Source organism: Asanoa sp. NPDC049475 (genome assembly GCF_040676915.1).
In the GTDB taxonomy this organism is placed as follows: Bacteria; Actinomycetota; Actinomycetes; order Mycobacteriales; family Micromonosporaceae; genus Asanoa.
Window position 1 is genome coordinate 1 of record NZ_JBFAPY010000015.1, and the last position, 57,671, is coordinate 57,671.

The window sequence follows — 57,671 nt, forward strand, 5'->3', positions numbered from 1 at the left end:
CCATCGCCGGGACTAAGAACCAGCGCAGCCGCGACAGACATGCCCCATTGTCGCCCACCACAACCGTCAAATCACTTCAGACACGCGACACTAGGCAGGCATTCGTGGACCCAATGTGGCACAATCCGAACCGTATTCCAGCAGCTCAAGGGCCGTTTGTTGCGGTCACACTTGTGCGAGATCGGCGGTTGTAGCGCAATCCTGCCGCAGGTTCGAACCTTGGCGGGTCACGCCAACATGGGAACGGGATTCGATCAACGCTGACCTGCTGATCGTGTCTGCGTCGTGGCGCCTGCCCAGCTAGCTGTCGTCTCAGGCCTTGTCTCGACGGTGCGGTTCGAGCGGACGCATTGCGTCCCTGCGGGTCTTTTTGCGGGCTCGCCACCACCACAGTCGCTGGGTGAGCAACGTCAGGACGCCGGCGGCGACGATCGCGGCGAGGTTGATGGCGAGTTGGACGGTGGAACCGACGGCTTCCGCCTTCACGCCGTATGCCAGGGCCACGGCTGCGTTCGCCGCCGCGGGAACGGTCGTCACCGAGATCAGGACACCGACCAGGGTCGCGGACTTGGCGGAGGTGAGCGACAGCATGCCGGCGACACCGGCGAGGAAGCCGACCACCCAGGACAGCGCGTCGGGCCGCCAGATGAAGTCGGTCAACGGCCGTGGTGCGACGAGCATCTCGCGGCTGACGAGTCCGGCCGCGTCCAGCAGCAGCGTGGTGCCGACGGTCGCGACCATCGCGATCGGGAAGCCCACGGCCAGCGCCATCGCGGATCGACGGACAAGTTCCCAGCGGGCCTGGACGAACCCGACGCACAGTGCGGCAAGCGGGCCGAACTCCGGGCCGACGACCATCGCGCCCACGATCAGGATCGGTTGGTCGAGCAGGACGCCGATGCCGGCGATCGCTGTGGCCACGACGAGGAATGCCAGGTAGGCGGCCGACAGTTCGGTCTCCTCGCCGGTGCGGTGCTCGATCTCCTCCCATACGACGGCGTCGACGCCCAGGCCGGGAGTGCGCTTGGCCGCGCGGTCGGCGTAGCGGGACATCGACACGTCAACCGTCTCGAGCACGATCGCGCCGTCACGTTCCACGTCGAGGTCGCGCAGTCCGGACAGGACGTCGCTGGCGCCTTCCCGTACAACATCGGCGAGCACCAGGTCTCCGGCTGGCTGCTTCGCGGCGCCCGGCAGGACGACAATGTGTGTGACGGCGGAGGCGCCTTCCAGCAGACGCTCGACCTCGGGCCGGCGCTGCGACGGCACGATTATTCGCAGATGCAGCACGCGGCATCCTTCCGTCGACGGCGAACCCGGCACAGCAAACCAGACGCCCGTGATCCGGCGACCGACCGGGCCGCCCGTGGGCCCCAGCGCTACTGGCCGGAGCCGAACATCAGTCTTCATGCCGGGGTGACTCACGGCATGAGCGACCTTTCCGCGTTCCAAGGCGTGGTTGGGTGTGGTCGCGTAGACGTTTTACGCGTTATACGCTAGCCGGGTGACCGAGCGGGAGTACGGCTGGACAGAGGCCGGCAAAGCGAGCGCGGCACGGCACGGCACGGCGTTTCCGAGCGGGAGACGATCGAGGCGCTGTTCTCGACCCAACGGACCGAGAACCATCTCGGGACGCTTCTGCTCGCGGTGGCCGGCTTGACCGGATCCGCCCGGGTGATCGTGGTGTTGTGTGAGCGGATGGGCGGAGTCAACAGCTACGCGATCCTGGCTGCCCGACTAGCTACTCCTGAAGAGGTCAAGCAGTGGATGGAGGGAACGCGATGACGGCGCACCGGGATCCCCGGACCATGAGCCGGGAAGAGCTAGTGGCCTACTTCGACGCCGGCGGGGACATCTCGGAGTTGTTGCGGGACGCCGCGGTCGGTCCGGATCTCGGTCCTGTGCCGGACCCTGAGAGCGTGCCGATGATTGTGACCGGGGTGCGGCTCTCCGCAGCGGCCGTTCAGCGGCTGGACGAGCTGGCCGGCAATGACCGAGCCGGACGGTCAGGTCTGATCCGGCGGGCTATCGACGAGTTTCTGGCCAGGCACACACCCGAAACTGCGTGACAAGGTAAATCTCTACTGGTCACGTACAGGTCGATCGAACCAGGGTGGATCTCGATTCCACGATGCCGGCTTGCCAGCTAACCCAACGTGGACGTTGGGTTTAGCTCGCGCCCACGCGGACCGCGCCCACCAGACCGTGGGGTCTCCGGGGGTCGCCCCCGGAATAGGAATGACAAATGGCCACCTAGATCCTGACCGCGAAGCGGACAGGATCTAGGCAGCCATTTGTGGGGCCGGCGGGGCTCGAACCCGCGACCGAGGGATTATGAGTCCCCTGCTCTAACCGGCTGAGCTACGGCCCCGCGCCGGCGGGACCGGCGCCGGGATCGTATCCCGTGTGTGGTGTTCGCGACCACCTGAGGCTGGTGCGACCCGCCGACGGGTGGTGGTGCGCGGGAGGCCGCCGAAGCTCGTTGATCTAGGTCACGGGTTGGCTCCCCCAGTCTGCCTGGCGGGTTCGCCATGCCCCCTGACGAGGTGGGCGGCCCGCCGGCCGCCCACCTCGCTTCCACGTGGACGCCCTTGAAAGCGTTGATCGCCGCACGGCGGGCGGGACGGCCTGCGCGTGCACCGCACCGGTGCGCAGCCGATGGCCCCGTCAACGAGGAGGACCGCCAGGACGGCGGCGGCTTACCGCCGCGACGTCAGTGCGGCGGTCGCAACGTCTGCGGGCCGTCGGGCCAACCGGGACGCGTCGTTCGGACGTTGAAGAAGACCATTGTTGACGCCTCCCTTCCTTGAAAACTGAAAAATTGCATGCTGAATAGCGCCGTGCCGCCGGCACGTGCGAAAAGAGAATGGATACGGAAAAGCCGCCTGTCCCGGGTTGGGATAGGCGGCTTCAGCGCTGGCCAGAGCTAGCTGGTCCACCTATCCAGGGCGAGTCGGCACAGCCACGAGCCACTCGCGTCTGCGTCTTTGTAGACTGCGGGCCGCAACATGGTGTCGTCCTGTCCGTCGTTGTCTGGGGTCGCTCGTACACCAATAAATGTAGATCGAAATCGCTCTGCGGGAAAGCGAATTATTCGTCGTCGTCTTCTTCGTCCTGGGCGCGGGCGATGACCTCTTCGACGGTGAGCGGGCTGGCCGGGTGGTGGCTCAGGCACAGCGGCGCCCGTAGTTTGGCGAAGCCGGCCCCGTCGACCGCGGCGTAGAAGACGCCTGGGCGCAGTCGCGCCACGTCCGAGATGTCGCTGCCCTTGGCGCGCGCCATCTCCTTCGCCGCCTCGATCTGGGTCGGGCTGTTGAGCAGGCCGAACAGTTGCGTCGCCGCGTTGCCGGGTATCCGGTTGTGCAGCCCCTTCGGCGCCTGTGTCGCGAACACCAGCCCGAGCCCGTACTTGCGGGCCTGCGACGCCAGCGCCAGCGTGCTCTGGGTGCAGGCGGTCATGGCGCCCGACGGAGCCAGGGTCTGCGCCTCGTCCATCACGAACAGGCCGCCTAGCGGGCGGTCGCCGGCCGGGTTGCGCTTGATCCAGGCGAACAGCGCGAGCTGGAGCTGGTTGACGAAGCTCTGCCGTTGACCGTCGTCGGGCAGGCCGATGAAGCTGATCACCGAGATCCGGGCGCGGTAGCCCGGTGCCGGCCGCAACAGCTCACCCGGGTCGAGCGGGGCGCCGTCACCGCCGAACAGCGGGTCGCTGACCATCGTCGCGCGCAGCAGCTGGCCGATCTCGTTGGCGACTTTCGGCGCGTTGTCGAGCTGGCTCGCGCGCGCCGGCAACCGGGTCAGATACAGAACGAACTCGCGAAGATCACTGCCACCACCACGGGCGTACGCGGTCAGCGCCTCCCGCAACACCGCGTTCCCGATGCGGGCCTTCGTGGACGCGCCGTCGACGTTGGCCCGCGGCGCGAGCGACGCCACGGCGGCATCGACGCCGGCGGCGAACGCGTCCGGGTCGTCGAGGATGCCCGAGAAGTCGGGCAGTGGCCGGAAGCTCAAGGGCCGCCCCGCGGTCCGCCGCGGGGTCCAGACCACGACATCGGTGCTCCGGTGGTACGCCTCCGCCCGCGCGATCTCGAGCTCGTCCCAGGCGGCCGGCGGCTCTGGCCACGGGTCACCGAGCCGCGCGAGGTCGTTGTTGGGGTCGAGCACGATCGACGACACGCCACGCAGCGCGCACTCCTCGACCAGCCGCCGGATCAACACGGTCTTTCCCGACCCGGAGCCGGCGAAGATCGCCGCGTGCCGGCGCAACGCCGCCAGCTCGACCGACACCGACCGCCCGTCCTGGACCGACTGCCCCAGCATCACGGACCCAGGATCACGATCATCCCGCGGTACGCGCACCGGCAGCCGTCGAACATTCCCGAGCGACGGAGCGGGACTGACCGGCCCGACCGACGGAGTCACCACGAGGCCGCCCGGCGCACCCGCCCCGTCCAGCACGGCCCAGCCACCGGAGGCCGCCGTCACGGCCGAACCATCGGGCACCGCCGGACCATCCGTGGCCGCACCATCCCGCGCAGGCCAACCGCCGGGAGCCGCCGACGCGCCGGGCACGGCCGGACCAGCGGGCGCCGCAGCACCACCCGGAACCGCACCCCGGGCCGCCCAGCTACCCGGAGTCGGCGACCCGTCCGGGCCAGCCGAACCATCACCCACCACCGGACCACCCGAGGCCGCACCATCCCGCGCAGGCCAACCGCCCGGAACCACCGACGCGCCGGGCACGGCCGGACCACCCCGAACCGCACCCCGCACCGCCCAGCTACCCGGGGTCGGCGACCCGTCCGGGCCAGCCGAACCATCACCCACCGCGGGACCACCCGAGGCCGCACCGTCCCGAACAGGCCAAGCGCCCGGCGCCGGCGGACCACCCGCGTCGCCCCGCGCCGGAGGGCCGGCCGGTGACGTCGGGCTGTCCTTCGCTTCCGTGCCAGCCGGCACCGCTGTGCCGCCGACGATCGACAGCCCCGCCTGTCGTGCCCGGCTGGCCGCCGAAGGCGGAGCCGGCGGCCGCTCCGGGCCGACGAGACCGTCCGTAGCAGCCGGTGCCACCACGGCAGGCGCGGGCTCGTCCGCCCCCGACAGCGCCGAGCGCAGGAACGCGACCCGATCCGCCGGCCGGCGGCTGACGAACCACGGCCGCAACGTCTCGTAGCCGCGTTCGCGCAGCAGTTGCCGCAACGCCACCAGTACGACCACGTCGCTCTCCGGGAACGTCAGCGTGCGCCCGCCGGCCCGGGTGAACGTCTCGATGACCTCGGTCGTCCGGGCGCCGCCCGACCACGGCTCGTTGCGCAGGAAGAACAGCTTGCGCTTGGCCACTCCCTCGGTCAGGCCGGCGGCCGTGCTGGCGTTGCGGATCCGGTTGAGCGCCGCGATCGGGTGCCGGGCTCCGATCACCCGGAACGCCCAGTGCTCCTCGTCCTCCGTGCGTTCGTCCAGGCTGCGTCGCAGCCGGGCGTGCAGCGCCGGCTTGCTGCCCGGGTGCGGGTCGAGGCCGAACAGCTCCCCCGCACCACCGCGCGCGCCGATCCAGGCGGTCAGCCCCGCGTCGAGCAGCGAGGGCACGATCGCGTCCTCCGTGGCCGGGTCGAGCGCGGCCGAAGGGTCGGCGGTGCCGAGCAGCGCGGCGAAGCGGGCGTCGACCGCGGCGAGCTCGTTGTCCGTGGTCGGTTCCTCGGTGACCACCCCCGGGTCCGAGACGGAGTCGTGCACGAGGCGTGCCATCTCCCGGACGGTCTCGTCGCGCAGGCAGCCTCGTACGTGCGTGTCGATCGTGCGCAGCAGCTCGCGCGGCGTGAACTGGACCGCTTCGACGAAAGCGGAGGCCCGGACGGGCCAGGTCGGGTACGCCGGTACGAACCCCTGCGCCGCGAACGGCTCGGCGAACCGCCGGGCGATCAGCTCCCGGCCGAGCTCCGCGGTGCCGATCTGGCGGAGCTGCACCGCCTCCCGGAACCGGTCCTGGACGGTGTCGGTGGCCTGCGTCTTGACCAGCGACCACGACTCGTCGAGGCAGGCGACGACCGACAGCGTGCGGCGGGTGGTCTCGCGCAGCGCCATCAGCCCCCCGGCGATCTGCTCCAGCAGCAGCGCGGCCCGCCACTCCAGCCGGGTCTCGCCGTCGAGCGACTTCGCCGCCTGGTTGATCAGCAGGTCGATCTGGTCGACCGCGATGACGGTCGGACCGGTCAGGGCCAGCAGCCGCGAGATGTCGCGGACGATCTCCTGCGCGGACCGCCGCGCCCGGCGCATCCCCCAGGCGGCCCGCTGCCCGGGCTCGAGCTCGTCGTTGGAGCACAGGAACTCGTAGCCGACGTCCTGGTCACCCAGCTTCTCGGCCGCTTGGAGCACAAGAGCCCGCGCCGTGTCCTGGCAGTCGATGCCGACCTGCCGGTTGTGCTTGCGCAGCAGGTCGACGAACGCGTCCAGGATCGGCCGGGTCAGCTCGGCCTCACCGGTCACCGCCCGGCGCACCGCCCGGGGAGCGCCGACGAGGTCGGCCAGCCGGCGCAGGAAGACCCGGAGCTGACTTTCCCGGTCGGCCGTCTCGCGGTTGAGGCCGTCCAGGATGGACAGTGACGTGCTGCGCCAGAAGGCGCTGGCCTCCAACAGGCTGACCAGGAAGAAATAGCCACCCGCGGCCTGTACGTGCTGGCGCACCGACCCGAGCAGATGCGTCTTGCCGCTGCCGCGCTGGCCGAGCACCGCGACGCCGACAGGGCTCGAGTCGGTGCTGTGGTCGGCGTCCTCGACACCGTCGAGGATCACCTGGAGGGCGTCCCGGTGCAGCCCTTCGACGTGGAACGACGGCTGCCGCCACACGTCGTCGGGCGTCGGCGCCCAGTTGAACCGGAGCGCCTTGAGTGCCCGCCGCTCGACCTCGTTCATAGGTGTCACACACCAATTGCGATCAGATGCCTGTCCTGGTTGCCGATCCGCACGGCGGCGTCGCGCTGTGCCGCCGAGAGCGTCTTCTGGTTGGACTCCGGGATGATCCGCACGTCGGGGGCGCTGCTCAGCGCGACGAGCGCCGCGTCGACGCCGGACCGCTCCGTGCCGGTCAGTCGCGGGCGCAGGGCCGCGAGCGACACCAGCTCACCGGCGCTGACGGCGATCTCCGCGTACGCCTTGCGAATGCGCACGTCGACGTCGTCCTCGACGGGGGCGAAGAGCTCGGACGCGGCCAGGTCGGACCGGTCGAGAAAACCACGCAGCCGATTCAGCACGGTGTAAAGGGCCGCACCCCCGGCCCCGGCACCCGCCGGCGGGTCGGCGGACAGTTGCGCGATCGCCTCGGCCCACCCGGCCTCGGTGAGCTCGAGGCTGAACCCCCGGCCGACCTTGCGCACCGTGATCCACCCTCGGGAGGCGAGCCGGTCCCGGTATTCCTTCTTCAGGTCGAGACCCCGGTCGGCGATCCGCGCGTTGGGCAGCTCGCGGGCCTCGGCCATGAGGATGACCAGCATGCAGCGCATGGCGAAGGTGACCGGCTTCTCGTCGGGCATGCCGATGCTCCTCACGGGGTGGGCACAAACCGAGCCGATTCTCCCCAGCCGTCCGACGTGGGAGCAAGGTCCACCAGGGGTTTTCCGATATCCGACAGCACTGTCGGGTGTGGATCTCCATTAGCCCTGGCCAAATGTGACCTCACGGCAACCGTTCGGACGAGCCGGCGGGGGCCGATATTGCCTAGCGACCGCCGGGCCGGGCACGATAGCCATTCGGTCAGCCAGCGCCACGGGAGGAGCGATGAGGGCCGCACCGCCGGGTTTCCCTTGGGTCGTGGCGATCCACGGGTCGGCGGACAGCCCCACGCCGATCGGTGCCGGCATGGTCGTCGCCCCTGAGCGGGTGCTCACCTGCGCACAACTGGTGCGGTCACGCGACGAGCTCTGGGTCGGCTTTCCGCTGGTCGGGCCTGGTCGCATCCGCGTGCGCCAGGTGGTCCACAGCGGCGGCTCCGACCTCGCCCTGCTGGCGCTCGACGGCGCGGTGCCCGAGCCCGTGCGGCCCGCCCGGGTGCGGCTCGCACCGCTCGGCAAGCTCACCGGCCGCCCCTGGTGGTCGTTCGGCTTCCCGGACCACGATCCGGCCGGCCGCGCCGCTCAGGGCACGGTCGGCGACCCGTTGGACACCGGCCAGGTCCGGCTCGTCAGCACCGGGTTGGCGCCGGGGTTCGCGGGCGCGCCACTGTGGTCCCCGGGCTACCAGGCCGTGGTCGGGCTGGTCGTGCAGGCGGCCACCGCCGGCCCGGCCGGCGGTGACGGCCGCGCCGCGGGCCTCGCCGACGCCCTGCCGGACCTCAAGCTCGGCGCGCTGGCCCGCTGGCGGCTCGACGCGGCCGGCGAGCAGGCCGGCGCCGCCTGGGGTTGGACCCGAACCGACGAGTTCCGCGGTCGCGCCGCCGTGCTGCGGGTCATCGGCGACTGGCTCGACCGGCCCGGCACCGACGGCCACCTGCTGGTGGTCACCGGCGCACCGGGGGTCGGCAAGTCCGCCGTGCTCGGCCGGATCGTGACCGCCGCCGACGCCGCCGCGGCCCGGCTCGACCCCGGCGACACCGCCGCGCGGGGCAGCGTCGCCTGTGCCGTGCACGCCGCCGGCAAGGACGCCCTGGCGGTGGCGACCGAGATCGCCGTCGCGGCGTCGGCCGCACTGCCGGCCGTGCCCGGCGACCTGCTCCACCACCTGCGCGATCGGCTCGCCACCCGGCCGGACCGGTTCAACCTGGTGATCGACGGGCTCGACGAGGCGGCCTCGCCCACGCAGGCCCGCGATCTCGTTCGCACGGTGCTCGTGCCGCTCGCGGAGCAGGGCGACCTGCTCGGCGTGCGGGTCGTCGTCGGCACCCGGCCGGCCGACGAGCAGGGCGACCTGCTGGGCGCGTTCGGGGCGGCGGCGGACGTGGTCGACCTCGACTCCGCCGAGCATGTCAACGTCGCCGACCTCGCCGCCCACGCGATGGCCACCCTGCGGCTGGAGAGCAAGGGTCGGGCCGACAACCCGTACGCCGACGCCGAGCGCGCCGAGCCCGTCGCCCGCCGGATCGCCACCCTGGCCGGCGGCAACTTCCTGCTCGCCGGCCTGGTCGCCGGCGCGCACGGCCGCAACGACGCCGTGCCGGTCGACCCGCACCGCGTCGCGTCGCCCGCATCCGTCGCCGAGGCGCTCGACTCGTACCTGGGCGGCGTCTCCCCCGCCGGCGCCACCTCGGCCCGGCTGGCCCTGACCGCGCTCTCCTTCGCCGAGCCGCCCGGCCTCCCGCTTCCGCTCTGGCGGGTGGCGATCGAGGCCCTCGGCGGCCGCGTCACCGACGACGACCTGGCCGCCTTCGCCGAGGCCACGGGCTTCCTGGTCGAACACGGCCGCAGCGACCAGCGCGTGTACCGGCTGCGGCACCGGGCCCTCGACGACGCGCTCCTGGCCGCCCGCGCCACGGTGTCGGCCCGGCCCGACGACGAGCGCGACCTGCTCTACGCCTGGGTCCGGCACGGCCACGCGGCCGGCTGGGCCTCCGCACCCGACTACCTGCTCGGCATGCTGCCGCGCCACGCGGACCGGGCCGGCCTGGTCGACACGTTGCTCAACGACGACGCGTACGTGCTGCACGCCCATCTCGCGGGCCTGCTTTCCGCCGCCGAGGTGGCCGATACCCGGGAGGGCCAGGCCCGGGTCCAGCTGCTGCGCCGGACTCCGCTCGCCGCGCACGCGTCGCCGGCCGAGCGGGCCGCGCTGTTCTCGGTGGTCGACCGGATCGACCGGCTGGGCAGCGCGCCCGTCGCGGAGGAGGCCGCCTACCGCGCCCGCTGGGCGCACACCCCGCCCCGGCTCGAAAGCACCGTCCTAGAAGGACACTCCGACGCCGTGTACGACGTCTGCGCGGTGCCGATGGACGGGCGCGACTTCCTCGCCTCGGCCGGCGCGGACGGCACCGTCCGGATCTGGGACCCGTTGACCGGCCGGGTCGAGCGGGTGCTGGCCGGGCACGCCGACGGCGTACGCGGCGTCTGGGCGGTGCAGGCCGAGGAGGGCACGCTGCTGGCCACGGCCGGCCACGACGGCACCATCGGTGTCTGGCACGCGGGCACGGGCGCGCACCTGCGTACCCTGACCGGTCATTCCGACTGGGTCCGCAACCTCTGCGCGGTGCCCGTCCCTGGCGTGGCGACGCTGCTGGCGTCCGCGGGCGACGACCGGACCGTGCGCGTCTGGAACCCCGCTGACGGCACGCTCGTGCACACGCTGACCGGGTTCGGCGGCTGGGCCACGGCCGTCACCCACCTGCCGGTCGGGCCGCACGGCCTCGTCGCGGCGACGGGCTTCGACGGCGTGATCGCGCTCTGGGACCCGGTGACCGGCGCCTGCACCACGGCGGTGGTGGCGCACGACGGTTGGGCCACGACGCTGTGCGCGGTGCGGTCCGGGGGCGGCGTGGCTCTGGCGTCCGCCGGCTACGACGGTGTGGTGCGGCTGTGGAACCCGCTGACCGGCGACCTGCTCAGCTCGATCGACCCGCAGGCGGGGCCGCTGACCGACCTGTGCACCGTCGAGGTCGACGGCACGGTGCTGCTGACCGCCACCGACGAGAGCGGCGTGCTGCACCTCTGGGACGCCCGCAGCGGCGCGCCCCGGCCGAGTCTGCGCGGCGACGTGAGCTGGATCCGCGCGGTGTGCAAGCTGCGGGTCCGCGACCGCGACCTGCTCGCGACCGCGGGCGACGACGGCACGGTCCGGCTCTGGGACCCGGTGACCCGGCAGGCCGAGTCGGTGCTGGCCGGCGGCCGGCTGGGTCCGGTGGCCGGCGTACGCGCCGTGCCGTTCGGTGGCGGCACGGCGGTCGCGTCGACCGGCACCGACGGCACCGTGCGCATCTGGGACCCGGCCACCGGCGCCGCTCTGGCCCGCCTTCCCGCCCGGGAGGGTGCGGTCACCTCGGTCTGCGCGGTGCCCGACGCCGACGCGCCGCTGCTGGCCACCGGCGGCGACGACCACATCGTGCGGCTCTGGGACCTGCGCGACGGCAGCCCCGGCCCGGAGCTCGCCGACCACCACGAGCGGGTCAACGCCATCTGCGCGGTCAACGCCGGCGGGCTGGTGCTGGTCGCGACCGGGGCCGACGACGACACGGTGCGGCTGTGGAACCCGCGCGACGGGTCGCCCTACGGTGTGCTGCTCGGCCACCGCAGCTGGGTGACGGCGCTGACCACGGTGCGGCTCGGCGGCCGGGACCTGCTGGCCTCCGCCGACAAGGACGGCACGGTCCGGCTCTGGGACCTCGACGGCGGCACCCGCTGGCAGCAGCTCGCGCACACCGACGCGGTCGACGCGCTCGGCACCGTCACCGCCGACGACCGCGACCTGCTGGTCTCCGGTGGCGCGGACGGCACGGTCCGGCTCTGGCACCCGGCCGACGGGCGGCCGCACCACGTGCTGGCCGGGCACACGGCCGCGGTGACCGGGGTCTGCGCGCTGCCGGCGGGAGCCGGGCGGCAGCTGGTCGCCTCGACCAGCCTCGACCGGACGGTGCGGCTCTGGGATCCGGTGACCGGCCGCTGCGTACGCGCGATCCCGGTGCACCACCGCGCACTGTCGTGCGCGTACGCCGGCGGCACCCTGGTCCTGGGTCTCGACCGTGGCCTGCTCGGCCTGGCGATCTAGAAGCGCTCCGCCAGGAAGTCCTCGAAGGTGCGGCCCGCGTGCGCGTTGTCCGGAGTCAGGTGGGCACCCGAGTGGAACGCGGCGTAGATGCGGCCGGGGAGCGCGACGCCGACCACCCGGCGGTGCCGGCCCGACATGTTCAGGTAGGACTGGGCCAGCGAGCGGGCCGAGCGGACTTCCGGGCCGCCGATGTCCGGCACCCGCTCGCCCGGCCCGGCGTCGACGTGCTCGACCAGTCGGTCGGCGACGTCGTGCACGTCTATCGGCTGGAAGTCGAAGTTGGGCGCGAAGACCATCGGCATCGGGACCCGGCGCTGCACGTGGAAACCGCGGAGCACCAGCGTGTGGAACTGGGTGGCCCGCTGGATCGTGAACGGCAGCCCGGAGGTCTCGATCAGCCGCTCGCACTCGGCCTTCGCGGCGTAGTAGGCGAGCGGGATCCGGTCGACCCCGACGATCGAGGTGAAGACCAGGTGGGTGTCGCCGGGGTCGATCGCTGCGATCAGCCGGGAGGTCGCCTCGACGTCGCCGCGCGGCGCGGTGGCCAGGTGCACGACCGTGCGGATGCCCGCGACGGCGGCCGGGATGCCCTCGCCGGTGCGCAGGTCACCGCGGACGGACTGGCCCGGCTGCGGCCGCCGGCTGAGCACCCGCACCTCGTGACCCGACCCCCGCAGCTTCTCGCACACCACCCGGCCCAGGTTCCCGGTGCCTCCGGTGACCAGAACGTCGCCCATAAGCCGAATTGTCCCCCAGCAACGCCCGGACGGTCCGCGTTAACTCCGTCACGCGAATAGGGTCGAAGGGAACGAACTCCCCGGAAGGAGCATGGCCATGGAGGTCACGCTGACCACGCTCCTCTCGGTGGACGGGGTCATGCAGGCGCCGGGCGCGCCGACCGAGGACACCACCGGCGGGTTCGCCCGGGGCGGCTGGATGGTCCCGTACGCCGACGAGGGCCTGAACACGTTCATCAGCGAGGTGTACGACCGGGCCGACGCGTTCCTGTTCGGGCGCCGGACCTACGAGATGTTCGCCTCGTACTGGCCGACGGTCGCCGACCCCGACCACCCTGTCGCGGGTCGGCTCAACAAGCTGCACAAGTACGTCGCGTCGCGCTCCTTGACCGAGGCCGAGTGGGAGCCGGCCACGGTGATCGTCGACGAGGTCGCCGACGCGGTGGCGAAGCTCAAGGAGCGGCCGGGTCGCGAGCTCCAGGTGCACGGCAGCGGTGCGCTCGCGCGGTACCTGATGTCCCACGACCTGATCGACGAGTACCGGCTGGTGATCATGCCCGTGGTGGTGGGCGACGGCGCGCGGCTCTTCGACGTGATGGGCCTGCCCACCGGTCTGGAGCTGGTGCACCACCGGTCCATCGACACGGGCATAGTGATCAACGTCTACCGGCCGACGGGCCGGGCCGTCTACGGCTCGTTCGACCTCTGGGACTGAGCGAACGTCAGCGCGTCGCCCAGCGCCGGGAGAACGGCGCCCAGCGGGGCGTCGACCTTGACGGCCGCGTACGCGTCGCCCCGGGTCGGTCCCTGGTTGACGATCGCCACCGGGATGCCCAGCTTGGCCGCCCGCAGCACGAACCGGCGCCCGGACATCACCGTCAACGACGAGCCGAGCACCAGCAGCAGCCGGGCCGCGGCGACCGAGGCGAAGCAGCGGTCGACCCGCTCGGCCGGCACCGTCTCGCCGAAGAAGACCACGTCGGGCTTGAGCACGCCGGTCCGGCAGCGGGCGCAGTCGACCGGTCGGAAGGACTCGACGGAGGCGTCGTCGAGGTCGGCGTCCCCGTCCGGGTTGACGGCCGCGGCGAGCGCGGCGAACGCCGGGTTGGCCGCCCGCAGCCGCGCGTCGAGCTCGGCCCGGCCGGTGGTCTGGCCGCAGTCGAGGCAGACGACCCGGTCGATGCTGCCGTGCAGCTCGACCACGTCACGGGCGCCGGCCGCCTGGTGCAGGCCGTCGACGTTCTGGGTGAGGACCGCCGAGACCAGGCCGGCCCGCTGGAGCCCGGCGACCGCGCGGTGGCCGGCGTTGGGCTCCGCCCGGCCGATCACCCGCCAGCCGACGTAGCTGCGCGCCCAGTAGCGCTGTCGGGCCGCCGTGTCGCGGGTGAAGGTCTGGTAGGTCATCGGCGCGAACTTCCGCGCTGACCCCGTCGGGCCGCGGTAGTCGGGAATGCCGGATTCGGTGGACAGGCCGGCGCCGCTCAGCACGGCGACGCCACCATCGGCCACCAGGTCGATCAACGCGGACAACGGGTCGGACACCCGTCCATGGTGCCTCAGGAGGCGTCGGGGGCGAACGCGCAGAACTCGTTGCCCTCGGGGTCGGCCATGATCCACCAAGAGATCACGTCGTCGGGCTCGCGCAGGACGCGGGCGCCGGCTGCGACGAGCTCGCCCGGGTCGGCGGCGGTGAGGTCGACGTCCCAGTGCATCCGGTTCTTGACCGTCTTGGGCTCGGAGACCGCGTCGAAGACCCAGCGCTCGGCGGGGAAGCCGGCCGCGCCGAGCACCGAGCCGGCGTCGACGCGCCCTCCCGTGACCGATGCCCACCAGGTCGCCTGCGCCGACGGGTCGGCGGCGTCGACCACGAGCTCGTAGACCTCGACAGCCGCCGGGGCGGCGCCGGGACGGGGCGGGAAGGCGCGGAACTGGTTGCCGTCGGGGTCGGCCAGCACCCACCACGAGATCTCGGCGTCGGGGACGCGCACCACCGTCGCGCCGGCCGCCACGAGCGGCGCCGGGTCGGCGGTGGGCAGCCGCAGGTCGAGGTGGACCCGGGTCTTCCCGGTCCGCGGCTCGGGCACCGGGTCGACCCACACGCTCAGGTCGCCGGGCCGGACGTGGTCGATCCGCGCGGACTTGTCGCCGTTGTCGTGGAAGCTCGCGCCGAGGGCGGCCGACCAGAACCGGCCGAGCATCAGCGCGTCGGTGGCGTCGAGGCAGATGTCACGCAGGGCGGCGATGGGCACGCCGGCCATTGTGCCCGCGCGGCGACCCCGCTTCGCACCCCAATTACGCGTTGGGGAGGGACGAGCTGCCTGATTTGCGGCAATCGTGCGGCTACGGTGGGCAGATGGCGAATGCGATCATCGCCGAACAGCTGGGGAAGACGTACGGCTCCGTCACGGCCGTCGTCGGCCTCGACCTCGTCGTCCCCGAGGGCACGGTGCTCGGCCTGCTCGGGCCGAACGGCGCGGGCAAGACCACGACCGTGCGCATGCTGACCACGCTGATCACCCCGACCTCGGGACGGTGCGAGGTCGGCGGCATCGACGTGTGCGCCCATCCCGACCGGGTGCGCCGGATCATCGGCGTCTCCGGGCAGTACGCGGCCGTCGACGACTACCTGACCGGCCAAGAGAACCTGGAAATGGTGGGCCGGCTCTACCACCTGGGCAAGAAGCAGGCGCGGAGGCGGGCCAAGGAGCTGCTCGAGCAGTTCGAGCTCACGGACGCCGCGGACCGGCCGGCCAAGACGTACTCCGGCGGCATGCGGCGGCGGCTCGACCTCGCGGGCGCGCTGGTCGTACAACCTCCGGTTATCTTCCTGGACGAGCCGACGACCGGGCTCGACCCGCGCAGCCGGCTCGGCATGTGGGGCGTGATCAGCGATCTCGTCAAGGCCGGGTCGACGCTGCTGCTCACCACGCAGTACCTCGAGGAGGCCGACCGGCTCTGCGACGACATCGTGGTGATCGACCACGGCCGGGCGATCGCCCAGGGCACCGCGGCGGAGCTGAAGGCGCAGATGGGCGGCGAGAAGCTGGCGGTCGCCGTCGGTGAGCGCGACGAGCTCGCGTCCGCGGCCGACGTGCTGCGCTCGGTCGGCGTCGACGAGCCCGAGGTCGACGACCAGGCCCGCGAGGTCACGGTGCACATCGACCGCGGCACGGCGGCGCTGGTGGAGGCCGTGCGCAAGCTCGACGCCGCCGAGATCAGCCCGACCAACCTGGAGATCCGCAAGCCGACGTTGGACGACGTGTTCCTGACGCTCACGGGGCAGCCGGCGCAGGAGCAGACCGAGACCGGGGGTGCGCCGTGACCATGGTGCTCGAGGCCGCCAGCGACGGCTGGGTCGTCACCAAACGGAATCTGCTGAAGATCAAACGCGTGCCCGACCTGGTGATCTTCTCCACCATCCAACCGATCATGTTCGTGCTGCTGTTCGCGTACGTGTTCGGCGGCGCGATCGCCACCCCGGGCGTCAACTACCGCGAGTTCCTGATCCCCGGCATCTTCGTGCAGACGGTGGCGTTCGGCGCCGGCATCACCGCCATCGGGCTCGCCGACGACCTGCAGAAGGGCATCGTCGACCGGTTCCGATCGCTGCCCATGTCGCGCGGCGCGGTGCTGTTCGGGCGCACCTCGTCGGACCTGATCAACAACGTCTTCACGGTGATCGTCATGTCGGTCACCGGCGTGATCGTCGGTTGGCGGATCAACGAGGGCTTCCTGCGGGGCGTGGCGGGATTCGCGATCCTGTTCCTCTTCGCGTACGCGATGAGCTGGATCTCGGCCGTGATCGGGCTGTCGGTGAAGTCGGTCGAGGTCGCACAGAGCGCCGGCTTCATCTGGATGTTCCCGCTGACCTTCCTGTCCAACGCGTTCGTGCCGACCTCCTCGCTGCCGTCGGTGCTGCAACCCATCGCCGAATGGAACCCGATCTCGTCGGTGGTGCTGGCCCTGCGGGAGCTGTGGGGCAACGCGCCGGAAGGCGCGGCCAACGGCACCGGATTCCCGGCCCAGCACCCGATCTGGCTGTCCATCGGCTGGTGCCTGCTGATCCTGGCGATCTTCGTGCCGATGTCGATCGCCCGCTACCGCCGCGCGGCGAGCCGCTAGAGGGTGTCTCGTGGATCAGGGTGACGGCATGATCCACGAGACACGCCTTAAACCCGGTGGCGCGGGGCGGGCGCGGCCGGGCAGCATCGCGGGATGGCGTTCCTGACCACCGAGCGGCTGGTGCTGCGTGACGTCACGCCGGACGACGCCGAGGCGCTGTTCGCGCTCGACGACGACCCCGAGGTGATGCGCTACATCAACGGCGGCAAGCCGGCCAGCCGCGCCGCGATCCGGGAGCGGACGCTGCCGGACATGCTGCGCGGGTTCGCCGCCTTCGGTGGCGGGCGGGCCGTCTGGGCCGCGCAGGAGCGGGCCGGCGGGCGGTTCGTGGGCTGGTTCGCCCTGCGGCCGACCGATCCCGACCGGCCGGACGTCGCCGACCTCGGCTACCGGCTGCGCCGCGACGCGTGGGGCCGGGGCTACGCCACCGAGGGAGCGCGGGCCGTCGTCGACAAGGGCTTCCAGGACCTCGGCGTGCGCCTCGTCGTGGCCGACACCATGACCGTCAACACCGGGTCGCGGCGGGTGCTGGAGAAGGCCGGGCTGAGCTTCGCGGGGCAGTTCCACACCGACTGGCCCGAGGTGATCGAGGGATCCGAGCAGGGCGATGTCGCCTACGAGCTCACCCGGGCCGCTTGGGATGCGGCCCGTCGCGCCCCGGGTTAGGGTCCGCCCATGGACCGTCCGAACCTACGTCCGAACGGGATGGTGCTCGGCGCCCCCGATCCCCGCGCGCTGCGCGACTTCTACGAGCGCCTGCTGGGCTGGGAGCGCGGCTCCGACGAGCCCGGGTGGGCGACCCTGCGGGCACCCGGCGGTGGCATCGGGCTGTCGTTCCAGCTCGAGACCGACCACGTCCCGCCGGTGTGGCCGGCCGGCGACGGCGACCAGCAGATGCAGGTCCACCTCGACGTCGAGGTGCGCGACCTGCCCGCCGCCGTGGCGTGGGCGGAGCAGCAGGGAGCGAAGGTGGCCGCGTTCCAGCCGCAGGACGACGTCAAGGTCATGATCGACCCCGTCGGCCACCCGTTCTGCCTCTGGGTGCCAGAGGACTAGGCCGCCAGCTCGGCCCAGACGACCTTGCCGGTCCCGCCGCTGCGGGCCAGGGTGCCCCAGGCCCGGGCGACGGCGGCGACGATCGACAGGCCCCGGCCGCCCACCCGGGCCGGGTCCGGCGCCCGCACCGTCGGCTGGGCGGCACTGGTGTCGGCGACCTCGATGCGCAGCGCGTCACCGCAGCGGCGCACCACGAGCTCGCCGCCGTCCCTGGTGTGCCGCACGACGTTCTGCATGAGCTCGGTGGTCACCAGCACGGCGTCGTCGGCCAGATGGGCCAGCTTCCAGCGGTCGAGCGCCTCCCGCACCGCCCGCCGGGCCATGCCGGCGGGGGCGCCCCCCTCGAACCTCAACCGCACCGCGTCCACGGGGCCGTTATACCCACCCTGGGTGCGACACATGCCAGACTCGGTGGGATGCCGGAGATCGTCGAACTGCTGGCCTCGCCCGTACACCGATTTGAGGGCAGGCCCGCCGACGGCCCGGCGCCCGCGCCACCCGGCGAGCTGGTCGACCAGGTCCAGATCCGGGCGGGCCTGGGCATCGTCGGCGATCGCTACTTCGCCCGGCCGGCGCACCGCGACGCCGCGGTGACCGTGATCGCCCGGGAGAGCCTGCCGCCCGGCATCGGCCTCACGCAGGTCCGGCGCAACATCCTGGTGACCGGCATCGCCGTGGACGACCTGGTCGGCTCGATCCTGCGCCTGGACTCCGGCAGCGGCCCGGTCCGGCTCGCGGTCCGCCGCCGGGCGAACCCCTGTGCCTGGATGGACGTGGCCGTCGGGCCGGGCGCGTTCAAGGCCCTGCGCGGGCACGGCGGGATCCGCTGCAGCCCGCTCGACGACGGGACCCTGCGGGTAGGTCCGGTGACGGTCACGATCGAGTAATACCCCTATATCCTGAAAAGATGGGGATGGGGTGAGTCGGTGCCGTCGGACGATCAGCCAGTGATCCTCACGCCGGCGACCGGCCCCGACCGGGCCGTGACCCGTTCCCGGCTGGGCGCCGACGCCTACGACCAGGCCTGGCAGGCCGGCGAGGAGCTGGGCGCCATCGACAGCGGCGACGGCGACCTGACCGCCGCGGTCCGGCTGGCCGCCGCCGCGCAGGCCCTGCGTACCCCGTCCAACGAGATGTGGATGCGGGCGTTCGTGCCGTCCTGGCCGTCGATGGGGCTGGACCCGGCGGCCGCGCGGGCCGAACTGGGTGGCGACCGCTACGACGCGGCCTGGCGGGACGGCGAGGCGCTCGGAGCCGAGCGGGCGGTCGCGCTGGCCACCTAACGCAGGGACGCGACGATGGCGCCGGCGGCGCGCCAGCCGCTGGCCAGGGCGCCCTGGATGGACGGGCTGTCGCGGTGGTCCCCGGCCACGAACAGGCCGTCGCCGAGCGCGACGGGCGCGCGGAGCCGACCCTGCGGCGGTGGCGCGGCCGGCAGCGCGGCCGGGATCGACACGGTCCGCAGGTGGTCCCAGTCGTCCACCGCCACCCCGTAGAGCCGGGCGAGCTCGGCGCGGACCACCGGCTCGGGCGGTGCGGCCGGCCCGACCACCGAGGTGGCGATCAGCGCCCGGCCGGGCGGTGCGTAGCTCGGCGCGGCGGCCGACATCACCACGGTGTTGGCCACGATCTCGCGGCGGTCACCGTCGAGCAGCAGCGTCGGCTCGGTCAGCGGCGCGTCGGCGCTGGAGTGGTAGTAGGTGGTGAGCGCATGCATCCGGGGCAGGGGCACGGCCGGCAGCAGGGTGGTCGCGGCCGCGACCAGCACCGCGCGGCAGCGCACGACGGGACCGTCCACGAGCGACACGGTGCCGCGTGCCACCGACCCGACCGGCGCGTCGAGGTGCAGCCGCTCGGTCGGCAGCGGCGCGGCCACCGCGGCGGGCAGGGCCGCCATGCCGGTCGCCGGCACCGCGATGCGGCCACGGGCGAAGGAGCGGACGATCATCGCCAGCACGTGGCTGGAGGTCTCCAGCGAGCGGTCGGCGAAGACGCCGGACAGGAACGGCCGGGCCAGCTCCTCGATGAACGCGTGGGAGAGACCGGCCTGGCGCAGCGCCGCCTCGGCGGTGATCTCCGGTGCGTCGAGCAACCGGGCCGACGGCAGGGACGCGTAACGGGCCACCAGGGCCGCGAACCGCAGCAGGTCGAGGCGGGCGCCGAGCCGGCTCGCGGCACCCAGCGACGCGCCGAGGACGCCGGGGCGCAGGGACGCCGCCAGCCGCACGAGGTCCGGGCCGCGCCGGACCAGCACGCCGGGGGTGAACGGGCACAGGTCGAGGGCCGCGAGGTCGACGAGCGCGGACAACCGCGGGTAGGCGGTGTTGAGCACCTGGAAGCCGCGGTCGAGCCGGTAGCCGTCGACCTCGTCGGTGGCGATCCGGCCGCCGAGCCGGTCGGCCGCCTCCACCAGCACCCAGTCGAGGCCCGCACGGTCGAGCCGGCGCGCGGCGGCAAGGCCGGCGAGGCCGCCGCCGACGATGACCACATCCGCGGAAGCGGGCAGACTGACAGGCGCGGAGGCGGGCAGACTGGCAGGCATCGGTCTCCCTGGATCGACGCATTCAATCGACGCAACGGAAGCTTACCGGCGCGCGACTGGCCGCGCAGCGTTTCCGTCCGTCGTGGACGGTCGTACCCGAAGATGGGGTGATGCGGATTTCGGGTGCGGTCGCCCTGGTCACGGGCGCGTCGTCGGGCATCGGTCGGGCGACCGCGCTCGCCCTCGCAGCCGAGGGCGCCAACGTCGTCGTCCACGGCCGCGACCGCCCGGCCGTGGAGGCGCTGGCCGCCCGGCTCGACGGGCACGCGCTGGTGGCCGACCTGAGCATCCCCGGAGAGGCGGAACGGCTGGCCCGCGGGGCGCTCGAGCGCACCGGGCGGGTCGACATCCTCGTCGCCAGCGCCGGCTCCGGCTGGGCCGGCCCGTTCGAGGAGATGGCCGACGCCGACCGCGACCGGTTGCTCGTGCTCAACCTGGCCGCACCGATCGCGCTGACCCGGGCGCTGCTCCCGGGGATGCGGCAGCGGAGCACGGGCTACCTGGCCTACGTCACGTCGATCGCCGGCCGCACCGGGGTCGCGGGCGAGGCCGTCTACGCCGCGACCAAGGCCGGCCTGGACGGCTTCGCCGAGAGCCTACGACTGGAGCTGAAGGGCACCGGAGTGGACGTCGGTGTGCTCGTGCCCGGTGTGGTGGACACCCGGTTCTTCGAGCGCCGGGGCCGCCCGTACGGCCGAGCGCGACCCGCGCCGCTCGACCCGGGGCCGGTCGGTCGCGACCTGGTCGGGCTGATCATGTCCGGCGGCGCCGAGCTCTACCGGCCGGCCTGGCTGCGGCTGCCGGTCGCCGTCCGGAACACCCTCCCCGGCGCGTACCGGGCCCTGGCAGGCCGCTTCGGCGGCAGTTGACCCTGCCGCCGTGCGAAGCTCGCTTAAGGAGCCGGGAACGTCGATAAACCGGACGTAGGGATCAGAGTGTGGCCTGGGCGGTAACCTTCGCGATTTTCGGGGCATTCCTCTTCGGCACCTCGGCCGCTCTCCAGCAACACGCGGCACGCCAGTCCGACTACGCACCGGCCCACCCGGGCGAGGCCGACACCCCCAGGCACGGGGTCGTCGTCATCTCGCTGCTCAGGCTCATCCGCCGCCTCTTCCGCCAACCCCTGTGGTTGATCGGCTGGTGCGCCAACCTGCTCGGCTTCGGCGCCCAGGCCATCGCGCTGCACTTCGGCTCGGTCGCCCTGGTCCAGCCGCTGCTGGTCACCCAGCTCCTGTTCGCTCTGCCGTTGTCCCTGTCGCTGCGGCACCGCCGCCCGGACTGGCGCGACCTGGTGTCGGCGGGGCTGATCTGCGGCGGCCTGGCGCTGTTCCTCAGCGTGCGCGGCGTCGCGCCGCGCGCCGACCAGGCCAACCGCGGCTGGGCGATCCTGGCCGGCCTGATCACCGCCGTCGCGGTGGTGCTGATCATCGGCGCCGCCACCGGCCGCCGGCCCGCGGTGCACTCCTTCCTGATCGCGATCGCGGCCGGCCTCTGCTTCGCCTACAGCGCGCTGGCGCTCAGCCTGACCGTCGAGGACCTGGTCAACCGCGGCATCGCCGCCACGGCGACGGACTGGCCGGGGTACGCGCTGGCCGTCTCGACGATCACCGGGCTGCTGCTGGAACAAGGGGCGTTCGCGGCCGGTTCGCTCCCTCCGGCCGTCGCCGCGATGAACATCACGAATCCGGTGGCCAGCTACCTCATCGGCATCTTTGCGTTCAACGTCACACTTCCGCAAACTGCGACGCAGCTCACAGCGCTCGTGATCGCGGCCGTGTTGATATCGGCGGGAGCGATCGGTCTCGCGCACTCCCCGAGCGTGCGGGACGACGAGGAAGAACAGTCCGGGGTGCGGTCCGGCCGGCCACACGGCCCACCGAGGCCCCAGGCGAGCCACTGATCCGGCGGAAGCACCGGCCGAGCTTGGCGTTTCCGCACGGGAAACGGGGGCGGCGACGCAACCTGGAAGTGTGCACCTGAAGAAGGCGCCTGAGCCGCCCGCGTGGACCAGCCCGGACGGTACGGCCGACGTGCGCGCTCATCGACCCCGACCGAGGCTCCGGCGCGAGCTCGCGATCGTGGCCGCGGTGGTCGTGCTCTACATCGGCATCTCGCGCGGCGGGGGCATGTTCCGGGAGTCGATCGCGACGGCGCACGGGCGTGACCTGCTCGAACTGGAGCAGTTCCTGCACATCGACGTCGAGCGCTCGCTCAACGAGTGGCTGACCTCGCACGACACGCTCTCCGTGGTGGCCAACTACGAGTACGCGTTCGGGTACGTGGCGACCTCGTTCGGGCTGCTGATCCTCCTCTACCTGACCCGGTCGCCGTGGTACCGCTGGGCACGCAGCACGTTCGTCATGGTCAACCTGATCGCCATCTCGATCTTCGCGATCTACCCGGCGGCGCCACCCCGGCTGCTGCCCGGCGAGGGCTTCGTCGACACCGTCACCGACGGCGGCACGTTCGGCTCGTGGGGCTCGCCCTTCACCGCGGACGCCAACCACCTGGCGGCGATGCCGTCGCTCCACGTCGGGTGGGCGGTCTGGGTGACCATCGTGGTCAGCTCGATTTTCCGCGACCGCTGGTGGGTGAAGGCGCTCTGCCTGCTGTACGTCTCGCTCACCACGTCCGTGATCATGGCCACCGCCAACCACTACGTGCTGGACGCGGTCGGCGGCGCCCTGGTCACGCTGGCGTGCGTCGGCCTGATGATGCTGGTCGCCGACAGGCCGAACCAGAAGCGACCGCGGCTCTCCCCGGCCGACGCGTTCCTCCTGCACGCGGAGACCACCAGCGGTGACGCCCAGCACGCCGCCGACGTGGTCGTGCTGCGCGACGGTCGCACCGGACCGGCCGTGCAGGCCGACCTGCGTGCCCGGTTCCGCGACGTCGTCGACCGCCTGCCGCGCTACCGGCACAAGGTGGCGGAGGGCTCGTTCTGGCGGCGGCCGCGCTGGGTACGCGTCCGCGACCTCGACTGGGAGTGGCACCTGCCGGTCCGGGACCTGAGCGGGCCCGACGGCAGCCCCGGCGGGCCGGCCGCGCTGGAGGCGTTCCTCGCGGGCCTCGAGCGGACTCCGCTGCCGCGGGACCGTCCGTTGTGGCGCTGCTGGACGGTCACCGGCGTGACGCCGGGCGAGGTGGTCGTGGTGCTGACCGTGCACCGCGTGGTCTCCGCCGGGTCGGCCCCGGTCGTCTCGGCCAGGCACCTGTTCGACCCGGTGCCCGAGCGGCCGGCCGCCGACCTGCCCAGGCTCGGCGTGTTCGCCCGCATCCGCGCCGTGGCCCGCGGGCTCGGCCAGCTCGTCCGCGACGGGCGGGCGAGGCATCGGCTGCCGACCGGCGCCCCACGGGACCGGACCTACGGCATGGCCCGCGTGCCCACGTCGGTGGTGCGCGAGACGGCCCGGGCGCACGGCGTGCGGGTCGACGACGTCCTGCTCGCCGCGAGCGCCGGCGCGCTCAAACGGGTGCTGCCGACCGTGGCGGCCCCCACCGACGTGCGCGTGAGTGTGCCGCTGACCCTGCCGTGCCCCGGCGACCGTTCGGCCGGCACGGTCACCTCGGCGGCGGTGCTGGATCTGCCGCTCGGCCCGGACGACGAGGTCGAGCGACTGCGGGAGACCGCCGTGCGCGCCGACCGGCTGCGCTCCGGCACCCGCGCGACCGCCGCCGCCTTCGTCATCGGCACGGCCACCGGTGTCCTGCCGCCGCCGGCCCAGCGGTGGTTTGCCCGGAAGGTTTACGGGAAGCGGTTCTTCGAGGGCATCGTCTCCACGATGGTCGGCCCCGCCGGCGAGTACCGGCTGGCCGGCGGGGCCGTTCACTTCGTGCATCCCGTGGTGCCGCTGGCGCCGGGCGCGCCGGTGTCCGTCGGCGTCACCGGCTGGGACCGGTGCCTGAACATCGGGGTCAGCGTGGACCCCGCTCTCGGCGCGGACGCGCATCGCCTCGCCACCGCGATGGTGGCGGTCATCGACGAGCTGTCGCGGCAGTCACGCGCGCCCGGCGCGCACCCCTCAAGTAGATCAAGCGAGGAATTTGGACTGTTCTGGCCTGTTTTCCGCGAAGACGGCATACCTGTCCGTAAAGATATGAGCTAACCGGCGCACCAGACCCACGGGCCGGCGATACGAGTCCTGATCGATGGCAGTCGCCGCGCGTGGCCTGGGCACCGCGGACGAAGGGGGCAGCACCAAAAGATGGGCTCGATACAGGGGGAGCAATCGAGCGAGGTCGCGACCGTCACGGTCGCCCGCCCGGTCGCCGCGCGACCAGGCAGCATTGCGGGCATGACCTCCCTCCCTGACCCGGCAGGCGCCGGCGACGCGTACCTGCGCGCCAAGGAGCAAGCCGAGAACTTCCCGGTGGCACTGCGGATCCTCCCGCGCCGCCACCGGGCGCACCTGCACGCCGTGTACGACGTGGCCCGGGTCATCGACGACCTCGGCGACCGGGGTCACGGCGACCGCCGGCCCGCGCTCCGCGACTTCGACGCCGACCTCGACACGCTGTTCGGCGGTGGCACCCCGCGCCACCTGGTGCTCCAGCGGCTGCGCCCCACGATGCTGACCTGCGGGCTCGACGCCAAGCCGTTCCACGACCTGGTCGCGGCCAACCTCCAGGACCAGGAGCGGACGGCGTACGGCACCTTCGACGACCTGGTCGCGTACTGCCGGCTGTCGGCGGACCCGATCGGCCGCATCGTGCTGCGGGTCTTCGGCGCCGCCGGTCCGCGGCTGGAAGAGCTGTCCGACAAGGTGTGCACCGCGCTCCAGATCGTCGAGCATTGCCAGGACGTGGCCGAGGACCGCCGCAACGGCCGGATCTACCTGCCGATGGCCGACCTCGACCGGTTCGGCGTGCGTCCCACCGACCTCGACGCGCCGCGGGCCGGTGCGGCCGTGCGCCAACTGGTCGCGTTCAACGCCCAGCGGGCCGGATCGCTGCTCGACGAGGGCCTGCCACTGCTGCGGCAACTGCGTGGCTGGGGCCGGCTGGCGGTCACCGGCTATGTCGCCGGCGGCCGGGCCACGCTCTACGCGCTGCGCCGCGCCGAGTGGGACGTGCTCACCAGGACTCCCCGCCCCGCGAAGCGCGACATCCTCGCGCAGGCCGTCGCGGCGACGTTCGGCTCGGCGGTGATGTCCCGATGACCGCGCTGAGCACCGCGTACGAGACCTGCGAGGCCATCACCCGCACGGAGGCCCGCAACTTCTACTACGGCATCCGGCTGCTGCCGCCGGCCAAGCGCACCAGCCTCTGCGCGGTCTACGCGCTGGCCCGCCGGATCGACGACATCGGCGACGGCGACCTGGCCCTGGCCGACAAGACCACCGCGCTGCACGGGCTCAAGGCCGAATTGTCCGACATCGACGGCAGCACCGACCCGGTGCTCGTCGCGGTCGCCGACACCGCGCGGCGGTTCCCGTTGCCGGTCGGCGCGTTCGGGGAGCTCGTCGACGGCGTGCAGATGGACCTCAACGGCACGCGCTACGACACGTTCGAGCAGCTCGTCGACTACTGCCGCTGCGTGGCGGGCTCGGTGGGCCGGCTCTGCCTGGGCATCTTCGGCTCCCGGGCCGACCCGCGGGCCAGCGAGTACGCCGACGCGCTGGGCATCGCGCTCCAGCAGGTCAACATCCTGCGCGACATCCGCGAGGACCTGACCAACAACCGCGTCTACCTGCCCAGCGAGGACCTGCACCGGTTCGGGGTGCGGCTCGCGCTGGACGCCAAGGGCAACCTGGTCGACCGCGACGGCGGGCTGGCCCGGTTCATCGCCTTCGCCGCGGAGCGGGCGCGACTCTGGTACGAGCGCGGCCTGCGCCTGCTGCCCCTGCTCGACCGCCGCAGCGCCGCGAGCGCGGCGGCCATGTCCGGCATCTACCGCCGGCTGCTGGAGCAGATCGCCACCAACCCCCGGCTGGTGTACGACCGACGGCTGTCGCTGACCGGCTGGCAGAAGGCGTCGGTGGCGGTGCGCGCGCTGGCGGGTGTGTCGTCGTGAGCACCGACGTCGCGGTCGTCGGCGGCGGCCTCGCCGGGATCACCGCCGCACTGCGCCTGGCCGACGCGGGCCGGCGGGTGACGCTCGTCGAGACCAAGCCGTGGCTGGGTGGACTGACCCACTCGTTCCGGCGGGGCGAGCTCGACGTCGACAACGGGCAGCACGTGTTCCTGCGCTGCTGCACGGCCTATCGCGCCCTGCTAGACCGCCTCGGGGTGACCGGGCAGACCCACCTCCAGGACCGGCTCGACATCGCCGTGCACCAGCCCGGCGTCGGCACGGCCCGGCTGCGCCGCAACAACCTGCCGGCGCCGCTGCACCTGGGTGGCGCACTGCTCGGCTACCGGTTGCTCAGCCCGGTGCAGCGGCTCAGGTTCACCAAGGCCGCCCTGGCGATGAAGGCGCTGGACCGCGGCGACCCGGCGCTCGACGAGCGGAGCTTCGGCGACTGGCTGCGCGAGCAGGGGCAGGACGCGCAGACGATCCGGGCGATGTGGGACCTGGTGGGCCTGGCCACCCTCAACGTGCGGGCCGACGACGCGTCGCTGGCCCTGGCGGCGATGGTCTTCCAGGTCGGGCTGCTGACCGACAACGACGCGGCCGACATCGGCTGGGCCACCGTCCCACTGCGCGAGCTGCACGGCGCGGCCGGGGCGCAGGCGCTGGCCGCGGCCGGCGCGACGGTGCTGACCAGCACGAAGGTCGACGCGATCGAGCGGGGCGAGGACTGCTTCACGCTGCGCCTGCGCGACGCCGAGGCCCTGGTCGCGGCCCAGGTGGTGCTGGCGGTGCCGCCGCCGGTGGCGCACCGGCTGGTTCCCGACCTCGGGCTGGACCCGGACGGGCTGGGCACGTCGCCGATCGTCAACGTGCACCTGGTGCTCGACCGCCCGGTCTCGACGGAGCCGTTCGTCGCGGGCGTCGGCACGCCGATCCAGTGGGTCTTCGACCGCACGGCGTCCAGCGGCCTGCGGACGGGCCAGTACCTCGCGGTCTCGCTGTCGGCCGCCGACGACCTGGTGGACACGCCGGTCGCCGAGCTGCGCGAGCTGCTGTTCCCCGACCTGGAGGCGCTGTTCCCCGCGCTGTCCGAGGCGAAGGTCGTCGACTTCTTCGTGACCCGGGAGCGGAACGCCACGTTCCGCGCCGCACCCGGCTCGCAGCGGCTCAGGCCGTCCGCGGTGACCACCGTCCCGGGCCTTTTCCTGGCCGGGGCATGGACGGACACGGGATGGCCGGCCACTATGGAGGGTGCCGCGCGGAGTGGTGACACGGCCGCGGACGCCGCCCTTGATGCATCCACTGTAGACAAAAGGGCTGGGCGCCCCGCCGGCGGCGGCCCGCAGAGGTGTCAGGGGGTGCCGGCATGACACAGACGCTGCCCGCGTTGGACCGCAGCCGCGAGCATCTGCTCCCGGCGTTGCGGACCGCGATCGCCCGACTCGATCCGGCCAGCCGATTGGCCGCCTCCTACCACCTGGGTTGGTGCGCGGCCGACGGCACGCCCGGTCAGGGCAACGGCGGCAAGGCGATCCGGCCCGCACTGGCGCTGCTGTCCGCCGAGGCGGTCGGCGCACCGGCCCGGGTCGGGCTGCCCGGCGCGGTGGCGGTCGAGCTCGTGCACAACTTCTCGCTGCTGCACGACGACCTGATGGACGGCGACGTCGAACGCCGGCACCGGCGCACGGTCTGGGCCATCTGGGGTGGCGACACCGCGATCCTGACCGGCGACGCGCTGCTGGCACTCGCGCACGAGGTGGTGCTCGAGGCCGGCACACCCGCGGCGGCGCGGGCCGGGCTGCTGCTCGCCTCCACCACCCGCGAGCTGACCCGCGGCCAGGTGCAGGACGTGGCGTTCGAGAACCGCGACGACGTGACGCTCGACGAGTGCATCGAGATGGCCAGCGGCAAGACCGGCTCGCTGCTCGCGGCCAGCGCCGCGATCGGCGCGGTGCTGGCAGGCGCGGCCGAGCCGGTGCAGACCGCGCTCAAGACGTTCGGCGCGCAGGTCGGGCTGGCGTTCCAGCTCGTCGACGACGTGCTCGGCATCTGGGGCGACCCGGTGGTGACCGGCAAGCCGGTCTTCTCGGACCTGCGCTCGCGCAAGAAGACGCTGCCGGTCAGCTATACGCTCGGCGACCCGCGGCACGGCCCGGAGCTGGCCGCCTGGCTGGCCACACCGGGCGAGCCCGACGACGCCGCGCTGCGCAAGGCCGCCGACCTGGTGGAGAACGCCGGCGGGCGCGAGTGGGCGCTCTCCGAGGCGCGGGAGCGCATGTCGCTGGCGGAGAAGGCACTGTCCACCGTCGACATCGACGAGGAAGCACGGACGGAACTGACGGCTCTCGGGAGGTTCATCGTGGACCGGGACTCATGAGCGGGGCGACGGCATGACCACCACGGTCGCCGGGACGCAGGCGCTGGACCAGCCGCCACGGTCGGTCGCGGCGGCGCTGACGGCCGCCGTCGGCCACCTGCGGGCGCGGCAGGATCCGGCCGGCTGGTGGAAGGGCGAGCTGGCCACCAACGTGACGATGGACGCCGAGGACCTGCTGCTCCGGCAGTTCCTGGGCATCCGCACCGAGCGGGAGACCGACGAGGCCGCCCGGTGGATCCGCTCGCAGCAGCGGGAGGACGGCACCTGGGCCAACTTCCACGGCGGCCCCGGCGACCTCTCGACCACCGTCGAGGCGTACGTGGTGCTCAAGCTGGCCGGCGACGACCCGGACGCGCCGCACATGGCCCGCGCCCGCGGTTTCATCCTGGAGATGGGCGGGCTGGAGCGCACCCGGGTGTTCACCCGGATCTGGATGGCGCTGTTCGGCCTGTGGTCGTGGGACGACCTGCCCGAGTTGCCGCCCGAGATGATCTTCCTGCCGCGCTGGTTCCCGCTCAACGTCTACGACTGGGCGTGCTGGGCGCGGCAGACCGTGGTGCCGCTGACCATCGTCGGCAGCCTGCGGCCCGTGCGCCCGCTGCCGATCGGCATCGACGAGCTGCGCACCGGTGCGCGTCCGGTGCCGGCCGCGCCGCCGTGGACCTGGACCGGCTTCTTCCAGCGCACCGACCGGGTGCTCAAGCTCTACGGCCGGCACGCGCTCAAGCCGCTGCGCGAACTGGCCCAGCGGCGCGGCGCCGAGTGGATCCTGGCCCGGCAGGAGGCCGACGGGTCGTGGGGCGGCATCCAGCCGCCGTGGGTGTACTCGCTGCTCGCCCTGCACCTGCTCGGCTACCAGCTCGACCATCCCGCCCTCAAGGCCGGCTTCGCCGGCCTGGACTCCTTCACCATCCGCGAGGAGACCGAGGCGGGCTGGGTCCGCCGGCTGGAGGCGTGCCAGTCGCCGGTCTGGGACACCGCCCTGGCCCTGGTCGCGATGCTCGACGCCGGTGTTCCGGCGACCGACGAGGCGGTCCGCCGTGCGGCGTCCTGGCTGCTCCAGGAGGAGATCGCGGTGCCCGGCGACTGGGCCGTGCGCCGACCCGGGCTGGCACCCGGCGGCTGGGCCTTCGAGTTCGCGAACGACCTCTACCCGGACACCGACGACACCGCCGAGATCGTGCTGGCGCTGCGCCGGGTCGCCGCCGGGCTGCCCGCCGACGACCCGCTGCGGGCCGACATCGAGGGCGCCGTCAGCCGCGGGGTCGGTTGGACGGTGGGCATGCAGTCCACCGACGGCGGGTGGGGCGCGTTCGACGCCGACAACACCCGCACGCTGGCCAACAAGCTGCCGTTCTGCGACTTCGGCGAGGTCATCGACCCGCCGTCGGCCGACGTCACCGCGCACGTGGTGGAGATGCTCGCACTCGAGGGACGCGCCGGCGACCCGGTGACTCAGCGGGGGGTCACCTGGCTGCTGCGCAACCAGGAGTCGGACGGGTCATGGTTCGGGCGCTGGGGCGCCAACTACGTCTACGGCACCGGCGCCGCCGTGCCGGCGCTGGTCGAGGCCGGCGTCGACGCGGGCGCACCGGCCATCCGGGCCGCGGTGCACTGGCTGGTCGCGCACCAGAACACGGACGGCGGCTGGGGCGAGGACCTGCGCTCCTACCGGGACCCGGCGAACTGGGCCGGCAAGGGCGCGTCCACCCCGTCGCAGACCGCGTGGGCGCTGCTCGCGCTGCTGGCCGCGGGCGAGACCGACCACCCGGCGACCCGGGCCGGTGTCGACCACCTGATCAGCACGCAGCGGGCCGACGGTGGCTGGGACGAGGACCACTTCACGGGCACCGGCTTCCCCGGCGACTTCTACATCAACTACCACCTCTACCGGCTGGTCTTCCCGATCACGGCGCTCGGCCGCTACCTGGACGTCACGTGACCAGCACCCGCCGGCACGCGCCGGTCGTCTGTGTCGCCCTCGGCGTGGAGCGGCGGGCGTTGCGCGACGCGCACACCGCGGTGCTGCGGGTCGGCATGGGTCCCCGGCGGGCCGCTGCGGCGTTCCGCGCCTCGGGCGGGCTCGGCGGTCGACCGGTGCTGGTGGCCGGCGTCGGCGGCGGGGTCGGCCCCGGCGTGCGGCCCGGCGACGTCGTGGTGGCCACCGAGGTACGCGGCCCGGACGGCAGCGTCCGCCGGTGCCCGTCGGCCCCGTTGCTCGCCGCCGGCCTGCGCCGGCACGGCCTGGTCGTGCACCTCGGCCCGATCGCGTCCGAACACCGCGTCGCCGGCCGGGCCGCCCGCGCGCGGCTGGCCGCCACCGGCGTGCTCGCCGTCGACACCGAGTCGATCTGGCTGGCGCCCACCGGGTCGCCGTTCGCCGTGGTGCGCGTCGTCGTCGACACGGCCGACGAGCCGCTGCTGCGCCCCGGCACGGTCGGTCGGGGCGTCCGCGCGCTGCGCCGGCTGCGGCAGGCCGCACCGGCCCTGGACGCCTGGGCCGACGCGACCGGTGCCCGCGAGGTGCGACTGGCCAATCCGCGCTCGTTCTGCGCCGGTGTCGAGCGGGCGATCGACGTGGTCGACCGGGCGCTGGCGAAGTTCGGCGCACCGGTCTACGTACGCCGGCAGATCGTGCACAACACCCACGTCGTGCGGGACCTCGAGGACCGGGGTGCGGTCTTCGTCGAGGAGGTCGACGAGGTGCCGCCCGGCAGCGTGCTGGTGTTCGCGGCGCACGGGGTCTCCCCCGCCGTGCGGGCCGAGGCCGAGGCGCGCGGGCTGCGGGTCGTCGACGCCACCTGCCCGCTGGTCACCAAGGTGCACACCGAGGTCCGCCGGCACAGCGCCCGCGAGGCGACCGTCTTCCTGATCGGGCACGCCGACCACGAAGAGGTCGAGGGCACGCTGGGCGAGGCGCCGGCCGACGTGGTCGTCGTCGAGGACGTCGCCGCCGCCGCCCGGGTGGTGCCGCGGGACGCGGGGAACGTCGCGTACGCCATGCAGACCACGCTCGCCGTCGACGAGGCCACCGCGATCGCCGACGTGCTGCGCGAGCGGTTCCCGACCATCGCGGCACCGAAGAGCGACGACATCTGCTACGCCACCACCAACCGCCAGCGCGCTGTACGCGAGATCGCCGAGGGCTGCGACCTGCTGCTCGTCGTCGGCTCGACCAACTCCTCGAACTCGCTCCGCCTGGTCGAGGTCGCCCAGCGGGAAGGCGTGCCGGCCAGGCTCGTCGACTCCGCGGCCGACGTCGACCTCCGCCTGCTCGCCGGGGTGCGCCGCATCGGCGTCACCGCCGGCGCGTCCGCGCCGCCCACCCTGGTCGACGAACTGGTCGACTGCCTCGGCGGACTCGGACCCCTCACCGTGGCGGAGCCGGCCACGGATCCGGAAGTCCTGCGTTTCACATTGCCCAAGGAGGTGAGCTGAACGATGGCCATGCCATTCCGGCAGTCCGTTCGGCTGGGCCGCTACCTGCTCAAGCAGAAGCTGCTCCGCAGGGAGAAGTTCCCGCTGCTCGTCGAGCTCGAGCCGCTGTTCGCGTGCAACCTGAAATGCGCGGGTTGCGGCAAGATCGAACAGCCCGCGGATGTGCTCAAGAAGCGCATGCCCGTCGAGCAGGCGGTTGCCGCGATCGAGGAGAGCGGCGCCCCGATGGTCTCCATCGCCGGCGGCGAGCCGTTGATGCACAAACAGATTGACGAGATCGTTCGACAGCTCCTCGACCGCAACAAGATCGTCTTCTTGTGCACCAACGCGCTGCTGATGCCCAAGCACCTCCACAAGTTCAAGCCGCACCGGAACTTCTCGTGGATGGTGCACGTCGACGGCCTCAAGGACCGCCACGACCTGTCGGTCAACAAGGAGGGCGGCTTCGAGGGCGCGATCGAGGCCATCAAGATGGCCAAGGCGGCCGGTTTCCGGGTGATGACCAACACGACGTTCTTCAGCAACGACTCGCCGCAGAACGTCATCGGCGTCCTCGACTACCTCAACGACGTGGTCGAGGTCGACAACATGCAGATCTCACCGGCGTACGCCTATCAGAAGGCACCCGACCAGGAGCACTGGCTCGGCGTCACGGAGACCCGCGAGCTGTTCGCCAAGGCCTTCGCCAACGGGCGGCGGCGCAAGTGGCGGCTCAACCACTCGCCGATCTTCCTGGACTTCCTGGAGGGCAAGCGGGACCTGGCCTGCACCGCGTGGGGCATCCCGTCCTACTCGCTGCTCGGCTGGCAGCGGCCCTGCTACCTGCTCGACGACGGCTACGCGGCGACCTACAAGGAGCTCATCGAAGAGACCGACTGGGACGCGTTCGGACGCGGCAAGGACCCTCGCTGCGCCAACTGCATGGCCCACTGCGGGTACGAGCCGACGGCGGTGATCGCCACACTCGGATCCCTCAAGGAGTCCATGCGGGCGGCCGTCGGGCGGTGACGCGATGGCCCTCCTTTCGCGCATCCACTGCCCGGCGGACCTGCGGGCACTGCCCGAGTCCGCGCTGCCCGACCTGGCTCTCGAGATCCGCTCTCTGCTGATCGAGACGGTCTCGCGCACCGGCGGGCACCTCGGGCCCAACCTGGGTGTGGTCGAGCTGACCATCGCCCTGCATCGGGTGTTCGACTCGCCGCACGACGCGGTCGTCTGGGACACCGGGCACCAGGCGTACGTGCACAAGATGCTCACCGGCCGCTGGGCCGCGCTCGACAGCCTGCGCCAGGAGGGCGGGCTGTCGGGCTACCCGTCGCGGTCGGAGAGCGCGCACGACATCGTCGAGAACTCGCATGCCTCGACGGCGCTCTCCTACGCGGACGGCCTCGCCAAGGCGTTCGCCATCGGCGGTCGGCCGGACCGGGCCGTGGTGGCGGTGGTCGGCGACGGCTCACTCACCGGCGGCATGGCGTGGGAGGCGCTGAACAACATCGGCGCCGCACCGCAGCGGCCCGTCGTGGTCGTGCTCAACGACAACGGCCGCTCGTACGCGCCCACGGCCGGCGCCGTCGGCCGCCACCTGACCGCGCTGCGCGACGGCGCCGCGGCGTCGGTCTTCGAGCAGCTCGGACTGGCCTACCTCGGCCCCTTCGACGGCCACGACACGGCGGCGGTCGAGGTGGCGCTGCGCAAGGCGCGCAAGCTGGGCACGCCGACGGTGGTGCACTGCCTGACCCGCAAGGGCCTCGGCCACCCGCCGGCGGAACAGGACGAGGCCGACCGGATGCACACGATCGGCCCGGCCGGCCCGCCGTCCTCGGCCCAGAGCTGGACCTCGGTGTTCGGCTCCGAGATGGTGGCCCTGGGCTCCGAGCGGCCGGACATCGTGGCGATCAGCGCGGCGATGCTCGGGCCGACGGGCCTGCAGGCGTTCGCGGAACGCTATCCCGAGCGGGCGTTCGACGTCGGGATCGCCGAACAGCACGCGGTGACGTCAGCGGCCGGCCTGGCCACCGGCGGCCTGCACCCGGTGGTCTGCGTCTACTCGACCTTCCTCAACCGGGCACTCGACCAGGTCCTGATGGACGTGGCCCTGCACCGGCTGCCGGTCACCTTCGTGCTGGACCGAGCGGGCATCACGGGCACCGACGGACCGTCCCACCACGGGATGTGGGACCTGTCGGTGCTGGGCATGGTGCCCGGGATGCGGGTGGCCGCGCCCCGGGACGGCGACCAACTCCGGTCGCTGCTGCGCGAGGCCGTGGCACACCGGGAGGGCCCGACGGCGCTGCGCTTCCCGAAGGCGGACGTCGGACCGGCGTTGCCGGCCGTGGGCCGGCTGGGCAGCGCGGACGTGCTGCGCTGGGGTCCGGCCGGCGGACAACGACCCGCTTCCGCCCCGGGCGGCGCGTGGCACGGCGCCCGGCCGGGCAGCCCGGCACCGGGCAGCGCGGATCCGAGCGGCGCGGGTCCGGGCGGAGCCGGTCCCGGCGGCGTGGGTTCGGATCTGTGGCGTGATGGCTCCGGGACCGGCGTCGGTCCAGGGGCTGCGGGCGGTCGTGGGTGGCAGGTCTCCGGGCACGTCCCGGCTTCCGGGTGTGCCGGGCGGCCGGATCCGGCGCCGGACGGCGTGCTCGTGTTGGCTGTGGGTCCGCTCGGGGCCGCGGCGATGGCGGCCGCTGACCGGCTGGACGTGCCGGTGACCGTGGCCGACCCCCGCTGGCTCCTGCCGGTGGACCCGGAGCTGGTCGCGGCCGCGGCGGCGTACCGGCTGGTAGTGACGGTCGAGGACGGCGGCGCGCACGGCGGCTACGGCGACGCGGTGTCGCGGGCGTTGCGGTCCGCCGGGGTACGCGTGCCGGTGCGCTCGCTGGCGCTGCCGCAGCACTTCCTGGCACACGGCTCGCGCAGTGCGATCTTGAAGGCGCGCGGGCTGGACGCGGAGAGCATCGCCGGTGCGGTGCGGCGGGAGCTGCCGCTGGTGGGATGAGGTGGCTCCCCCGTTTGGACTCGAACCAAAAACCTGCCGGTTAACAGCCGGCTGCTCTGCCAATTGAGCTACGGGGGAAAGCAGGTCTGCCTCGCGGATTTCCCCGCGCTGCGCGACCGGTACGAGAGTACAGGATGCGTGCTGTTTCAGGGGCATCGGGTGGGGGTACGACACGCTCGGCCGTCGGGTTCGCGGGCGTTCCGCCCCGCCGGCCGCGAAAACAGGGCAAATTAGTCAGATGGCGCTTCCGACGCATGGGTCGGTAGCACGATGGGTAGGTACACCGGGGACAGCAACGTCGCCGTGCACGCGGATCGACGCGTCCGGCACACGGAAGGAGCCGCAATGCGCGGAAAGCTTTGGTTCATCGGCGGACTCGCCGCCGGCTTCGTCCTGGGCGCCCGCGCGGGCCGGGAGAAGTACGAAGAGATCGTCACGCAGGCCCGCAAGGTGATGGACCACCCCACGGTGCAGGAAGCCCGGGGGACGGCCCAGGCCCAGGCCGGCCGCCTCATGTCCGAGGGCAAGGACAAGCTGAGCCACACGAAGCTCGGCGAGAAGATGAGCAGCTCGGGCAGCAGCCACGAGCACAGCCACTCGGGTGCGAACGGCCTGACCTCGTCGTCGGCCTCGCCCTCGTCCTCGTCGGCCTCACCGACCAAGCCCATGCCCTGAGTGCGTGGGCAGCCGGAAGGGCCCCTCGCCATCGCGGTGAGGGGCCCTTTCGCGTCCCGGTGCGCGGCTACGATGCCCGGATGGCGGCGTGTCCCGAGCTGACCGTGCCGTGTCTCCCGCGGAGCCGCGGCCATGGTCTCTCCGGGGCAACCCCGGGGGCGGATCACATACCTGGGCACGACACCGCAGGTGCGCGGGCACGCTGCGCGAGCCTCAGCACCCGCACGACCGGGCATCGTCGGGGCACGCCGCCGTGACCGACGCCCGCGGGGTGGCGGTGGCCCTGGCCGATGCCTTCCTGGCAGACGGGGACTGGCGCCGTCCGGCGCTCGCCGATCGCGGCGGGCTGGTCCTGGGCGTTCGCAGGCGCTGGCTCGTGCCGGTCGCGGACGCCGTCGTCGCGGCCTATCCCCGCCGCCCGAGTGACCGGCCGCGTGAGCTGGCCGCCTTCGTCGCCAGCCTCGAGCCGCTGCGCGAGGCCGTCCGCCGTGCCGCGACGCCGATCGTCATCCGCTCGCGCCCGGTCGTCGGGACCCGCATGGTGGCCCATCGCTGGTCGACCCCGGTCGTGGACGACCTCGGCCGCCTCGCCACCGCGTTGGGACTGACGGTCGAAACGCTCGACTGGTACGCCGACCGGCGCGGGATGAACCGGCGGGCGACCGACCAGCGCCTGGCGCACTACCGCTCCCGCTGGGTAGGCCCGCGGCTCGTCGAGGCGCCCAAACCGCGGCTGCGCGCGCTGCAGCGCCGGCTGCTGACCGAGGTCCTCGGGCGCATCCCGGTCCACCCGGCCGCGCACGGCTTCGTGCCGGGGCGGTCGGCGTCGACCTTCGCCGGCGCCCACTCCGGACGGTCCGTCGTCGTCCGGGTCGACCTGGTCGCGTTCTTCGCCACGATCGCCGCCGGGCGCGTCTACGGAATGCTGCGCACTGCCGGCTATCCGGAGCCCGTCGCGCACGCCTTGACCGGGCTCTGCACGATCCGCACACCGGCGAGTGTCCTGCGGCTGGCTCCGCGCGACCTCGTCGACCGACCGGCCCGGCTGGCCGCGCTCCGGGCGGGACACCTCCCGCAGGGGGCTCCGACGTCGCCGGCCCTGGCCAACCTGTGCGCGTTCCGGCTCGACCGGCGCCTGGCCGGCCTGGCCGATGCCTTCGGCCTGGAATACGGTCGCTACGCCGACGACCTGGCCTTCTCCGGTGACCTCCCGCGACCGGCCGACCTGCTGGCCGCGGTGGCGTCCGTCGCACGCGACGAGGGGTTCCGGGTGCATCCGACCAAGACGCGGGTGCGCGGGCGGGGCGACCGGCAGGTGCTCGCCGGCCTGGTGGTCAACGAACGGCCGCTGGCACCGCGCACGGAGTACGACCGGCTGCGGGCCATCCTGCACAATGCGGCGCGGACCGGCCTGGACGCGGCGAACCGGACAGGTCACCCCGCTTTCGCCGAGTACCTCACGGGCCGGATCGCCTGGGTCGGCCAGGGCAGCCCGCACCGCGCGGCGAAGCTCGCCGCCCTGTTGGACGCGGCCCGGGCGGCCGGCCCCGCACCACCTGGGTGATGCGGGGCCTGACCCAGGTCAGTCCTTGCTGGAGAACGCGGCGTCGAAGGCAGCGCTCGGAGCGTCGAAGGCGAGCCGGCGGACGAAGTCGAGCGCCTCGGGGGCGCCGACGAGCCGGTCCATGCCGGCGTCCTCCCACTCGATCGAGATCGGACCGTCGTACCCGATCGCGTTCAGGGCCCGGAAGCAGTCCTCCCACGGCACATCGCCGTGCCCGGTGGAGACGAAGTCCCAGCCGCGGCGCAGGTCGGCCCACGGCAGGTGCGAGCTCAGGCGGCCGCGGCGGCCGTCGCCGGTGCGCACCTTCGCGTCCTTGCAGTCGACGTGGTAGATCCGGTCCTGGAAGTCGAAGATGAAGTTCACCGGGTCGAGCTCCTGCCACACGAAGTGCGACGGGTCCCAGTTGAGCCCGAACGCCGGCCGGTGGCCGATCGCCTCGAGGGTGCGCTTGGTGGTCCAGTAGTCGTACGCGATCTCGCTGGGGTGCACCTCGTGCGCGAACCGCACGCCGACCTCGTCGAACACGTCGAGGATCGGGTTGAACCGGTTGGCGAAGTCCTCGTACCCCTTGTCGATCATGCTGGCCGGCACGGGCGGGAACATCGCCACGGTGTGCCAGATCGAGGAGCCGGTGAAGCCCACGACGGTCTTGACGCCGAGCTTGGCGGCCGCGCGCGCGGTGTTCTTGATCTCGTCAGCGGCCCGCTGGCGTACGCCCTCGGGCTCCCCGTCGCCCCAGATGCGCGCCGGCAGGATGTCCTGGTGGCGCTCGTCGATCGGGTGGTCACAGACGGCCTGGCCGACGAGGTGGTTGGAGATCGCGAAAACCTGAAGGTTGTGCTTGGCCAGGGTCTCGCGCTTGCGGTCGACGTATCCGTCCTCGTTGAGCGCCTTGTCGACGTCGAAGTGATCACCCCAACAGGCGATCTCGAGGCCGTCGTAGCCCCAGTCGGAAGCGAGCTGACACACCTCTTCGAACGGCAGATCGGCCCACTGGCCGGTGAAGAGCGTGATGGGTCGCGCCATTGTCCTTCTTCTCCCTGTGAGTGACCCGGGATCCTGATGGTGGACAGACGCGAGGAGACCGTCCGACGGTCCTTCGCCGCCGCGATCTGCCAGGCCGACGGATACGCCCGAGCGGGTTGCGCCTCCCGCCCGGCCGCCGGCCGCGTCCGCGGCTGCGGGTCCCACTCTAGATCGACGTGCTCGTCCTGGGAACCCAGCGCCGCATTCGGCCACATCGGGTAGCGCGCTGGCTAGGCTTGAGTGCGGCAATTGGGGGCGATATGCGCATTCTGGTTATCGGTGCCGGGGCGGTCGGCGGTTACTTCGGCGCGCGGCTGGCTCAGGCCGGGAGGGACGTGACGTTTCTGGTTCGTCCGCCTCGTGCGGCGGATCTCGCCGAGCGGGGTTTGCGGATTCGCGAGCCGGACACCGAGCCCGAGCGGGTCGACGTGACGACGGTCGAGCGGGTCGCCGACCCGTACGACATCGTGCTGTTGGCGGTGAAGGCCTTCGCCCTGGACGGCGCGATTCGCGACTTCTCGCCCGCCGTCGGTCCACGGACGACGATCGTGCCGTTTCTCAACGGGCTCGCGCACATCGACCGGCTCGTCGGCGCGTTCGGAGTCAAGGTGTTCGGCGGGGTCTGTTACGTCACCACCATGCTCACCGACGACGGAGAGATCGTGCGGCTCGGCGGTCCGCGGCAGATGCGCTACGGTCCGCTGTCGGGCGCGCCGGCGCAGGGTGCCGACGACGTGCGGGAGGCACTAGCCGGAGCCGGCTTCGACTCCGAGCTCTCGAGCACCATCGAGACGGAGATGTGGGAGAAGTGGGTCTTCCTCGCCTCGGTCACGGCGGTGAACTGTTTGGCCCGCGGCACGGTCGGCGACGTCAACGCGGTGCCGGGCGGCGCCGACCTCGCCACCGCGATCGCCGACGAGGCCGCGCGGGTCGCGACGGCGGCCGGTTTCCCACCAGGGCCAGAAGCCACCAGGCACCTGCTCGCCACCCTGACCGCGACCGCGGCGCCGACGACCTCGTCGGTCTTTCGTGACCTGCGCGCCGGCCGGCGAGTCGAGAAGGACGCCATCATCGGCGATCTGGTGTCTCGCGCCCGCGACCTCGAGGTGCCCACTCCCCTCTTCGCGGCCACCGCCGTCAACCTGTCGGTCTACCAGCGGAACCTCGACGCCTGAAGGCCGGCTCGCCACCACGTCGCCGAAGGGCCGGATCGGTCGTTGCCCACAGCCGCAGGTTATCCACAGGCCTTCTGCACGACGGTTGCCCAGGGCGGCGCCGGGCATCCACTCTGTCCCCAGTGAATCCGACACTCGCAAGGGCACTCGCCGCAGGAGGCGGAGTGGTGTGCTGGCGGTCCCCGCACGACATGTCGGTGCCACGGTGGGCGCTCGACGACGGCCGACGCACGGGCGCCCTGGCGCGATTACTGCCCGGCGTGTATGCGAGGTCGTCATCGGTGGACGACCCAGCGATACTCCGCCGGGCAGCGCTGGCCTATGCCGGCAGCAGCCCGCGCCAACCGCCCAACCAAGGCGGGGAGGGTGGGGGTGGGGCCCTCAGTCATACGTCCGCGTTGGCGGTCTTCGGGCTCTTGGACGACGGGTTGGTCGGGGCCGAACACGTGACGGTCGGGCGGCGGTCGGCGGTGCGCTCGCGGGGCTGGCTGATCGTGCATCACTGCAACGAGCCACCACAAAGTGTCGGGCGGAACGGCCTCACCGTTACCGGACTCGAGCGGTCGTTGGTCGACGCCTGGGCGTGGTTGCCGAAAGATCACCGGCGGGCCCCGATCATCGCCGCCGTCAACGGGCGTCTCACCACCGCGCAGCGGGTCGGGGACGCGCTGGTCGCGGCACCCAAGCTCGCCGGTCGGGCAGAGCTTCGTCAGGTGCTCGCCAAGCTCGCCGCCGGATGCCGGAGCCCGTTGGAGATCTGGGGCGATGACCATGTCTTCACCGCGCCCGGCATGCCGGCGTTCGCGCGGCAGGTTCCAATCCGACTCGACGGTTACACCACTTATCTGGATATCTTCCACGAGGCGACGCGGGTCAACTTCGAGCTCGATGGTGCCAGCGTGCATGGCGGCACGAGGCAGCGGGAGATCGATCTGCGCCGAGACGCGGCGCTCGCCGCGCGTGGGATTCTGGCCGTGCGGTTCAGCCACGCACGCTTGACCCGTGAGCCCGAGGCAGTGCGTCGGGAGGTCTGGACCATCCTCAGGAACCGCGGTACGCCCGCCGGCTCATGATCGAGTGAGGCCCATCGGGTGACCGGCACACTGCCACGAAGATCGGGTGCACCTCAGCTGGTCCCGTCGCGGCGTGTCGCCCAGACCAGCCACACACGATCACGCCAATCCGCTCCCGCTGACCAGATCTCGCGCACCCGATCAACGGCGACCAGCGACACGCCGCCGCGACCCACCCCACAGTCCTTCGAAACGCGGCCACATCGCGTGCGCCGGCCCAAATGAGACGCGGCCGGACTTCGCCTAAGGACCAACAGGCCAGCGCGGACAACACGAGCAGGAGCTGCGAGTTTCAGCGACTGGACCCCATCGACCAGCGGCGCGAGGGACGAAGACCGGTTGCCTACGTGCGAAGTCGCGAAGACCTCGGGATTGCCCGAGGATGCGATGATCGCCAAGGTCAAGTGGGCTATGGCATGGTTGCGGTCCGCACGGGGTGGCCTCACATCGCGCGAGCTCCTACCCGCCTGGGCAAATGGCGACGCACCCTCCGCAGGGCAGGGGCGGAGGGTGCGTCGGGTGGAGGCGGTGACCGGCACGGGTTGTGGGCGTCCCGTACCGGCCACCGCGGCCTTACGGGAGCGTCCACCTCTGGTTCGCGGCCCCGTTGCAGGCCCACAGGTGGACGACCGTGCTGTCCGCGGAGTTGTTGCCGCTCACGTCCGCGCACTTGCCGGAGTTGGCGTTGACCAGCGACGAGTTCGCGCCGGCCGACCAGCTCTGTGCCCCGCTTCCGTTGCAGGTCCACAGCTGGATCTTCGTGCCGTTGGCCGTGCCGCTGCCGTTGACGTCCAGGCACTTGCCCAGCGCCCGCAGCGTGTTGCCGTTGCGCGTCCAGGTCTGCGCGGCCGACCCGTTGCAGGTGTAGAGCTGGATCTGCGTGCCGTCGGCCGTGCCGCCGTTGCGCACGTCCAGGCACTTGCCCGCGAGGCCGACGATCGGGCCGGTGCCCGTCGACGCGGTCTTCACGAACGTGAAGTCGTCCACATCGAACAGTCCGGTGCCGGAGCCGGTGAACGTCAGGTACACGTTGGCCGTCCCCGAAGGCACCCCGGTCAACGAGGTCGAGACATTGGCGTACGTGTCCCACGACCCTGTGTTCGGCACCGCGACCGTACCGAGAACGGAACCCGACGTGGATCCGTTGCGCACCTGGATCGTGCCGCCAGCACCACCGGAGACCACGCGTGCCCGGAAGGACGTCGCGCCGGCCACGTTGACGCCGTTGTAGGCCGCCCAGTCGCCCGGCTCGATGTAGCCCAGCGTCTGCCCGTTGTTGGCACCCGCCTTGGTGAACGCCTGCACCCCGGACGCCGACGAGAACGACTCGGCCTGCACGGTCACGTCACCACCGGAAGGCGGCGTGCCCAGCTCCTTGATCCGGACGTTCCGGAACGACACGTCGTCACCGGTGCCGTGGTTCTGGAGGCCGATGTGGCCCGCCAGCGACCGCGCCGCCACCGTGTTGGTGAAGTCGTTGATCTTCACGCCGTTCAGGAAGATCTGCAGCCGCTCTCCCTCGACCAGGAGTTCGTACGTGTTCCACTCCCCCGGCGGGTTCAAAGCAGCATCCCGAGCGGCGATGTCCGCCGACTTGAACGTGTAGACCGACCCCGTCGTCCGGTCGGCCGCGTCCGTCGCGTCGATCTGGATCTCGTAGCCGTTGTCGACCGCCGACCATGGGTCCGTCGACGGCGGGAACCCGATGAAGATGCCCGAGTTGTCGTCGCCGTCCATCTTCCAGTCGAGCTTCAGCGAGTACGACGTGTACTGCTTGGCGCTGTACCAGTAGAGGCCCATGCCGCCGGTCGACTTGAGCGTGGCGTCGCTGTTGGTGAAGGAACCCGGACCGGCCTGCGACCAGCCGGTCGTCGACCCGTTGTAGATGGCCGTGTAGCCGGTCTCCGGCCGGCAGTCGGCGTCGGTCCGCGACGCGGCATACCGGATGCCGCCGAGCAGCATCGAGCGGAAGTTCGTCTCCGCGTACGAGGCCTGCGTGTGCCCGAGACCGGTGTAGAAGGACCGCCCACCGTCGTACGCCTTGCACCAGATGATCGGGTGGTCGGCACCCATGGAGCCGCCGGAGTACGACGACTCGTCGAGGGTGGCCAGCACCCGCGCGGTGGACCGGGGGTTGGTGCGGTAGTTGTAGAGCTCGTCGGTGCGGGTCCAGGTCTGCGGCAGGTGGGCGGTCGCCGCCGTGCCCCGGTTCTCCACCTTGATGTTGGCCTGCTGGATCGCCGGGTGCGAGTTGAAGTACGCGCCGACGAGGTTGCCGTACCAGGCCCAGTCGTACTCGGTGTCGGCCGCCGCGTGCACGCCGACGTAGCCACGACCGGAGCGGATGTAGTTCTCGAACGCCGTCTGCTGCGTCGCGTTGAGCACGTCGCCGGTCGTCGAGAGGAACACCACCGCCTCGTACGGCGACAGGCCGGAAGCGGTGAAGGTGTTGGCGTCCTCGGTGGCGGTGACCGTGAAGTTGTTGGCCGCACCGAGGTCACGGATGGCCTGGATGCCGGCCGGGATCGCGTCGTGCCGGAACCCGGCGGTTTTCGAGAAGACCAGGACGTCGTACGCGGCGTCGGCGGCACTGGCCGGCCCCGCCTGTGCCGTACAGGCGATCACGGCCAACGCGGCGGTGAACGCGCCTAGGGCGGTCCGGATGAGTCTGCGCATCTGCACTCCCAGGGACGAGCGGGGGCGCCTGGGCGGACGCCCCCGCATTCAGGGTCAAGGCAGGGTCCACCGCTGGTTCGCGGCTCCGTTGCAGGTCCACAGGTGGACCACCGTGCTGTCGGCCGAGTTGTTGCCGCTCACGTCGGCGCACTTGTTGGAGCCGGCGTTGACCAGCGAGCTGTTGGCGCCGGCCGACCAGTTCTGGGCCGCCGTGCCGTTGCAGGTCCAGAGCTGGATCTTCGTGCCGTCGGCCGTGCCGGCGCCGCTGACGTCCAGGCACTTGCCCAGCGCGCGCAGGGTCGAGCCGTTGCGCGTCCAGCTCTGCGAGGCGGTGCCGTTGCAGGTGTAGAGCTGGATCTGGGTGCCGTCGGCCGTGGCGCCGTTGCGCACGTCCAGACACTTGCCGGCCAGACCGACGATCGGCCCGGTGCCGGTGCCACCGGTCGTGGTGTTGAACGTGAAGGCGTCCAGGTCGAACAGCGCCCCGGTGCCGCTACCGGCGAACGTGAGGTAGAGCGTGGTCGTGCCGCTCGGGAGACCGGACAGGTTGGCAGTGACGTTGGTGAACGTCTCCCAACTGCCGGTGTTGGCCACCGCGACCGAGCCGAGGACCGTGCCGGTCGCCGAGCCCGCCCGCACCTGGAGGGTGCCACCGGAGCCACCCGAGGAAACCCGGGCGGTCAGCGAGGTGGCGTTATTGATCTTGTACGGGTCGAACGAGATCCAGTCGCCGTTGTGCACGTCGCCGACCGTCCGGCCGCCCTCGGCACCGGTCTTGGTGATCAGCGAGACGCCGGACATCGTCTTGTAGTGCTCGGCCTGGCGACGCTTGGGCTGGAGGGTGAACTGCTTGTGCGTGGTCAGGCCGCCGTTGTCCGTGTATTCGGCGTCGAAGATCGCGAAGATGTTCGCCGCCGCGTCGTGCTCCCCGTCGGTCGGGACGGTGATCGACCCGGAGCAGCCGTTGACGGACGTGATCTGGTGGCCGTGCTGGTCGTGCCCGAGGACGTACGTCATCTTCGCCCTGGCGCAGTTGACCGTGCCGTCCTCGGGGTCGCTCGCCGAGATCGTGAACGGGATCGTGTCGCCGAAGCTGAAGAGCTGGCCGTTGCCCGGAACCGTGATGTTGACGGTCGGCGCGGTGTTGCCGACGCCGATCTGCACGCTCGCCGTGCCGGTCGCTCCCTGCGGGTCACGCACGGTCAGCGTCGCGGTGTACGTGCCGTTGCTGGTGTACGTCTTCGACGGGTTCGCGGCCGTCGACGTGGTGCCGTCGCCGAACGCCCACGAGTACGTCAGGGTGCCGCCGTCGGGGTCCGTGGAGCCGGCCGACGAGAACGCGACGGTGAGCGGTGCCTGGCCGGAGGTGGGCTGGGCGGTGGCGACGGCGGTCGGCGCGCGGTTGCCGCCGGCCACGTAGTCGAACCGGTAGAGCGCCGAGTTGGCGTCACCGTTGAAGTAGCCGGTGCCGTAGTCGAGCACGTAGTACGCGCCGTCCGGCCCGAACGCCGAGTCCATCACCTGCTTGCCGACCCAGGGGAAGGTGTCGATCGTGCCGCGGGTGCCGTCGGAGTTGACGTGGATCGGCTTGATCCAGCCTCGCCCGAACTCGGTGGCGAAGAACTGGCCGTCGAAGGACTGCGGGAACTTCGTGGTGGAGGTGCTCGACGCGTTGTATCGGTAGACCGGGCCACCCATCGGCGACTCGGAGCCGCCGCCGAACTCGCTCGGGGTGCCACTGTCGCCGGCGTACTTGATCCAGGCGGGCCGGGCGGCGGGCAGCGTGCTCTGGCCCGTGTTGCGGAACGAGTTGTTGGTAGCGCCGCCGGAGCAGTTGTACTTCGGGCCCGTGGAGTTGGTCGCGAAGTTCCACTCGTTGTAGGTCTCGGTGGTGGTGTTGGTGCCGGTGCAGTACGGCCAGCCGTAGTTGCCGGGCGAGGTGACCCGGTTGAACTCGACCTGGCCGGACGGTCCGCGGTTGGCGTCGGTGGAGCCCGAGTCCGGCCCGTAGTCGCCGACGTAGACCACGCCGGTGGCCTTGTCGACGCTGATCCGGAACGGGTTCCGGAAGCCCATCGCGTAGATCTCGGGCCGGGTGTTGGCGGTGCCCGACGCGAACAGGTTGCCCGACGGTATCGAATACGTCCCGTTGGCGTTCACCTTGATCCGCAGGATCTTGCCGCGCAGGTCGTTGGTGTTGCCCGCGGACCGCTGCGCGTCGTACGCCGGGTTGCGGTTGGTGCGCTCGTCCAGCGGCGAGTAGCCGGCCGAGTCGAACGGGTTGCTGTCGTCGCCGGTCGACAGATAGAGGTTGCCGGCCGCGTCGAAGTCGATGTCGCCGCCGACGTGGCAGCAGATGCCCCGGTCGGCCGGCACGTCCAGGACGGTGACCTGGCTGCTCGTGTTGAGCGTGAAGTCGGCGTTGAGCGTGAACCGGGCGAGCCGGTTGACGCCCTGCCAGGCGGTCCAGCTCGTGCCCGTGGCCGGCGCGTCACCGGAGGGTGTGGACAGCGGCGGAGCGAAGTAGAGGTAGATGAACCGGTTGCTGGCGAACCCCGGGTCGACGCCGACGCCCTGCAGGCCCTCCTCGTCGTGGGTGTAGACGGGGATGGTGCCGATGACGGTGGTGGTGCCGTTGGCGTCGGTGCGGCGGAGCTGGCCGCCGCGGGCGGTGTGCAGGACCGAGCGGTCCGGCAGCACCGCGAGCGACATCGGCTCGCCCATCTCGGAGACGCCCTTGGCCAGGGTGACCTGCTGGAAGTCGGTGGCGTTGATCGTGTGGGCCTGCGCGGCGGGCGCGCTGGCCAGGGTCGCGTGAAGTGTGGCGGCGACAAGCAGCAACGCGGAGCCGGCGGCTCGACGGCGCAACTTGCGACGAGCGTCCATAAGAGACATGGACAGTCCCTTCCTGACGTTTCTTGCCAGGCAGGGCGCGCGCCGTCGCGCCTGGTGCCGTAGCGGATTCCAATTCTGTAAACCGCGGTGGACGACACAGTAAATTAGTTCAGGGACATGTGTCTATAGCTTCTGTCGCAGATGGCTCCACTTTTGCCGGTACGACGAAAAGTGGGTCTAGAGCTGCCGGTCGACGGCCTCGGCGGCCAGCGCCGTGAGCACGGGAAGGGCCTCCGCCGAGACCGGGGCGTCCGCGAGGGCGCCCAGCGCCGCGTCCGTGCGCACCTTGATCATCTGCTCGATCCGGCTGAGCGCGCCGGTGTCGATGATGACCTGACGCAGCTCCGCCGCACCGTCGGGATCGAGGTCAGGGTTGCCGAACAGCTCCTTGAGCCGGCGCTGCTGGTCCCGGTCGGCACTGCCCCGGGCCAGCGCCATCATCACCGTGGGCTTGCCCTCGCGCAGGTCGTCGAGGATGGACTTGCCGGTCACGGCCGGGTCGCCGAACACGCCGAGCACGTCGTCGCGGAGCTGGAAGGCGTCGCCGAGGGGGTCACCGAACGCGGCCAGGGCGGCCAGCGCCTCCTGGTCGGCGCCGGCGAGCGCCGCGCCGATCTGCAGCGGTCGGGTCACCGTGTAGCGGGCCGCCTTCATCCGGATCACGGTCAGGGCGCTGGCCACCGAGCCGTCGCCGACGCCCGAGACCAGGTCCAGGTACTGACCGGCGATCACCTCGGTGCGCATGATGGCGAACACGCCGTACCCCTGGTGCACCTGCTCGGCGTTCAGGCCGCACTCGTGGAACATCTGGTCGGCCCAGGCCGCGCAGAGGTCGCCGCAGAGCAGCGCGGTGTTGCGGCCGTAGGAGGCGGGGTCGCCGCGCCACGACGAGCGGGTGTGCAGGTCGGCGAAGAGCCGGTGCACCGACGGCTCGCCACGCCGCCGGTCGCTCCCGTCCATGATGTCGTCGTGGATCAGCGCGAACGCGTGGAAGAGCTCCAGCGCCGCCGCGGCCGCGATGATCGGTGCGCCGTCGGCACCCCCGGCCGAGCGCCAGCCCCAGTAGCAGAACAGCGGCCGGAGCCGCTTGCCGCCGGCGAGCACGAAGCGGTGCAGCGTCGTGAAGACGCCACGCGGCGCGCCGTCGGGCCAGTCCGGATCCTGGCGTTCCAGGAAAGCGGCCAGCTCGGCGTCGAACCGCGCGCGCAGCTCCGCGGCGTCCATGGGGCGGACGTCGACCGTCATCACTCCTCCTTGGCGGCCCGCAGGCCGACTTCAGTCGTTCGCCGGCCCCGGGCCGGCCGTAGCGTCCGCCGGCGTGAGCCCGGCCAGCCGCAGCAACAGGTCTTTCACCTCGGTCGCGGCGAACTTCTCCCGCGCCGCGGCCGGGTCGGTGCACAGCAGCACGGGCGCGTCGGCGGCGTCCGCCGGCAGCCGGCCGTGCGAGCCACGCACCGCGCGGGCGCCCGCGTCGAGTCCCACCACGCTCATCAGGTAGCGCATGCCGAGCTTCTTGCGGGCCAACGCCACCGCGGCGCGGCCCTTGGCCTTCCCCGGGTTCTCGGGGTCGAAGAACAGCTCCGCCGGGTCGTACCCCGGCTTGCGGTGGATCTCCACCAGCCGCGCGAAGTCGGGCGCGCGGTTGTCGTCGAGCCAGTAGTAGTAGGTGAACCAGGCGTCCGGCTCGGCGACCAGGACGAGCTCGCCGGCCCGTTCGTGGTCGAGACCCGCGGCCGCCTTGCCCTCGCCGTCGAGCACCTCGGCCACGCCGGGAAGCCCTTCACACAGCTTGCGTACGGCGGCCAGGTCGGCCTTGTCCTTGACGTACACGTGCGCCACCTGGTGGTCGGCGACCGCGAACGCCCGCGAGGTCCACGGATCGAGGTACTCCATCCCGTCCTGGGTGTAGACCCGCAGGAAACCCTCGGAGCGCAGCAGCCGGTTGACGTCGACCGGGCGGGACACGTCGGTGATGCCGTACTCCGAGAGGACGACCACGGTCGCACCGCGCCGGTCGGCGGCGTCCAGCAACGGGCCGATCTCGGCGTCGAGCGCCGAGGCCGCGGCGGCCGCCTGGGGTGCGCCGGGGCCGAACCGCTGGAGGTCGTAGTCCAGGTGCGGCAGGTAGACCAGCGTCAGGTCGGGCAGGTGCGTGGCCAGCAGCTGCTCGGCGGCCCGGCGGATCCAACGCGACGAGGCGATGCCCGCGTTCGGACCCCAGTAGGTGAACAGCGGGAAGTCGCCGAGCGCGCCGGTGAGCTCGTCGTGCAGCTCCGGCGGGTCCGTGTAGCAGTCGGGCTCCTTGCGCCCGTCGGCGTAGTAGATCGGCCGGGGCGTGACCGTCCAGTCCACGTCGGCGCCCATCGCGTACCACCAGCAGACGTTGGCAACGGTGTAGCCGGGATGCGTGCGGCGGGCGGCCTGCCAGACCTTCTCGCCGCCCATCAGCGCGTGGTGCTGCCGCCAGAGGAACACCTCGCCGAGGTCGCGGAAGTACCAGCCGTTGCCGACGATGCCGTGGCCGGACGGCGGCTCGCCGGTCAGGAACGTGGCCTGGGCCGAGCAGGTGACCGCGGGCAGCACGGTGCCGAGCTCGGCCTGGAAGCCGCGCTCGGCGACCCCGCGCAGGCGGGGCATCCGTTCCAGCAGCCGCGGGGTCAGTCCCACGACGTTGATGACGACCAGAGGGGTGGGACTCATGCCGCTACCTCGCTTCGGTGCTCGTAAAGGCCCAGGCCCACGAGGGTGTCCCGGGCGAAGGCCAGCTCGGCGGCGATGCCGTCGGCCAGCGCCGCGTCGCCCTCCGGCCGGCGGGCGGCAGGCAGCACGCCCCACGTGTACGTCTCGACGTCGAGATGGTCGCAGAGCGCCTTGGGGCCGCCGACGAGCTCGCCCAGCGCCGCCTTCAGCACCGGCACGGTCGACGTCAGCGGCGGGACCGGGTCGGCGTGCAGCGGCACGTGGTAGTGCACCCGCCAGGCGCCGCCCGACAGACCCCGCTCGAGCGCCTCGTCGAGGTCGTCGGCCGCGTTGGCCGGATCGGCGGGGTCGTCGGCCGCGGCCGTGGTGGCGCAGCGGGTCTGGTGCAGGAAGCGCGGCTCGACGTACTCCCGCAGCGTGTCGGCGGCGGCGACCGGGTCGGCCGCCTCCAGCGCGGCGGAGACCTGCACCTTGACCACCGGGATCCCGGCGGCCCGCAGCCGACCGACGGCCGCGGCCGGCTCCTCCCAGGCACAGGCCAGATGGGCCAGGTCCAGGCAGACGCCGATCCGGTCGGAGTCGATCGAGCCCAGGTGGCGCACGGCCTGCTCGGTGGACTCCACCACGCAGCCCGGCTCCGGCTCGAACGCCACCCGGACGGCGCGCCCGGTCTCCCAGGCCATCCGGGTCAGGCCGGTGGCCAGCCGTTCCAGCACCCGCTCGGCCGCACCCGACCGCGCCTCGTCCCACGGCTCGCGCCAGGCGACCGGCAGGGTCGAGATGGAGCCGCGGGTGGCGTCGTCGGGCATCAGGTCGATCAGCACCCGCGCCAGGTCCAGGGTGTAGTCGAGGCGCGCCGGCGTCGTCCAGTCCGGGTGGTAGACGGCCTGCTTGACCACGGGGGCATGGAACGACTGGTACGGAAAGCCGTTGAGCGTCACGACCTCCAGGCCGCGGGCGTCGAGCTCGGCGCGGAGCTGGCGGCGCAGGCGGCCCCGGTTGGCCAGCTCGGCCGCGACCGGCGCGGGCAGCCACAGGCCGAGGCCGAGCACGTCGGCGCCGAGCCGTTCACGGACCTTCACCGCGTACGTGTCGAGCTGCGCGACGATGCCCGCGAAGTCCTCCGCCGGGTGCACGTTCGTGCAGTAGCTGAGATGGACGGTCTGACCGTCCCGGTGGCGCAGCCGCATCAGCTGCCTCCGCGCAGGATCGAGTTGCCCTCGAACAGCGCGCCCGGCTCGTTCTCGTCCAGGTCGAGCTTGCCGGACTGCCCGTAGAAGGCCACCGGGTTGCGCCAGAACACGAGATCGACGTCGTCCTCGCTGAACCCGCTGGCCAGCATCAGGTCGGCGGTCTCGCGGGTCAGCAGCGGGTCCGACTTGCCCCAGTCGGCCGCGGAGTTGACGAGTACCCGGTCGGTGCCGAACTGCTTGAGGATCTCGACCATCCGCGGCGGCGACATCTTGGTGTCGGGATAGATGGAGAAGCCCGCCCAGCTGCCCGAGTCCTTGACCGCGGCCACGGTCACCTCGTTGAGGTGGTCGACGACCACCCGGCCGGGCTCGATGCCGGACTCGGCCACCACCTTGATGGTGCGCTCGGTGCCGCGCGCCTTGTCGCGGTGCGGGGTGTGCACGAGCGCCGGAAGCTCGTACTCGATGGCCAGGGCGAGCTGCGCGGCGAACGCGTGGTCCTCCTCCGGCGTCATCGAGTCGTAGCCGATCTCGCCGACCGCGACCACACCGTCCTTCTCGAGATAGCGCGGCAGCACGTCGAGGACGCCGGCACAACGCGGGTCGTTGGCCTCTTTGGGGTTGAGCGCCATTGTGGCGTGGTGGCGGATGCCGAACTGGCCGGCCCGGAACGGCTCCCAGCCGATGAGCGAGTCGAAGTAGTCGGTGAACGAGGCGACCGAGGTGCGCGGCTGGCCGAGCCAGAACGCCGGCTCCACCAGCGCGCGCACGCCGGCGGCGGCCATCCGCTCGTAGTCGTCGGTCGTACGCGAGGTCATGTGGATGTGGGGGTCGAAGATTCGCATCACGCCTCTTTCCGCAGTGCGGTGCCGGCCAACCGGTTGAGCAGCCCGGTGGCGTCGGCCGCCATCGGTCGCCCGGCCGCGGCCCGTTCCTCCGCCAGCCCGGCGAGCATCACCCGCAGCTCCTCGTCGGCCCGCTCGTCGAGCTGGTCCACGGTGGACAGCGGGAGACCCATGAAGACGCACTTGAGCACCGCCTGGCGCCACGTCGCGGCATCCAGGTGCGCGGCGTAGGAGCCGAGCGCGGCGCCGACCAGCCGGGTGTCGTTGGTCCGGATCGCGTCGTGCAGCAACGGCACGCCGGCGTCGCCCACCGGGAGCAGCGGCAGCGCGCGCAGGACGGCCCGCTTCTCGTTGGCGTCGCCGTAGCGGTAGAGCCGGTCCGCCTCGGTGGCGACCCGGTCCGCGGGCAGCGCGGCCAGCAGCAGGGCGCGGGCGGCCTCGTCGGCGGTCCACCCGTGGCCGATCGGCGCCCGTCCGCACGCGCGGGCCGCGCGCGGGAACAGGCGGGCGATCGCACCCGGGTCGGCCGTGATCTGGCGGACGGCCTCGTCCACCCAGTCCACCGCGGACCGGTCCAGTGCGGCACGCAACTCGTCGGCTGTCATCGCGTCTCCTCTCCCGTCTGCGCTGCCTTTCGGAGGAAGTCGATGGAGCGCGCGGCGACGTCCGGTGCCGCGTGCGAGTGCCGGGGCAGCTCGACCGCGACGAGACCGGTGTAGCCGGCGTCGTCCAGGGCGCGCAGCACCGGCGGAAAGTCGATCTCGCCGGTGCCGAACTCGAGGTGTTCGTGCGTACCCCGGCGCATGTCGTCGATCTGCACGTTGACGAGGTGGTCGGCGACCGCGGCGACGCAGTCGGGCACCGGGTCGGGCTCGAGGCAGCGACAGTGTCCGATGTCGAGGGTGATGCCGAACGCGGCGGGGGCGCCGAGTGCGGCGTGCAGCCGGCGCCACCCGGCGATGTCCTCCACGAACATGCCGGGCTCCGGCTCGAAGCCGAGCCTGACCCCCCGCTCCTCGGCCGCCTTCACGGTGGCCGCACAGCCGTCGACCAGACGTTGCCAGGCCGTGTCCGGGTCGACTCCGGGCGGGCGGATGCCGCTCCAGAACGAGACCGCCTCGGCGCCCAGGTCGGCACCGATGGCGACGGCCCGCCGCAGGAACTCGAGCCGCAGCGCCGGGTCGTCGTGCAGCAGGGTCGGCGCGTGCTTGTGCCAGGGGTCGAGCAGGTAGCGTGCGCCGGTCTCGATCATCACGCCGAGGCCCAGGTCGGCGAGGCGCCGGGCCACGGCGTCGGTGCGGGCGGCCAGGCCAGGCGCGAACGGGTCGAGGTGGTCGTGGTCGAGGGTCAGGGCGACGCCGTCGTAGCCGAGCTCGGCGATCACCGCGAGGGCGTCGTCCAGCCGGTGGTTGGCGAAGCCGTTGGTGCCGTAGCCGAACCTCATGTCGCGGCCACCTTCCGGGTCAGCGCCCTGGCCAGCGGGGCCGCCGCGGCCACCAGCGCACCCGGTGCCGGGGCACCGGCGCCGGCGGCGAGCGCGCCCTGGAGGGCCGGCAGTGAGGTGATGCCGGCGCCGACCGCCGACCGGACCACGGGCGCCGACGGGTCGGCCGCCGCGCGGACCTGCGCGGCGCCGTAGCGGGCCGCGTACCAGCCGGCCAGGGCCGCCGGCACCAGGGCACGCCACCCGCGCTGCCGCCCCGGCCGGACCGCGGCCGCGGTCACCGCCGCCGTGCCGGCCAGCGTGACGACCGGCAGCAACGGGTCGGCGCCGGAGACCTCCCGGCGGGACAGGGCGGTGACGGTGTACGTGTGTGCGGCGACGACCAGGGCCGCCGGTACGGCGCGGGCGGTGCGGCCGCCGGTGGCGCCGAGCAGCACGTCCAGCCCTCGGCAGGCGGCCATCACGGCCGGTCCGGCGGCGGTGTTCTTGGCTTTGACGTCGTACGCCCAGACCGCGGCGGCGAGCGGGAGCGCCGCGGTGAGCGCTCTCTTGCCGCCGACGGCGCCGGCCACGGCGACACCGGCCACGGTCAGCCCGGCCGCGACGGCCAGGGCGTGGCCGGGCGCGATCCGTCCGCTGGGAATCGGCCGCTCCGGGCGTTCCTTGGCGTCGAGGTCGCGGTCGGCCCAGTCGTTGGCGGCCATGCCGGCCCAGTAGAGCAGCACCGAGGCGCCGGCCAGGGCGGGCGTGCGGGCGCCGAGCACACCCGCAGCCGCCGCGCCGGCCACCACGTCGCCGGGCACCGAGAGCCCGGCGGGTGCCCGGACCAGCTCCGCGTAATCGCTTACGGTCGCCATTACTTCAGGCCGGCGACGAAGGTGCGCAGCAGGTCCCATTGTTCGCTCAGCCCGTGTGGCACGTCGCCGATCGGGTCCTTGAAGAAGAAGGCCAGCTCGGTCAGGGGTCCCGACCGGCCGGCCCGGTGTGCGGCGCTGGTGAGCCGGGCCAGGTCGAGCACCAGCGGCGCGGCCAGCGCGGAGTCGCAGCCGTGCCAGGAGAACTCCATCCGCATCCGGACACCGAGGAAGCCCGCGAAGCTGACCAGGTCCCAGGCGGTCTTGAAGTCGCCCAGGTCGTCGACGTACTCGATGCGGGTGTTGCCTTCGGGCTCGTAGCCGAGCGTCTCCGCGAGCACCCGCTGCTTGCTGGCCGACTTGGCGGCGTTGGGTCCGGGCGCGGCCAGGTTGGCACCGTCGCCGCCGCCGAGCAGGTTGAGCCCGCTCCAGCTGCGCACGTTCAGGTTGCGTTGCGCGAACATCGGCGCGAGGACGGACTTGACCAGCGTCTCGCCGGTCTTGCCGTCGTGCCCGCCGTAGGGCAGGCCGCTCTCGCGGGCCAGCGCGTCCAGGGCCGGCAGCCGGGCGCCGGTCGACGGGGTGAAGTCCACGTAGGACGCGCCCGCCGTGAACGCCGCGTAGGCGGCCAACGAGCTGCCCGGCAGCGGCGAGCCGCCGTGGGCGAGCTCGGCGCGGAGCAGGTCGATGTCGCCGTGCGCGGGTCGGGGGTCGGGCAGGGACTCGGTGGTGGAGACGTTGACGACGACGACCCGCTCCAGGCCGAGCCGATCGCGGAACGCGGTGATGTCGGCGGCCAGCGCGGCCGCCGTCTCGGCCTGGGTCCCGCCGGCCGGTACGGTCCGGAGGTTCTCCTCCACGGCGGCCAGGTCCTCGGCGACCGCCGCGACCAGCCGGGGCGGCACGACACCCGCCTCGCCGAGGGTCTCCGCCTTCTTGGCGAGGCACGTGGTGACGACGTCGTGGCCGCCGAACACCAGATCGGCGATCGGTGGCAGTGCTGGACCGCGCAGATCCGGGTGCTCGGTCACGCACCCGGTCGGCTCGGCGAGCCCGGCGCGCAGCGCCAAGGCCCCGACCATGCTGGTGGTCGCGACGGATCCGCGCGCCCCTACCAACCAGACACCCGTTTTCATGGTGTCCCCTCCTGCTCGCTGTGCTTGGTCTTCCCCCGTTGTTCTTGCGGCCGGCGCGAACCGGTCGCTGGCATGGGCCCCGCCCGCCCGGGCCGCCCACGGGATGGCACCCCGGAAACGGCGTCGGAGTCGGCGGCAACGACGCCGGACCCGGACCCGGGCCGGATCGGGCGGACGGGGCTTGGTAGGCAGGGCCGGTCGGCGTCGCGGCCCTGCCTCCCCCGCGTCATGCCGGGGTCAAAGGTGTGGCGGCCGCGGAACACCGGCGGCAGCGCCGGGAGGAAGGAGGAGGGGTGGATGTGGCGGACGGCTCATAGTGCCCTCCGGGGTCATGGGGCGGGCGCCTGAGGCACCAGCTCGTGGGCGCGAACGGGTGTGACGCGGAGAGTGCCTGACCCCTGGCGAGATGCCTGCTTCGCCAAGGTTGGTGCGGTAGGTGGTCTCGTGGAGCGGACGTCGGTGGTGCTGGTCGGCGTCCGGTGCGACCGGGAATCCCGGTCCGGTCGCACCGGACGACCGGATACCTCCGGACGACCCGTCCCGCCGCGGGGCGCAACCGCGGCGGGACCCTCGCGGGTCGGCCCGAGGGGTCGGGCGACTAGTCGGCGAGTGCCGGTTCGACGTCGGTCCAGACCGTGCCCTGCTCCGCCGAGCGCGCCACCGCGTCCAGCACGAGCTGGACCTGGAGGGCGTCGAGGAACGAGGGCGCCGGGTCGGTGCCGGTGGCGATGGCCTCGATGAAGTCGCGCATCTCGTGGGTGAAGGAGTGCTCGTAGCCGATGATGTGGCCCGGGGGCCACCAGGCGGCCATGTACGGGTGGTCGGCCTCGGTGATCAGGATCCGGTTGAAGCCCTGTTCCGCGGTGGGTGCCGCGGAGTCGTAGAACTCCAGCTCGTTGAGCCGCTCCAGGTCGAAGACCAGCGAGCCGAGCGACCCGTTGATCTCGACCCGGAGGCCGTTCTTGCGCCCGATCGCGAAGCGGCTCGCCTCGTACGTGGCGATGGCGCCGCCGTCGAGCCGGGCCAGGAACAGCGCGGCGTCGTCGACCGTGACCTGGCCGGTGGCCGGAGCTTCCGCGGCGCCGCCGGACGAGGCGGCCAGGCCGCTCGACTCGCTCGACAGCGGGCGCTCCTTGACGAACGTCTCGGTCAGCGCGCTGACCCCGGTGATCTTCTGGCCGGTGACGTACTGGGTCAGGTCGATGATGTGCGCCCCGATGTCACCGAGGGCACCGGAGCCCGCCTTGTCCTTCTGGAGTCGCCAGACCAGCGGGAACTGCGGGTCGACGATCCAGTCCTGCAGGTAGACCGCGCGGACGTGGCGGATCACTCCGATCCGGCCGGACGCGATGAGCTGTCTCATCATCGCGACGGCCGGAACGCGGCGGTAGTTGAACCCGCACATCGACCGGATGCCGCTGGCTTGCGCCTTGGCCGCCGCGGCGACCATGGCGCGGGCTTCGTCGACCGAGTTCGCCAGCGGCTTCTCGCACAGTACGTGCTTGCCTGCCGCCAGCGCCGCGATCGCGATCTCGGCGTGGCTGTCGCCTGGCGTGCACACGTCGACCACGTCGATGTCCTCGCGTTCGATGACCTCGCGCCAGTCGGTCGTGTACGCGTCCCAGCCGAGCTTCGCGGCCGCACCGGCGACCTTCGACTCGTCACGGCCGCAGATCAGGGCCATACGGGCCTGTGTCGACAGGTCGAACGCCGAGTTCACGGTGCGCCACGCGGTGGAGTGCGCGGCGCCCATGAACGCGTAGCCGACCATGCCGACCCGCAGCTCGTGGTCCTTACGGGAACGTGAATCAGTGGACAAGGTGGGTCTCCCCCTTTAGCTGAACCCGAGCGGGAGGTAGGTGCTCGCGTTCTCCTTGGTAATCGTCTCCGAGGCCAGGATGATCTCCTTCGGCACCTGGAGCTCGACCAGGTCGGACATTCCCTTGCCCTGCCCGATGAGCCGGGCGAGCGAGATGGCTGAGGAGGCCATCGACGGGCTGTACGTGACCGTGCACTTCAGGACCGAGTTGTCGGCCGCGATGGCCTCGATGGCGGCCTTGGAGCCGGCGCCACCGACCATCAGGAACTCCTTGCGGTTGGCCTGGTTGGCCGCGGCCAGGACACCGATGCCCTGGTCGTCGTCGTGGTTCCAGAGCGCGTCCATCTTCGGCAGCGCCTGGAGGAGCTGGCTCATCTCGGCCTGGCCGGTGTCGACGGTGAAGCCCGCCGCACGCCGGTTGGCGACGGTCAGCCCGTTGGCAGCCAGAGCCGCCTTGAAGCCGGCCGAGCGCTCCTGGGTCAGCTCCAGGTTGTCGATACCGGCGATCTCGCCGATGATCGGGTTGCTGACGCCCTTGGCCTTCATCTGCGCGGCGATGTAGTTGCCCGCCGCGACGCCCATGCCGTAGTTGTCGCCCTTGATCTGCAGGCGGTACGCCAGCGGGTCCGGGAACGCCCGGTCGAGGTTGACGACCGGGATGCCGGCCTTCATCGCCTCGAGGCCGAACGCGTTGAGCTCCTTGCCGTCGTGCGGCAGCAGGACGATGACGTCCGGCTTCTGGGAGATCATCGTCGACAGCGCGGACCGCTGCGCGGCCGCGTCGGCGCCGGCCTCGACCGTGTTGAAGGTGACGTCGGAGTACTCCGCCGCCTGGGCCTTGGCGTTGCTGGTGATGGCCGCGATCCAGCCGTGGTCGGCCGCGGGAGCGGAGAACCCGATGGTCACCTTCTTGCCGGGCGCCGAGTTGGCGTTCGGCGAAGCGTTGTTGTTGCCCTGGGTCTGCGCGTTGTTGTCGTCGCCACCGGTGTCGTTGCTGGTGCAGGCGGCGAGGAGAGCACCGGCGCCGAGCGCGGCGCCGCCGAGCAGGAACCGCCGGCGGACCGGGTCGTGCTGGGTCATTGACGACCTCCTGGATTCTCAACTTGCGGGGGTATCGAGGGTGTGTGCTTCCTGGCGACCGTCCGGATCGGACGGCCACCATGGATGGTGCGCTTCAGTTTCAGCTGGCCGTGGTTATCCGGTTTCGTTTGAAGAACTGGCTCACGGAGTTGAAGCGGAACTGCTGGATGAGCACGGCGGCCACGATGATGCCGCCCTTGACCATGTTCTGGACCTCGGTCGACAAGGCGTTGAGCGTGAACAGGTTGGTGATGGTGGAGAAGATGACGACGCCGAGCAGCGACCCGACGATCGTGCCCCGGCCGCCACTGAGCAGCGTGCCGCCGATGATCACGGCGGCGATCGCGTCGAGCTCGTAGTTCGTGGCCATGGCGGCCTGCGCCGACGTGCCGATCGAGGTGAGCATGATGGCGCCGATGCCGCAGCAGAGCCCCGCCAGCGCGTACAACATCATGGTGTGGAGCCGGACGTTGATGCCGGCCAGGCGGGCGGCCTCGACGTTGCCGCCGATCGCGACCGTGCGGCGGCCGAACGTCGTGCGGTTCAGCAGGATCCAG

General features: G+C 72.3%; 47 protein-coding genes and 2 tRNA genes (1 of these 49 running past the window's edge). 25 read left to right on the plus strand and 24 right to left on the minus strand.

Translation table 11 applies throughout. From position 1 onward, the window contains the following. Nucleotides 1–312 precede the first annotated feature (312 nt). On the minus strand, nt 313–1,290 hold the full coding sequence (locus tag AB0J88_RS38535; protein ID WP_364360724.1) for a DUF389 domain-containing protein: 978 nt from the start codon (nt 1,288–1,290) through the stop codon (nt 313–315). 366 nt (nt 1,291–1,656) lie between these two features. Between AB0J88_RS38535 and AB0J88_RS38540 the strand changes: the two genes are divergently transcribed. Then, on the plus strand, nt 1,657–1,785 hold the full coding sequence (locus AB0J88_RS38540) for a hypothetical protein (RefSeq protein WP_364360722.1): 129 nt from the start codon (nt 1,657–1,659) through the stop codon (nt 1,783–1,785). A gap of 41 nt (nt 1,786–1,826) precedes the next feature. Then, nucleotides 1,827–2,069, plus strand: a complete 243-nt coding sequence (locus AB0J88_RS38545) for a CopG family transcriptional regulator (RefSeq protein ID WP_364360720.1) — start codon at nt 1,827–1,829, stop codon at nt 2,067–2,069. A 228-nt stretch (nt 2,070–2,297) separates the two neighbouring features. On the opposite strand, the gene AB0J88_RS38550 is transcribed toward AB0J88_RS38545, so the two are convergent. From AB0J88_RS38550 to AB0J88_RS38560, 3 genes are all read right to left on the minus strand, one after another. Then, a tRNA-Ile gene (locus AB0J88_RS38550) sits at nt 2,298–2,371 on the minus strand. A 719-nt stretch (nt 2,372–3,090) separates the two neighbouring features. Then, complete coding sequence (locus tag AB0J88_RS38555; protein WP_364360718.1) at nt 3,091–6,912, minus strand: DUF87 domain-containing protein; 3,822 nt, start codon at nt 6,910–6,912, stop codon at nt 3,091–3,093. Between the two features lie 5 nt (nt 6,913–6,917). Then, complete coding sequence (locus AB0J88_RS38560) at nt 6,918–7,529, minus strand: hypothetical protein (protein ID WP_364360716.1); 612 nt, start codon at nt 7,527–7,529, stop codon at nt 6,918–6,920. Nucleotides 7,530–7,806: 277 nt separating this feature from the next. Here AB0J88_RS38560 and AB0J88_RS38565 point away from each other — a divergent pair, with 277 nt between their 5' ends. Next, nucleotides 7,807–11,682, plus strand: coding sequence for an AAA family ATPase (locus AB0J88_RS38565; protein WP_364360714.1), 3,876 nt, complete (start codon nt 7,807–7,809; stop codon nt 11,680–11,682). On the opposite strand, the gene AB0J88_RS38570 is transcribed toward AB0J88_RS38565, so the two are convergent. After that, nucleotides 11,679–12,419 (minus strand): SDR family oxidoreductase, encoded by a 741-nt coding sequence (locus AB0J88_RS38570; RefSeq protein WP_364360712.1) that lies wholly within the window; start codon nt 12,417–12,419, stop codon nt 11,679–11,681. The two genes, AB0J88_RS38565 and AB0J88_RS38570, sit on opposite strands and share 4 nt — an antisense overlap. A gap of 97 nt (nt 12,420–12,516) precedes the next feature. On the opposite strand from AB0J88_RS38570, the gene AB0J88_RS38575 reads away from it, so the two are divergent. Next, nucleotides 12,517–13,134 carry a dihydrofolate reductase family protein gene (locus tag AB0J88_RS38575; protein WP_364360710.1) on the plus strand — a complete coding sequence of 206 codons (618 nt, stop codon included), beginning with the start codon at nt 12,517–12,519 and terminating at the stop codon, nt 13,132–13,134. On the opposite strand, the gene AB0J88_RS38580 is transcribed toward AB0J88_RS38575, so the two are convergent. Both AB0J88_RS38580 and AB0J88_RS38585 read right to left on the minus strand, forming a co-directional pair. Beyond that, entirely contained in the window at nt 13,107–13,961 is an 855-nt protein-coding gene (locus AB0J88_RS38580) for an NAD-dependent protein deacetylase (RefSeq protein ID WP_364360708.1), read from the minus strand. The two genes, AB0J88_RS38575 and AB0J88_RS38580, sit on opposite strands and share 28 nt — an antisense overlap. A 14-nt stretch (nt 13,962–13,975) precedes the next feature. Further along, nucleotides 13,976–14,668: a VOC family protein gene (locus AB0J88_RS38585; RefSeq protein WP_364360706.1), complete on the minus strand. Its 693-nt coding sequence runs from the start codon at nt 14,666–14,668 to the stop codon at nt 13,976–13,978. Nucleotides 14,669–14,772: 104 nt separating this feature from the next. Between AB0J88_RS38585 and AB0J88_RS38590 the strand changes: the two genes are divergently transcribed. From AB0J88_RS38590 to AB0J88_RS38605, 4 genes are all read left to right on the plus strand, one after another. Then, nucleotides 14,773–15,741: an ATP-binding cassette domain-containing protein gene (locus AB0J88_RS38590; RefSeq protein WP_364360704.1), complete on the plus strand. Its 969-nt coding sequence runs from the start codon at nt 14,773–14,775 to the stop codon at nt 15,739–15,741. Between the two features lie 2 nt (nt 15,742–15,743). After that, nucleotides 15,744–16,541, plus strand: a complete 798-nt coding sequence (locus AB0J88_RS38595) for an ABC transporter permease (RefSeq protein WP_364360738.1) — start codon at nt 15,744–15,746, stop codon at nt 16,539–16,541. 93 nt (nt 16,542–16,634) lie between these two features. Beyond that, complete coding sequence (locus tag AB0J88_RS38600; RefSeq protein WP_364360702.1) at nt 16,635–17,207, plus strand: GNAT family N-acetyltransferase; 573 nt, start codon at nt 16,635–16,637, stop codon at nt 17,205–17,207. Nucleotides 17,208–17,216: 9 nt separating this feature from the next. Beyond that, the gene (locus AB0J88_RS38605; RefSeq protein ID WP_364360700.1) at nt 17,217–17,597 is read left to right on the plus strand and encodes a VOC family protein; all 381 of its coding nucleotides are present in this window, start codon (nt 17,217–17,219) and stop codon (nt 17,595–17,597) included. Here AB0J88_RS38605 and AB0J88_RS38610 read toward each other — a convergent pair. Further along, entirely contained in the window at nt 17,594–17,965 is a 372-nt protein-coding gene (locus AB0J88_RS38610; protein WP_364360698.1) for an ATP-binding protein, read from the minus strand. The two genes, AB0J88_RS38605 and AB0J88_RS38610, sit on opposite strands and share 4 nt — an antisense overlap. A 48-nt stretch (nt 17,966–18,013) precedes the next feature. On the opposite strand from AB0J88_RS38610, the gene AB0J88_RS38615 reads away from it, so the two are divergent. After that, nucleotides 18,014–18,484, plus strand: coding sequence for a molybdenum cofactor biosysynthesis protein (locus AB0J88_RS38615; RefSeq protein ID WP_364360696.1), 471 nt, complete (start codon nt 18,014–18,016; stop codon nt 18,482–18,484). A 60-nt stretch (nt 18,485–18,544) separates the two neighbouring features. Then, nucleotides 18,545–18,880, plus strand: coding sequence for a hypothetical protein (locus tag AB0J88_RS38620; protein ID WP_364360694.1), 336 nt, complete (start codon nt 18,545–18,547; stop codon nt 18,878–18,880). Here the strand turns inward: AB0J88_RS38620 and AB0J88_RS38625 are convergent. After that, the gene (locus AB0J88_RS38625) at nt 18,877–20,103 is read right to left on the minus strand and encodes an NAD(P)/FAD-dependent oxidoreductase (RefSeq protein WP_364360736.1); all 1,227 of its coding nucleotides are present in this window, start codon (nt 20,101–20,103) and stop codon (nt 18,877–18,879) included. The two genes, AB0J88_RS38620 and AB0J88_RS38625, sit on opposite strands and share 4 nt — an antisense overlap. 146 nt (nt 20,104–20,249) lie before the next feature. On the opposite strand from AB0J88_RS38625, the gene AB0J88_RS38630 reads away from it, so the two are divergent. The 11 genes from AB0J88_RS38630 (at nt 20,250) to AB0J88_RS38680 (ending at nt 34,959) form a co-directional block, all read left to right on the plus strand. Further along, nucleotides 20,250–21,008 carry an SDR family NAD(P)-dependent oxidoreductase gene (locus AB0J88_RS38630; protein WP_364360692.1) on the plus strand — a complete coding sequence of 253 codons (759 nt, stop codon included), beginning with the start codon at nt 20,250–20,252 and terminating at the stop codon, nt 21,006–21,008. A gap of 68 nt (nt 21,009–21,076) precedes the next feature. After that, a complete protein-coding gene (locus tag AB0J88_RS38635; protein ID WP_364360690.1) occupies nt 21,077–22,039 on the plus strand; it encodes a DMT family transporter in 963 nt (320 codons plus the stop codon). Nucleotides 22,040–22,109: 70 nt separating this feature from the next. After that, complete coding sequence (locus tag AB0J88_RS38640) at nt 22,110–24,245, plus strand: phosphatase PAP2 family protein (protein ID WP_364360688.1); 2,136 nt, start codon at nt 22,110–22,112, stop codon at nt 24,243–24,245. 189 nt (nt 24,246–24,434) lie between these two features. Beyond that, nucleotides 24,435–25,298, plus strand: coding sequence for a squalene synthase HpnC (gene hpnC / locus AB0J88_RS38645; RefSeq protein WP_364360686.1), 864 nt, complete (start codon nt 24,435–24,437; stop codon nt 25,296–25,298). Further along, nucleotides 25,295–26,152, plus strand: a complete 858-nt coding sequence (gene hpnD, locus AB0J88_RS38650; protein WP_364360684.1) for a presqualene diphosphate synthase HpnD — start codon at nt 25,295–25,297, stop codon at nt 26,150–26,152. Before hpnC ends, hpnD begins: the two co-directional genes overlap by 4 nt. Then, nucleotides 26,149–27,522 (plus strand): hydroxysqualene dehydroxylase HpnE, encoded by a 1,374-nt coding sequence (gene hpnE / locus AB0J88_RS38655; RefSeq protein WP_364360682.1) that lies wholly within the window; start codon nt 26,149–26,151, stop codon nt 27,520–27,522. Before hpnD ends, hpnE begins: the two co-directional genes overlap by 4 nt. Then, nucleotides 27,519–28,529 (plus strand): polyprenyl synthetase family protein, encoded by a 1,011-nt coding sequence (locus tag AB0J88_RS38660; RefSeq protein WP_364360680.1) that lies wholly within the window; start codon nt 27,519–27,521, stop codon nt 28,527–28,529. Before hpnE ends, AB0J88_RS38660 begins: the two co-directional genes overlap by 4 nt. A 13-nt stretch (nt 28,530–28,542) precedes the next feature. Next, nucleotides 28,543–30,471, plus strand: coding sequence for a squalene--hopene cyclase (shc, locus tag AB0J88_RS38665; RefSeq protein ID WP_364360678.1), 1,929 nt, complete (start codon nt 28,543–28,545; stop codon nt 30,469–30,471). Further along, a complete protein-coding gene (gene ispH, locus AB0J88_RS38670) occupies nt 30,468–31,967 on the plus strand; it encodes a 4-hydroxy-3-methylbut-2-enyl diphosphate reductase (RefSeq protein ID WP_364360676.1) in 1,500 nt (499 codons plus the stop codon). The genes shc and ispH overlap by 4 nt, the downstream gene beginning before the upstream one ends. A 3-nt stretch (nt 31,968–31,970) precedes the next feature. Continuing rightward, complete coding sequence (hpnH, locus tag AB0J88_RS38675) at nt 31,971–32,975, plus strand: adenosyl-hopene transferase HpnH (RefSeq protein WP_364360674.1); 1,005 nt, start codon at nt 31,971–31,973, stop codon at nt 32,973–32,975. A 4-nt stretch (nt 32,976–32,979) separates the two neighbouring features. Continuing rightward, nucleotides 32,980–34,959: a 1-deoxy-D-xylulose-5-phosphate synthase gene (locus tag AB0J88_RS38680; protein ID WP_364360672.1), complete on the plus strand. Its 1,980-nt coding sequence runs from the start codon at nt 32,980–32,982 to the stop codon at nt 34,957–34,959. 2 nt (nt 34,960–34,961) lie between these two features. On the opposite strand, the gene AB0J88_RS38685 is transcribed toward AB0J88_RS38680, so the two are convergent. Beyond that, nucleotides 34,962–35,037 (minus strand) — tRNA-Asn (locus AB0J88_RS38685). A gap of 267 nt (nt 35,038–35,304) precedes the next feature. Here AB0J88_RS38685 and AB0J88_RS38690 point away from each other — a divergent pair. Then, entirely contained in the window at nt 35,305–35,634 is a 330-nt protein-coding gene (locus AB0J88_RS38690) for a hypothetical protein (protein ID WP_364360670.1), read from the plus strand. Nucleotides 35,635–35,887: 253 nt separating this feature from the next. Further along, nucleotides 35,888–37,198, plus strand: coding sequence for a reverse transcriptase family protein (locus tag AB0J88_RS38695; protein WP_364360668.1), 1,311 nt, complete (start codon nt 35,888–35,890; stop codon nt 37,196–37,198). 18 nt (nt 37,199–37,216) lie between these two features. On the opposite strand, the gene AB0J88_RS38700 is transcribed toward AB0J88_RS38695, so the two are convergent. After that, nucleotides 37,217–38,224, minus strand: coding sequence for a sugar phosphate isomerase/epimerase family protein (locus AB0J88_RS38700; protein WP_364360666.1), 1,008 nt, complete (start codon nt 38,222–38,224; stop codon nt 37,217–37,219). Nucleotides 38,225–38,484: 260 nt separating this feature from the next. Between AB0J88_RS38700 and AB0J88_RS38705 the strand changes: the two genes are divergently transcribed. Beyond that, nucleotides 38,485–39,399: a ketopantoate reductase family protein gene (locus AB0J88_RS38705; protein WP_364360664.1), complete on the plus strand. Its 915-nt coding sequence runs from the start codon at nt 38,485–38,487 to the stop codon at nt 39,397–39,399. A 398-nt stretch (nt 39,400–39,797) separates the two neighbouring features. Further along, the gene (locus AB0J88_RS38710; RefSeq protein WP_364360662.1) at nt 39,798–40,472 is read left to right on the plus strand and encodes a DUF559 domain-containing protein; all 675 of its coding nucleotides are present in this window, start codon (nt 39,798–39,800) and stop codon (nt 40,470–40,472) included. Nucleotides 40,473–41,045: 573 nt separating this feature from the next. Here AB0J88_RS38710 and AB0J88_RS38715 read toward each other — a convergent pair. The 13 genes from AB0J88_RS38715 to AB0J88_RS38775 form a co-directional block, all read right to left on the minus strand. After that, nucleotides 41,046–43,148 (minus strand): ThuA domain-containing protein, encoded by a 2,103-nt coding sequence (locus tag AB0J88_RS38715; RefSeq protein WP_364360660.1) that lies wholly within the window; start codon nt 43,146–43,148, stop codon nt 41,046–41,048. 54 nt (nt 43,149–43,202) lie between these two features. Continuing rightward, nucleotides 43,203–46,034 carry a PQQ-dependent sugar dehydrogenase gene (locus AB0J88_RS38720; protein WP_364360734.1) on the minus strand — a complete coding sequence of 944 codons (2,832 nt, stop codon included), beginning with the start codon at nt 46,032–46,034 and terminating at the stop codon, nt 43,203–43,205. A 186-nt stretch (nt 46,035–46,220) separates the two neighbouring features. Continuing rightward, nucleotides 46,221–47,288, minus strand: a complete 1,068-nt coding sequence (locus tag AB0J88_RS38725; protein ID WP_364360658.1) for a polyprenyl synthetase family protein — start codon at nt 47,286–47,288, stop codon at nt 46,221–46,223. Between the two features lie 30 nt (nt 47,289–47,318). Continuing rightward, nucleotides 47,319–48,743, minus strand: coding sequence for a nucleotide pyrophosphatase/phosphodiesterase family protein (locus AB0J88_RS38730; protein WP_364360656.1), 1,425 nt, complete (start codon nt 48,741–48,743; stop codon nt 47,319–47,321). After that, nucleotides 48,740–49,933 (minus strand): metabolite traffic protein EboE, encoded by a 1,194-nt coding sequence (gene eboE / locus AB0J88_RS38735; protein WP_364360654.1) that lies wholly within the window; start codon nt 49,931–49,933, stop codon nt 48,740–48,742. The genes AB0J88_RS38730 and eboE overlap by 4 nt, the downstream gene beginning before the upstream one ends. Beyond that, nucleotides 49,933–50,781: a TatD family hydrolase gene (locus AB0J88_RS38740; protein WP_364360652.1), complete on the minus strand. Its 849-nt coding sequence runs from the start codon at nt 50,779–50,781 to the stop codon at nt 49,933–49,935. Before AB0J88_RS38740 ends, eboE begins: the two co-directional genes overlap by 1 nt. Beyond that, nucleotides 50,781–51,386, minus strand: coding sequence for an EboA domain-containing protein (locus tag AB0J88_RS38745; RefSeq protein WP_364360650.1), 606 nt, complete (start codon nt 51,384–51,386; stop codon nt 50,781–50,783). Before AB0J88_RS38745 ends, AB0J88_RS38740 begins: the two co-directional genes overlap by 1 nt. Beyond that, on the minus strand, nt 51,383–52,225 hold the full coding sequence (locus AB0J88_RS38750) for a sugar phosphate isomerase/epimerase family protein (protein WP_364360648.1): 843 nt from the start codon (nt 52,223–52,225) through the stop codon (nt 51,383–51,385). The genes AB0J88_RS38745 and AB0J88_RS38750 overlap by 4 nt, the downstream gene beginning before the upstream one ends. Then, the gene (locus AB0J88_RS38755; RefSeq protein ID WP_364360646.1) at nt 52,222–53,082 is read right to left on the minus strand and encodes an SCO3242 family prenyltransferase; all 861 of its coding nucleotides are present in this window, start codon (nt 53,080–53,082) and stop codon (nt 52,222–52,224) included. The genes AB0J88_RS38750 and AB0J88_RS38755 overlap by 4 nt, the downstream gene beginning before the upstream one ends. After that, nucleotides 53,082–54,215 carry an inositol-3-phosphate synthase gene (locus AB0J88_RS38760; protein WP_364360644.1) on the minus strand — a complete coding sequence of 378 codons (1,134 nt, stop codon included), beginning with the start codon at nt 54,213–54,215 and terminating at the stop codon, nt 53,082–53,084. Before AB0J88_RS38760 ends, AB0J88_RS38755 begins: the two co-directional genes overlap by 1 nt. A gap of 598 nt (nt 54,216–54,813) precedes the next feature. Then, nucleotides 54,814–55,986: a Gfo/Idh/MocA family oxidoreductase gene (locus tag AB0J88_RS38765; RefSeq protein ID WP_364360732.1), complete on the minus strand. Its 1,173-nt coding sequence runs from the start codon at nt 55,984–55,986 to the stop codon at nt 54,814–54,816. Between the two features lie 63 nt (nt 55,987–56,049). Then, a complete protein-coding gene (locus AB0J88_RS38770; RefSeq protein ID WP_364360642.1) occupies nt 56,050–57,114 on the minus strand; it encodes a substrate-binding domain-containing protein in 1,065 nt (354 codons plus the stop codon). A gap of 100 nt (nt 57,115–57,214) precedes the next feature. Then, a protein-coding gene (locus AB0J88_RS38775; protein ID WP_364360640.1) for an ABC transporter permease crosses the window boundary here: on the minus strand, nt 57,215–57,671 show its final stretch. Its footprint extends 629 nt past the window's final position; only the last 457 of its 1,086 coding nucleotides appear in the window; the start codon falls outside the window, past its right edge; the stop codon is at nt 57,215–57,217.

Excerpts from the sequence above, each read along its gene's own strand:
- AB0J88_RS38680 (WP_364360672.1), top strand. The coding sequence starts at position 32,980 with ATGGCCCTCCTTTCGCGCATCCACTGCCCGGCGGACCTGCGGGCACTG.
- AB0J88_RS38755 (WP_364360646.1), bottom strand. The coding sequence starts at position 53,082 with ATGGCGACCGTAAGCGATTACGCGGAGCTGGTCCGGGCACCCGCCGGG.
- AB0J88_RS38570 (WP_364360712.1), bottom strand. The coding sequence starts at position 12,419 with ATGGGCGACGTTCTGGTCACCGGAGGCACCGGGAACCTGGGCCGGGTG.
- AB0J88_RS38595 (WP_364360738.1), top strand. The coding sequence starts at position 15,744 with ATGGTGCTCGAGGCCGCCAGCGACGGCTGGGTCGTCACCAAACGGAAT.
- AB0J88_RS38730 (WP_364360656.1), bottom strand. The coding sequence starts at position 48,743 with ATGAGTCCCACCCCTCTGGTCGTCATCAACGTCGTGGGACTGACCCCG.
- eboE (WP_364360654.1), bottom strand. The coding sequence starts at position 49,933 with ATGCGGCTGCGCCACCGGGACGGTCAGACCGTCCATCTCAGCTACTGC.
- AB0J88_RS38615 (WP_364360696.1), top strand. The coding sequence starts at position 18,014 with ATGCCGGAGATCGTCGAACTGCTGGCCTCGCCCGTACACCGATTTGAG.
- AB0J88_RS38740 (WP_364360652.1), bottom strand. The coding sequence starts at position 50,781 with ATGCGAATCTTCGACCCCCACATCCACATGACCTCGCGTACGACCGAC.
- AB0J88_RS38745 (WP_364360650.1), bottom strand. The coding sequence starts at position 51,386 with ATGACAGCCGACGAGTTGCGTGCCGCACTGGACCGGTCCGCGGTGGAC.
- AB0J88_RS38630 (WP_364360692.1), top strand. The coding sequence starts at position 20,250 with ATGCGGATTTCGGGTGCGGTCGCCCTGGTCACGGGCGCGTCGTCGGGC.
- AB0J88_RS38690 (WP_364360670.1), top strand. The coding sequence starts at position 35,305 with ATGCGCGGAAAGCTTTGGTTCATCGGCGGACTCGCCGCCGGCTTCGTC.
- AB0J88_RS38600 (WP_364360702.1), top strand. The coding sequence starts at position 16,635 with ATGGCGTTCCTGACCACCGAGCGGCTGGTGCTGCGTGACGTCACGCCG.
- AB0J88_RS38760 (WP_364360644.1), bottom strand. The coding sequence starts at position 54,215 with ATGAAAACGGGTGTCTGGTTGGTAGGGGCGCGCGGATCCGTCGCGACC.
- AB0J88_RS38765 (WP_364360732.1), bottom strand. The coding sequence starts at position 55,986 with ATGGTCGGCTACGCGTTCATGGGCGCCGCGCACTCCACCGCGTGGCGC.
- AB0J88_RS38590 (WP_364360704.1), top strand. The coding sequence starts at position 14,773 with ATGGCGAATGCGATCATCGCCGAACAGCTGGGGAAGACGTACGGCTCC.
- AB0J88_RS38555 (WP_364360718.1), bottom strand. The coding sequence starts at position 6,912 with ATGAACGAGGTCGAGCGGCGGGCACTCAAGGCGCTCCGGTTCAACTGG.
- hpnH (WP_364360674.1), top strand. The coding sequence starts at position 31,971 with ATGGCCATGCCATTCCGGCAGTCCGTTCGGCTGGGCCGCTACCTGCTC.
- AB0J88_RS38575 (WP_364360710.1), top strand. The coding sequence starts at position 12,517 with ATGGAGGTCACGCTGACCACGCTCCTCTCGGTGGACGGGGTCATGCAG.
- hpnC (WP_364360686.1), top strand. The coding sequence starts at position 24,435 with ATGACCTCCCTCCCTGACCCGGCAGGCGCCGGCGACGCGTACCTGCGC.
- hpnD (WP_364360684.1), top strand. The coding sequence starts at position 25,295 with ATGACCGCGCTGAGCACCGCGTACGAGACCTGCGAGGCCATCACCCGC.
- AB0J88_RS38660 (WP_364360680.1), top strand. The coding sequence starts at position 27,519 with ATGACACAGACGCTGCCCGCGTTGGACCGCAGCCGCGAGCATCTGCTC.
- AB0J88_RS38705 (WP_364360664.1), top strand. The coding sequence starts at position 38,485 with ATGCGCATTCTGGTTATCGGTGCCGGGGCGGTCGGCGGTTACTTCGGC.
- AB0J88_RS38725 (WP_364360658.1), bottom strand. The coding sequence starts at position 47,288 with ATGACGGTCGACGTCCGCCCCATGGACGCCGCGGAGCTGCGCGCGCGG.
- AB0J88_RS38560 (WP_364360716.1), bottom strand. The coding sequence starts at position 7,529 with ATGCCCGACGAGAAGCCGGTCACCTTCGCCATGCGCTGCATGCTGGTC.
- AB0J88_RS38720 (WP_364360734.1), bottom strand. The coding sequence starts at position 46,034 with ATGGACGCTCGTCGCAAGTTGCGCCGTCGAGCCGCCGGCTCCGCGTTG.
- AB0J88_RS38605 (WP_364360700.1), top strand. The coding sequence starts at position 17,217 with ATGGACCGTCCGAACCTACGTCCGAACGGGATGGTGCTCGGCGCCCCC.
- shc (WP_364360678.1), top strand. The coding sequence starts at position 28,543 with ATGACCACCACGGTCGCCGGGACGCAGGCGCTGGACCAGCCGCCACGG.
- AB0J88_RS38770 (WP_364360642.1), bottom strand. The coding sequence starts at position 57,114 with ATGACCCAGCACGACCCGGTCCGCCGGCGGTTCCTGCTCGGCGGCGCC.
- AB0J88_RS38715 (WP_364360660.1), bottom strand. The coding sequence starts at position 43,148 with ATGCGCAGACTCATCCGGACCGCCCTAGGCGCGTTCACCGCCGCGTTG.
- AB0J88_RS38700 (WP_364360666.1), bottom strand. The coding sequence starts at position 38,224 with ATGGCGCGACCCATCACGCTCTTCACCGGCCAGTGGGCCGATCTGCCG.
- AB0J88_RS38750 (WP_364360648.1), bottom strand. The coding sequence starts at position 52,225 with ATGAGGTTCGGCTACGGCACCAACGGCTTCGCCAACCACCGGCTGGAC.